This is a genomic window from Vibrio sp. CAU 1672, from assembly GCF_029223195.1.
Classification (GTDB): Bacteria; Pseudomonadota; Gammaproteobacteria; order Enterobacterales; family Vibrionaceae; genus Vibrio.
Genome location: NZ_JARHUF010000002.1, coordinates 115,344 through 173,014, shown reverse-complemented (window position 1 = coordinate 173,014; position 57,671 = coordinate 115,344). Strand labels below are relative to the sequence as shown.

The window sequence follows — 57,671 nt, the reverse complement described above, 5'->3', positions numbered from 1 at the left end:
ACTGTTTGCCGACCACGCTTACCTGCAGACTCCACTGACCGCCGACCGGAATGCGGTAATCAACCAAATCAACCAGACCGTGATTGGCCTGGTCGGGCAACGCACGGCAATCGGAGACGGGATAGGCTTAGCGACCAAAACCTTTGTCGAGAGTGACGCCCCGCAGCGTGTCATGGTCTTACTCAGTGATGGTGGCAATACCGCTGGCGTTTTATCGCCATTAGAGGCGGCCGAGATTGCAAACAAATACCACACCACCATATACACCGTAGGGATCGGAGCCGGGGAAATGCTGGTCAATGACTTTTTCATGCAACGAAAAGTCAATACTGCCGCCGATCTCGACGAAAACACCCTGACTCAAGTCGCGCAGATAACCGGAGGACAATACTTCCGCGCCCGTAATGGCGAAGAGTTGGAAGAAATCTATAAAACCATCAATAAACTGGAACCGGTATCCAGTGATACGCAGATTTGGCGCACTCAGTCAGAGTGGTTTGTTTATCCGCTGATTTTGGCTCTGATGCTCTCGGTGTGCCTATTTGTGATAAGGAGAAAGCATGGCTGAATTTACGTTCTTGTCTCCCTACTGGTTGCTTGGTCTGGTGATCATTCCTCTGCTGTTTTTTATCCAGCAAGCCATCTCAGGCAAGCGCTCGTCATTAATCGCGCCCCACCTTGCCCGCAGGCTTGGGCTGGTGACAACCACGCCTAATTACGCGAATGCGCTCTGGGGCATGGCCTGGACACTTGCATGTATTGCACTGGCAGGACCAAGCTGGCAAAGCAACGCTCGCCCTAGTTTTGAGCTCAGCCAGCATCGGGTTCTGATCATGGATATGTCCCGCTCACTGTACGCTACGGATGTCAAACCCAGTCGTCTGACTCAGGCTCGGTATAAAGCACTGGATATGCTCCCGATGTGGCGTGAGGGTTCAACCGGGCTGGTCGCCTATGCCGGTGATGCCTATAGCCTCAGCCCCCTCACCAGCGACACCAATACCTTAGCCGGTATCATTGAACACTTGTCGCCAGAACTGATGCCATATCAGGGAGCGAATTTGCCTGCAGCAATCGCACTCGCACTGGAGCAGTTAAGCCAGTCCGGTACCGACCGTGGCGACCTGATTGTCATTGCTGATGATCTGGATGACTCCGAACTTGCTCAATCCTTAGCAATGCTGGATGGCAAGTCGATCCGGATTTCTGTATTAGCAGTTGGAACAGCCACAGGTGCTCCGATTTCATTGCCTGACGGGTCACTACTCAAAAAACAAGACGGCTCAACGGTTATTGCACGTACCAATCTCAGCAACCTGCAAACCCTGGCTCACGAAACCGGTGGCAGGTTTGTTCCAGTGCAGCATACCAGCCGTGATGTAGAAAGTATTACCGATTTTACCAATCAAACGCACGCCTCTGCAGGCGCAAAGCAAAATAACGCGATTGACACAAATGCACGCCAAAACGGGGGTTTTTGGCTCCTGCCTCTGCTACTTGTGCCAGCCCTGATGCTTTTCCGACGCGGTATGTTCTGGTTAATTACCGTAACGGTAATGATGCCATTAACTTGGTCGCCCGCTATTGAGGCCAGCCCTTTCTTAAATCAGGATCAGCAAGCGGCTGACTTGTATCAGCAAGGAAATTACGCCAAAGCCAGTGAGCAATTTACCAACCCGATGTGGAAAGGAGCTGCGAGCTATCAGGCGGAAGATTACCAGAGTGCCATTGAGCAGTTTTCCAAACTCCCAACGGTAGCCGGCCGCTACAATCTTGCCAATGCTTTGGCTCAGAACGGTCAACTGGCGGAGTCGGCTGATCTGTATAAACAACTCATCGCCGAGCAGCCGGAGCTGGAAGCCGCGAAGACAAACCTATCGGTTGTGGAGGAGAAACTGAAGCAACAGCAGCAACAGCAGCAACAGCAGCAACAGCAGCAACAGCAGCAACAGCAGCAACAGCAGCAACAGCAGCAACAGCAGCAACAGCAGCAACAGCAGCAACAGCAGCAACAGCAGCAACAGTCTCAAAACGGTGAACAGTCAGTGCAAGGTCAGGCGTCACAAAACAAGCAAACCACTGACATTAAAAGCGAAAAATCTGGAAAAACTGAATCCAAACATGTCAGTTCAACGCCCGACCAGGCGCAAGACCATGAGGAAAAGCCCGCTCACGCCCGCCCGGCATACAAAGACGAACCGGAGTTTCGCCGTTTGGAAGCGGTGGAAAGCGCCCGCGATCCCAGCGACTTGATCCGCGCACAAATGCAGTTGCAAGCCAGACAAAAACAGCCGCCAACCGATAATAATAAGGAGTGGTAAATCCATGCTCAAAAAAAGCGTATCGCTGATCGTGATTCTGTTGACCAGCCTGCTGGCCAGCGTTTCAGTTTACGCCCAATCCCTGCAGGCCAGTGTTAATAAAACCCAGGTTGCCAAAAATGAAGTGTTCAACCTCAGGATCATTGCTGACAGTAAACTGGCTTCCGATGCGATTGACTTCTCTGTATTAGAGCGCGATTTCTTTATTGGTCAGCCCAGGTATGGTAGCTCCAGCACAAACATCAATGGCCGTAAGTCATTACGCACCGAATGGACGATTGCCATCGCGGCGATGAAAACCGGCAACGTCACCATCCCGAGCTTTAACGCCAATGGCATGAAAACCGAGCCAATCCAACTGACGGTGTCTGTTAATCCGGCAGAGCCCCAGCAAGCCGATCTGTTCAGCTTTGATCTTAGTGTGGACACCCCGGAGTTGTATCCCCAACAGTCCACTTTACTAAGAACCCAACTGCTGATCAAAGTCGATCCAAGACGCTTGGAAAACCTGCAGCTCATTCCGCCGGCCGTAGACTCAATGCAACTGGAACCAATGGGTGAAATGAAACAAAACCAGCGCATTATGGATGGCTTGCAGGTAACCGTCGTCGAACAGACCTATCGATTAATCGCATCAAAGCCGGGGACACATATTCTGCATGGCCCCGGCCTGAGCGGATCGTACATCTATGGCGATCCGCTGACTGGTGCGACCAAGGTCCTGCCAATAAAAAGCAAACCTGAACTGATGCCAATTAAAGTTAAGCCACTCCCGGAAAACTACCAAGGCAACTGGCTCCCAGCCTCTGCGTTGGAAATAACACAAACTTGGCAAGATGGCAACGGCAACAGTCTATCTGCTGGCACTGAGCACCTGGTTGAACAGGGTGGCTCGCTTACCCGTACCATCCGGATAAGCGCACGCGGTATTCAGGCCGGGCAGTTACCCCCAATCGACCTGGATTATCCGCGTTCTGTCCGGGTTTACCCGGAACAGCCGCAATACCAGAGTGAACGTGACGGTACTGTCACAATGACTGTCAAAGAGGTGCTGATCCCAACCGAACCTGGTGAACTTAATTTACCCGGATACGAGTTAAACTGGTGGAACAGCCAACAAGACCAGGCTCAGCGAGCTGAAGTGCCAGGGCTGACGATAGCGGTGCAGAAAAGTGATGCCGGACTCATCAACCTGGCGCCGCTCGATACTATCCAGGAAGCGCCTCTCAGCCCACCAGCACAGGCAAATACCGGTGTTGATACGCGATGGCGCATGCTGACATTTGTGTTTGCCACATTATGGCTAACCACTGCAGCACTGGCTATCTGGCTATGGAAAAGCAATAAAACCCGCTCGGTCAAACCGGAAAACACCTCACCACCGGTCGCAGATAAATCACTGGATAGTATTATTCGCGCTGGTGATCCCGCAATAATCGAACGGGCGGTTAATGAACACTTGCGTCTGTTTCACCACCAATTTGATTACAATGCTGTCGAAGCAGTGAAAACAGAACTGCGAATGATGAACCAGGCTCGTTTCAGCCAACAGACTTCATCCTGGCAGCCTGATACATTACTGGAACACATTCGTCATTTACGCAAATCGGCACCAGATAAAAAAGATATACCTCTGGCCAAACTTTAATCAAAACACGGCAGCGTTAGCTGCCGCGTTTATTGGTGGCATAGAAAAACCATCAAAGACGAGACACCGTAGTACTGATAGCCTTAAAGTAATTAACTAAAAATGAGCTGAAAACCTGTAGCGGAACCTTGCAAATCAGGCGCTTCAGACTGAGGCACCCTTGCAATTACACCAATGTCTGTGGCGCAGTATCGATGTGCCAGACACAATTTCGGCCACTGCTTTTTGCCTGATACAACGCCTGATCCGCCAATTGATATAAGTAATCAAAACTAAAATCCCTGCCTTTCGCTTCATAGCAGGCAGAACCTACCGACACCGTCAGTAGCTCCCCTTCCGGATTTTGCTGGTGTTTGATACCTTCATCTTCAATACACTGACGGATACATTCCGAGCGACGATACACTTCCTGCGGTTGTGACCCAATCATCAGCAGCACAAACTCTTCTCCACCTATCCGGCAAAAGACCTCGTCTTCCGCCAGCGTGTGGTGATCCAGTATGTTACCGATCCGCATTAAGGCAATGTCACCTTCCAAATGTCCATAATGGTTATTGAACAAACCAAAGTAATCAATATCAATCAAAATCAAGCCAAAGGGCGTCGGTATCTCATGCTCTGTAGCGCAGTACTTTTCCATAACGTGTTCAAGCATGCGCCGGTTGCCCAAGCGGGTTAGTGGGTCCAGTTTAGACAAGATTTCCAGCTGACGGTTAGCTTCCTCCAGTTCCCGCGTGCGCTTTTGCACCTCCCGCTCCAGATTTTCATTCAGTTCCTGTATCGATTCCTGAGCCTGAGTCCGTTGCAGCACTTCTGCTAAACTGGAGGCAAACATACGAATCACTTCCCGCAATTGCGATGTCAGCGGGGCTCGGGTAAGTAAGTTATCGACGGCTATAAATGCGATTGGCCCGTTACTATTGCTGGTTACCAACGTCATCGCCGCCCAACCAAAGCCGACAATATTGCAATCATGATAAATCGGCACCGACTCCTCAAACGCGACCTCATTAGGCGTGGCGCGCGCGAGATTGATCAAGGCAAAATCCTGGGTTTCACCAAAGAAATACGATTCATCCACCACATTCCCTTGAATATCCGTCCCCCAGGTACCTTGCATATAGGAGCAGTTTTCATCAGTAAGGAACAGCGCCATGCGGTCTATACCTAACTTTTGGATCGCAAACGTAACCGCTGATTTACACACATCACTGACGGTGGTGCACCTTGAGAGTTCAACCATACTAGAATGTAGCATGCGAACATTCTGCTCCTGACGTTTACGAATGTATATCTGTGAAAACAGCGAGCCAAACGACTCCAGCATCTGCTTTTGATAGTCGGTAACGGGTTTGCGGTGAATAAAATTGTCCAGCGCAAACCAGCCAAACGGCTCATTCCCCTCGCGCAGGATCAGCATCGAATTCCAACCCTGCCCCACGACCTTTCCTGCCGTGTAAATCGGCGTATCTTCTATGATCACCAGATTACTGTTTAAGCCGGATAATGCCTCAATATATTCTTCACCCAGCTGATGCAAATCATATTGCGTGTGGAACTCCACTACTGTCTGGCCCTGTTCGTCGGTACCATACGTACCACTAAAGCTGCGCTTTTTCATATCCAGTAACAGCAGGGTAGCGCGATCAAATCCCAGACGCTCACGCAGGGCTTCCACCGCTTTCAGGTACAGGTCGGTCAGAGAATCAGGATTCGAGATTTCCAGTGCAACTTGCTGGACAAGCTTCATATTGTCAATAAAGCGCTCACGTTGATGAATTTCATCCACGTACTGCGCTTCGCGAACATCACGGTTCTTGATCTCCAGTGAGGCGGTATTTTCAGCCCGCAGACACTGCCAGCGTGAAGCCACCAGTTGCATAGGATCATAGGTTTGCTCATATAGCGAATGTGCCGAACCGGCTTCAACATTCTGAATAAGTAAGTAGGTTCGCTGGAAAGGCGAATTGTCCAGCATCATGATGTAACTGTCACCGCCAAGCGTTGCTCTGTGCTCCCAGTTACAGGTGTTTATCGCCAGCGGGATTAAACTTTCCGAAGTGTCAAATTTTCTCGCCCAGTCCCAAAAAGAATCTGGATAACCAGCAAGCGGCTCAAGATTGCCGACAGAAAAACGTACTTGTCGCTCCGCTTGATGCGGTAGCTCATCAATAACGGCAATAGCACTTGGTGAAAAAAGTTGCTGGAGGTGATCGAATATAGTCTCAGCTAGCAGCCTGTGATCTCTTGTAGAACAAACTTTTCTTGTAAAACTCTTTGAATTCACCTTACCAGCCCAGCCTATTGTTTTAATTTTAGCTAAAAAATTACCGACGCCTGTATATGCAATCAATAGAATCCAAAATGAGCTGTTAAGTCATTCGCAATTTTGCACAACAACTTGTCACATTCGAGAAGCCACTTACATTTTTACTTTATGCTTGCATAATCATTGCACACGGCCAGCCAGGCTGCTGGGGCAGCAATAAAAAAGCCCCTCTTAAAAGAGGGGCAAAAGTACCATCGCTTATAGTTATTTGAGTGTATGCCAGTAAATTTTCTGATTACCCGAAATCACCGTTTACATAACCTTGAGTGCGGTCGTCTTTCGGTGCACTGAAGATAACTTGCGTCTCATCGTGCTCAACCAGTTCACCCATCAAGAAAAATGCGGTGCGATCCGAGATACGACGCGCCTGCTGCATGGAGTGCGTCACAATCACAATAGTGTAGTTCTTCTTCAGCTCTTCCATCAGCTCTTCGATTTTGTGGGTTGCAATCGGGTCAAGTGCCGATGTTGGCTCATCCATCAGGATCACATCCGGTTCCATGGCAATCGTACGGGCAATACACAAACGTTGCTGCTGACCACCCGATAAGCCAAACGCGTGTGATTTCAGACGGTCTTTCACTTCATCCCACAATGCGGCACCACGCAGTGAACGTTCCACCACCTCATCAATGTGCTTTTTATCTTTAATACCCTGTGCGCGCAGTCCATAGGCGACATTTTCATAAATGCTCATCGGGAATGGGTTGGGCTTTTGGAACACCATGCCGACCTTAATCCGCAGATCGGCCACATCGATGTTGCCGTAAATGTCTTCACCGTCCATGGTCAGGTTACCGGTGATCTTGACCCCTTCGATCAAGTCATTCATCCGGTTCAAGCAACGCAGCAACGTTGATTTTCCGCAGCCTGAAGGGCCAATCAGCGCCGTCACCTGACGGGTTGGGATCGGCAGGTTAATCGCTTTCAGCGCTTGGTTTTCACCATAAAAAAGGTCTAGGTTTTTAATATCAAACTTGTTCATGCTCTTAATCTCTTAAATCTTGGAATCCGTGTCGTTAAACGTACTGTTACGTCGTTAGCCTAGTAAGTTGCAGTGTTAAAACGTCTGGCAATCAGCTTGGTTACCATGTTGATCAGGAGAACAACGACGATCAGTACCGTTGCCGTTCCGTAAGCCTGATTCCACTCTTCGACGGTAAACAGCTCTGTCGTCAGCTTATACAGGTGAACCGTCAGCGTGCGTCCTGAATCGAATAACGAATCAGGAATACGCGCCACCATACCTGCCGTCAGGAAGACAGGCGCAGATTCACCAATGACACGGCCAATACTAAGAATGACCGAGGTTAAGATACCTGGCATTGCACTTGGCAAGATCAAGCGCCAGATAGTGTAGATTTTTGAAGCGCCAAGGCCATACGAGCCTTCACGATAAGTTTGTGGCACCGCCATCAGTGCTTCTTCGGTGGTGCGGATGATCACTGGCAGAATCAGAATACTCAGCGTCAGTGCTCCGGACAAAATCGAAAAGCCCAGCCCGAGAATGGCCACAAAGAACGTCATACCAAACAGACCAAAAATGATCGACGGAATACCCGCCAAAGATTCAGTACAGAAACGGATAACTTTCACCAAACGACTGCCGACTTTGGCATACTCCGTCAGGTAGATAGCGGTCATAATACCCAGTGGCGCGGCCACGGCGATAGAAGCCACCACCATGTATATGGTGGAGACAATCATTGGGAAAATACCGTGTTCATCTCCGGTGCGGGTGTAGTTGTCAGTAATGAAGTTCCAGTCAACGTGCTGCAGGCCATTGGATAAAATGTACCAAATGATCCAGAACAGAAAACCCACCGTCAGTGCCGCCGCCATCCAGACTAAACCGTTAAAAAGATTATCTTTAAACTGGCGAGTTTGTTTTAGTTTTGCGCGATCCATAATAGTCACCTTTAACTCGCGATTACTTCGCTTTTTCTCGGTTTAGGTAAAGTAGCGTAGCGTTCAGCATCATGATAAACACCAATAACACCACACCGGTAGCATAAAGGGCGTTGGCGTGGACGCCACTTGCGTAAGACATTTCAATCGCGATATTGGCCGTCAGCGTACGCGCCGAATCGAGAATCCCCTCAGGCATGGCCGGAGCGTTACCCATGACCATGATGATCGCCATCGTCTCACCCAGCGCACGGCCAATCCCCAGGATCACCCCGGTCATGATCCCTGAACGGGCTGCCGGGACCAGGAGCTTAAAAATGGTGTAAATTTTTGATGCGCCGAGAGCCAGAGAGCCTTCTTTATAAGTGCGGGGTACCGCACGAATCGAGGTTTCTGAAACGGTGATGACCGTGGGTAATATCATTACGCCAAGCACGATAATCCCTGCCAGAATCGTGTTACCCGCCGGGACATCAAAGATATTCTGGATCAGAGGAACGATGATAACCAAACCAAAAAAGCCGTATACCACAGAAGGGATACCGGCCAACAGCTCAACTGCCGGGCGAATAATATCAGCCAGGCGCTTAGGGGCAATTTCGGCAATGAAGATGGCGGTAAGTACACCGACTGGCACACCGACTAGTACAGCACCTGCCGTGGAAACAATAGATGCCACAATCATAGTGGCAACACCGTATAATGCCGGTGGCAGCCAGTTTTGGCCAAGAACAATGCCTGAGATCCCGGCTTCCTGGAAGGCAGGGATACTCTCTCGAACGATAAAATAAGCAATAATTGCCAGTGATACGATACCGATAACGGCACTGGTCAGGAACAAGCCATGGAAGATACGCTCTTTCCAGTCCACACGGCGTTTTGCACGCAGGCCTGGCTTGCTGACCGCTTTAGCGTCAGTATTCATAAGCTTTTCACTATTTGTTGCGATGGTCATTATATAATCTCTCGGTTCTCAGGCCATGGCCTTATTGAACACCAGGGATAGAAAAGGCCCAGCCCAAACGCGGGCTGAGCAAACATAAGAGTCAAGGTGAAATTAATTAACTGAAATGTAGCCTTTCTGCTCTACGATAGCCTGCGCTTCATCAGCAAGCATCCAGTCAAGGAACTTCTGTGTTTCCGCTGATGGCTGACCTTGTTGGTAAAGCACAAGGAAAGGACGCGCTACTTTGTAAGAACCGTTTTTCACGTTGTCTACTGTCGCTTCAACGCCATCAACCGCCAGGGCGTGAACGGAGTTATCGACGGTACCCAGAGAGATGTAACCAATCGCGTATGGGTTAGACGCCACCATAGTTTTTAGCGCACCGTTACCGTTCGCCACTTGGGCACGCTGAGAAATCGCAGACACTTTTTTACCTGAAATTTTCATTTTCAGTGACATGATGTCTTCAAATGCACCACGCGTGCCCGATGCGGTATCGCGAGTGATCGCCACGATAGGCTTATCAGCACCGCCAACATCTTTCCAGTTGGTCACTTCGCCTTTGTAAATCGCTGACACCTGCTCTGCTGTCAGGCCTTTAAGACCATTCTTCGGGTTAACCACAACGGCAATACCATCGCGTGCAATCACTTCTTCAATCAGTGTTGATTCTTTTTCTGAGTCCTTCAGATTACGAGAAGACATACCCAGGTCTGCACTGCCATTTTTAGCTGCTTTTACACCAGCAGAAGAGCCAGGGCCCTGAACTTCGATAAACACGTTCGGGTTCTTCTTAGCATATGTTTCAGAGAAAACTTCCATCAGTGGAGTTACGCTGCTAGAACCTACAGCAGAGATAGTTTCTTTAGCAGAAACAGGAGTCACTGCCATTGCGCCTAGAAGTGCGATTGCACCGATTACTGTCTTTTTCATCACAATTTCCTTTAAGTGGCTTTATTGCCGTTGTGTTTCACTTGAACGATGCTCACTTTAGGACGCAAATATGACAGTTGTGTTTCACTTAATTGAACCCTCTATGACATATGTCTTGCCCGGAGAGAAATCGAACAATTAGTCATGTGGAGCTCATTTTTGTCCTCTTTTTTTCATTTAATACAATAAGTGAATCTTAAATTGACTTATTATTGATATATCTCATAACATTTAACCCATGATAAATGCTTGAATTGCCGCCTGTATTGTATAAATTCACACCACACAATACTGCAATAATGATAAAGATTAATAATTACATGAGAGGCTCAAATGCGTCAGTTACTTAGTACGCTATCGATCAAACTACAGGTGTTAGTGCCTGTTGTTTTCACCATTGTTTTGCTTGTTATCGGGATAACTGTTGGTATCAATAAACTCGACTACGCATTTAACCGGGTCACCGACTCGACCAATAATTTAATTGTTCATAAGGACCAACTTAGTTCGATTGTTGATAATACCTATGCCATGCGAATTAAGGCGATTTACAGCCTGTTTCGCGCAGATGATTTAAAGACGCTCAACCAACAGTTAGCAGAGCGCCAAGCTAACATTCAGGGATTGCTTAAATCAATCAATCAGGTGGAGGGCATCCAAGGTGAAGTAGCCGCCACGCAATCTGCACTCCGTCACTATGTGAATTTCACCCGCGATACCATGACTCCGCTACTGAAAACCAAGCACAATGCAACGTATACCCCGCCTAACTTTGAGCAGAAATACCAGGCAGCAATGTCAAACTACCGTTTAGCCGGGGATACGATGATCGCCTCGCTTAACGCCCTTTCCAACAAACTCAATCAACTTGCCAACGAAGACGTAGAGAAAAGCAGCGCCCTGCACGCCGACACTTTAGACTACAGCGTGATCGCCCTGATCCTGATCCTGACCATTGCGGCATTCATCAGCTGGCTGTTAGCCAACTATATTGTAGCGCCAATCCGTCAGCTTCAGGAAACGATGCGTGACGTCGCGAAAGGTAACCTGCTGGTCAGTGCAAACGCCGAAGGAAAAAACGAAATTGCGCAACTGGCACAAGACGTCAATCAGACCATTCAGCAATTGAGAACTACCATCAACACCTTAACCGGCATCAGTGAAGATGTTGCTTCCGCCTCGACAGAACTCGCCACTGTGATGACTCAAAGCAGTGCAAACTCTGATCAGGAAAAACAAGAAGTTGAACAAGTCGCTTCGGCGATCAACCAACTCGAGTCTACCGCAGCGGAAGTATCAGCCAATGCCCAGCAAGCCGACAGCGCATCCAGCCAGGCCAGCCAGTTAACCGCACAAAGCATGGATATGTTTGAAGAAAGCACCCGGGCGAGTGAAAAAATGGCCGTCCAGCTGAATGATGCCGCGCAAGTCGTTACCTCACTTAAGGAGCAGTCGGAACAAATCGGCAAAGTGATCGAAGTGATTGAAGGGATCTCTGAACAGACCAACCTGCTGGCGCTCAATGCCGCTATCGAAGCGGCCCGTGCCGGTGAAAGCGGCCGGGGGTTCGCCGTAGTAGCCGACGAAGTACGCATGCTGGCGGCAAGAACCCAGGACTCAACTAAGGAAATCCAGACCATTATCGAAGAGCTGCAACGCCAGTCAGGTCAGGCAAATGACAGTATGAGCTCCAGCCTGGCAATGCTGGAAAGCAACCAAGCCCTTGCGAGCAAAGTACATTGCTCGTTGAATGACATCAATAGTGCCATTAGCAACCTCAACTCAATCAACAGTCAGGTTGCGACGGCATCTGAGGAACAGAAACAAGTCACGGCAGACATCAACAGCAACCTGAGCAACATCTATGAGTTGGTCAGCCAGAATGTCACCGGGATCACCCAGTCAGCCGCATCCAGCCAGGAGCTGTCTAGCCTGGCTGAGACCCAGAGTGAACAGTTACGTCAGTTCCAGGTGTAATTTTCCGCCCGGCAGTAACAATAACACTGTACAAATAACGCTGTAAAAATAAAGCTCCGCTGATGCGGAGCTTTTTACTATCGATTACCCTGTTAGTCTTCGTCAGTGACTAATAATACTGAAAACTGATAGGCAGCCGTGGACGGATTGTAGTTGTATACCTCGCCATTGACCGAATCGAACACCATCACGTTGGTGCCATCCCCATTTGGTGTGTTACTCCAGATGTATCCGGCAAAATCCCCCACTTCCAGAGTGTAACCACTCGCAAACGCCGTTCCATTCATCGCCGGGCTATGGCAGGCACGCTCGGTCAGGGCCACAAGTTCTTTAATGTTTGGCAGGCGCCAGTGCTTCTTGCCGGCAAACTGGTGCAACGTATGGTTACCCGATTCATCACGGATTTGCTGCGCTGTCAGCAACGCACTCTGCCAGGTCACGGTATCACCACTGCCGGAGCAACCTTCATTGGCAGCATTCCACGTAGCGCCAACCGGACAACGTATCCAGGTTAAACCTGTTTTCAGATCAGTAACGGTGCCGTTCTCAGAGTAAGTGTAACGCGTGTTTGGCGTGGTTTTCGCGTAATCAGCGGAACACTCCTGAGCGGCCAATGCCGTTTGAGTAGCAAGAATAAGAGATAATGCGGTTACTAGTTTGTTCATCTTATTGGCCCTTTACTGCAACTAGACGGATGGGGAATTGCCACGAGGTTCCGGTGTCACGCTCAACGTTATCTGAATACACTTCAACAAAACTCACGTAACCACGGTCTGCCCCTCTGGTCGCAATAACCGGAAACTGGAGTGCCCCGTCGTAGTTGTATACTGCGTAATTATTAAAACTGAAATCGTCCAGCCAGATCGCCCCCGTTTCGATATCCGGGCTACCTTTACCTTGCTGCGGGAAATAAGCGGCGTTCAGGCCGTAAACCTTGCCATTGCTATCCGTTGCGGTTTCACCCAAATCAAGTAAGTCATAAAACTCCTGGTAAGTCGGCAGGCGCCAGTCGGTGATCCCACACAGCGACTGCTGGTTCATGTGCTCGGCATATTGGCTGGTTGAACAAATACCGTCGCCGGCTTCCACACAGCCGACGACTTGCAGGTCTTCGTAGTAAGGCTTGAACGTCGCAGATTCAAAAACAAACGTACGATCTTTGTGCTGTACTGAGCTTGCCTCGCCGCTCTTGTTTTCCCACACCAGACCGGTGCGCTCATCAAGGGTACAGGCCCACTGCGTCGCGTCAGCGGCCAGTATTGCGCCTTGAGCATCCAGTTTGACAAACTTAAAACCAGCGCGAGTTGCTGTTTGTCTGTCATCTTTGTCAAAACCATATTCCGCATCCTGACCCGGGTATGATGTTTGAACTTCTGCTACGTCCGCATCGCCGTCAGTAAAAAAAAGCACCGCGCCAGTATCGTTATTGCCCGCCGTCTGCTCTGCAACAACCGCAATTTCCTGTGCAAATACCGTCGTTTCAGCTTCTGTCAGTAGCTCTGATGCCAACGATTTACCCTGGTAACTCAGGTTTTGTGCAAGCAATGCCACTCCTTGAGGCTTGGCGTTCATTTTTATCAGCAGCGCCCGGGTATTTTGCTCCAGATTATCCAGCTCGCCTGAACTTGCATTGGACATTACCGAGCCAGACAGCGATACCCCAGCCTCAGCTAATTGAGATTTCACGATTTCATCCGCCTGAACCAAGGTTTTTCCGTCATTCACCAGACCGGCAATCAGCGTAGTGACCCCATTTACCGTGTTGCCTGTCGCCAGGTTCTGGCCCGGCGCGGCAAGGTTAAGAGTCTGATTTGAACCGTTATCGATCCGGGCAAGGATTGGGCTGGTCAGAACATTTTTGCTGCCCGAGCTGAGCGTAAACTTACCGGCGTTGTCACTCTTCGCTTCGGGCTCTGCCGGATCACAGCTAAAGTTTTGATTTAAATCGATACATACCGGTGTATCAAGCAGTGTCCCCTGGGACACTATAGTGCCAGACACATGGTAACTCGGCACTGACGTGTCACCACCTGATCCGCCGCCACAGCCTGCAAGGACGAGCGACATCGTAATGAAAGAGTATTGAAACTTCATAAATCTTGTCTTCTTTTGATTAATAGTTTGTGGTTTATCGAGAGCGAGTCACTCTCACCATTGAAAGCAATAACAGGCCAAATAAGGCGATCGGTGAGCTGCTGCCCCCCAAGCCACCAGCCTGACTCTGATTCATCGAATCTGCGCGGCACTGATAGTCGCTATAGTGACTGACACGCCACTCTTTCAGTTCCCCGGAGTGTCCTGACACCCGGTCAGAGATCTCAAGCCGCCAGGTTCCCCAGCTCGGCTCGCCAATTAGTGGTTGTAACTCATCATCGTACTGCGCGGTGAAATAGCCTTGAAAGCCATTATGATTGCTTGATTGGTGGTTGAGCAGCACCACCGACTGGCCTTGCGGCGAAATCAAAGTGACCTGCAAATCCTGCAGTGAGGGGTGCTCGATATTGAGGTAAACCGCAAATGAATCATCAATCTTAAGTGAGCGGTCCGACAGGGTTTGCACGAAAATTTTGTCGCCTTGGGTTGGCCGGCCAAGATTATCTGTCGCTGAATCCGGAAGGGAAGCGTTCAGCGCTTCCGCTGGCAGTTGCAGCTTTGGCGTGCCGTTTACTAGCTTCACGTTCTCACGCCATCGGTGGAGTTTCAGTCCTTCGCCAAACTGATAGTCCAGAGCGACTATCGAATCAAACGGGGCCCCGCAGGTCAGCTCATTGGGCAGCGCCGCCTCCATCGACGTCGAGCCTGACAGGGTTTCATCGATAGCAACCACAGCAGCCTGATTGAGTTGCCACTGACCTTTGATGATCGCATCACGGCCGTTTGGCGTCAGGGTTACCCCGACACTTTCGCCCGGCGCAATGTAACGAGCATCGTATCGAACGTGAAATGGCGCTTTGAGCAGCTTATGCTGACTGAAACTGTCCGTTAACAGCTGCGCGTAGTCTTTAGCCGGGAACAGCGTCGCGGCAGCGAATACCGTGGATTCGGCCAGATCATGCATTTTTACCCCGCGCCCCACGCCATACATGCCTTCCAGCACGATCGCGTCAAACTCACGGAACACGCGATCTGTACCATCGCCGTAGCGCTCCACCGAGGCTTTCAGCGCCTGGAAGAGTGGCGTTGACCACAGCTCATCCCCCAGCTCACCACCGACACTTTCATGGGCACGGTACTCTGCCCCCTCGAAGTAGCGGGCACGTTGATTCCACAAGCTGCGGGTGGAGCGGCGAACGCCAAACAGCCCATCCCAGTTAAACACCGTATCCAGCTCGAACTCTTGACCGCAGCGCGCCGCATCCAGATACTGAGTCCGGTAGCTGGCACTGCCCGCCCAGTAGTCGCCGACCCCTTCACCGATTGCACCGGTGTGGCCGTATGCCCAGTCCGGCACGATCTGGTAGTGAATGCCGTGCCCCAATTCGTGCAGGATAACATCCGCATCCAACGCATCCGCAGACGCCCCGCCAATCCCAAACAGCACAGCGCGTGGGCCAAGGTAGTAACTGGAATTATCTTTTGCCAAACCACGGCCATCAAAGCGCAGCGGCTGCTCAAACAAGTCATAAGTCAGGCTTGAAAGGTACTGCAATGAGTGATCCAGATGGTAATACGCCATCAGTTGGGGAAATGCCTCATCACCCAGCCTGATGTTCTGCATCTCCTCTGTACTGGCAAAAGACGGTATCCCCTCCGGGGTTAACACGTTACTTGTATCGTGCTCAGGTTCACCACCCGGTTCTGCCACCGCGAGTAATGCGTGGGCATCAACCTGTTTTAGTCGCTCGTTTGACAGGTACAGTTTGCCGCCCGATCGCAGAACCTGAATGGTTTTTGTAACGTATTCCAAAGGTTGCGGGTAGTCAGCAACCGACGTCCAGGTCAGCTCCGGTGCAGGCTGGCGCTGCATGGTGCGAAGATCCGGGTTAAACAATGACACCGAAACGTCCACCAGACTGCCGGTACTTAATGCCGGCGGCTCATCGGCGTCCAGTTCACGCGGCAACTCGATTTCCGCAGCGACCGTCGGTTTGCCATTGCGGATAACCGTATCTTCAAGGCTTTTAAACACCCGCACTACCCGGTGACCTTTATCCGTGGTTACCACAACCGTTCGCTGGGCCTGGTACTGGCCATTTACCCACACATCGAAATTGTAGTGTTCGCCAAGCTGAGACTCGGTTTTATAGCGGAACTTAAACTTACCTGTATCCGCATAATTCGCATCGAGATAGGTTTTGGCTTCCGCTTCATCTGTCACCATGACGGCGGCAGACGGGTAGTCCCATTCTGCAGCCTGTACCGCCGGGGCACAGGCAACAGCAAATGACAGCGCTAAAGGTTTAAGCTGCATGATTCAATCCTAAAATTGGTATTTGGCATTTACCGTAAAGTAACGGCCCGGCTCGGTTGAGTAGTGCTTACTTTCTTCCGCAATACCAGCCACGTCCTGGTAGCGGATGTATTCTTTGTCGAATAAGTTAACGATCGTCGCGCTGAGTCGAAGATCTTTAGAAATGTGATAGCTGGCGCCGAGATCGAAGGCATTCCAGGCACTGGTTTCCGCACACTTCGCCTCCAGACCCAACTTGGTCTGGCAGCTTGGTACGCGATCCATGGCCGCTGCCCAGTTCCATAGTGCGTAGGCACTGAAATCCTGATAGGCGTAGCTAAGCTCTGCGCTGCCCTCAAAGGGGGTGATACTGCGAACGTAACCACCATCGGCATCTTTACCGTCCACGTAGCCGAATTTGGCCGTGGCATTCCACGTCTGCGTCAGTGCGTAAGCGGCTGATACTTCTGCACCATAGGTCTCTACCCCAGCCAGATTCCGGTATTGTTTGATGTGATTGCCCGTCGCTTGGTCAAACCCGACCGTGACTACATCAATAAAATTGTCAAACTTGTTGTAGAAGGCAGAGACGAACAGGCGCGCACGGCCATTATCAAATTTGCTGCCAATCTCAAACGAGTCCGAGGTTTCGGCTTTGAGATCTAAGTTAGGCGCTATCACGAAAGGTGTTAACGGCACAAAGTCATGAGAAACATAACCATAAGCTTTGTCGTATTCTGGTGCGCGGTAACCATGGTCGTAAGACAGGTAGACAATATTATTGGCAAACACTTCTCTCGAAATCGACAGGCTTGGTGACAACTGTGAACTGTCGATGTCTTTTACCGGGAAGCCACCAACTTCACCGGAAGCATCGGGGGTCAGGCGGTGCGCGTCAAAACGCAGACCTCCGGTTAAGGTCCAGTTATCCAACGCCATCATGTCACGCAGATATACACCGATGTTGTAGGCGCGCGCCGGGACAAACGGCTGTTTGGTGACGGCGCTGACTCCATTCCAGTCCATTTTTATGTCGCTGTCGGAGCGCTGGTAATAATCGCTGGCAAGCTCAATCCCATAAGCCAGCTGGTGCTCAGCATGTGAAGCATAGATAGTATGTTTAAAGTCACCACGCAAACCGATGGTTTCATCGGTAAAGGTTTTGTGCTCCAGCTCTCGCCGCTTGGTGAGCAGGCCGTTATGATCCATTTGCCGCATCAGGCGGTTGGTGTCTTCCTCCACCTCGGTATGGCGCCAGTACACTTTGGTATCGAGCTCCTCAAACCAGACCGGCTCCAGCGGTGTAATTTCCGCGCCAAGGTACGCGCTGTACTCTTGTGTCGTTTCGTCTTCGGCGAAGCTTTCAATGTGCCAGATCCCATCGGGTTGGACAGAGGGAGTACCTTCCAGACGCTGCTGGTTTTGGGTGTACAGTTCCGCCCGCGCTTTGAGCATCAGCTCGTCGCTGTAATAATGACTGAGGGCATAAGCTGCGCTGTAGCCATCTAAATCACGGTTATACAAGTCCTGGTTGAAGTTGCGTGTCTCCTCACCTTGCCAGTACGCGGCATTGATTAAGCTTTCGCTATCCCCGGAGCGAAAGGCTAAGTTACTCGCCGCTCTGTACTTATTGCTGATGCCGGTGTAAGTGCCAGAGACATCGATATAAAAATCCTGACCTTTTAAGAACTCACCCGGCTGTTTTGACTGCAGAACAACAGCACCGCCTATCGCCCCCGATCCGTGAACCGAAGAGCTGGCCCCTTTTACCACCTCCAGCGACTCAAGCGCAGAAAGATCAAACGATCCCCTTCCCACCTGATCATTCAGGTCCTGGGCCCCAAAGCCATCCGCAGCGCGGATACCGTCACGAATGATCATAATACGGTTACCGGTCATACCGCGGATGGTGATGTTCTGTGGCCGGCCAGCTCCGCCAGTCACACTGACACCCGGCTCATTACGCAGCACCTCATAAAGCTCGGTTTCTCCTTTGGTTTCCATCTCATCGCCTGTCACCACCGCAACACTTCCGGCCACTTTTGACACCGGTTGCTCAATTCGGTTGGCTGTCACAACCACCTCTTGCATGGAATAAACGTCAGATTTGGCGTGCACTTGACTGGCAGCGAGTACTGAAAGTACTGCCGCTGACACTGGGGTAAGCTTCATTTACTGCTCCGCTTTTGGTTTCGATGATTGAATAAGAGATAAAAGGAAGGCGTATTCCTTCGCTTGCTGCAATTCTGCCTTTCTGGCATCGACTCGATGCCCGGCCGAAAAATCCGTGTGCAACAGATACGGACCGGTAGCCGTGCTCATCCCGGCTATTTTTTCTAAATATTTGGCACCTTCCCAATAAGGAACACGTTGATCATTCAGACCCACCTGAACCAACAGCGGTGGATAGGCCTGCCTGGTAACATTCAAAATAGGATCGTAACCTTGCATAATAGCGCGCTGTTCCGTCAGTGACGGATTGCCCCACTCCCCGTATTGCTGCGCAGTCAGAGGCAGCGACGGGTCGGACATACTGGCCACCACATCAACAAACGGGACATTTAACACAGCACCGGCGAACAACCCCGGCTCTTGGTTAATGGCAGCAGCCACCAGGGTACCGCCGGCACTGGATCCCATGGCATAAATACCTCGCCTGCCGCGCAGGAAAGTCTGCAGCGTTTTGGCCACAGCGACAAAATCCTGAACGGAATTGGCTTTGTGGATACCACGGCCCTGCTCATGCCAGGCCTGACCAAAATAACCGCCACCGCGGACATGGGCGATCGCATAGATCACCCCCTGATCCAGCAGGCTGATGATTTGCGGCATAAAGTAAGGTTTCATGGTGAAGCCATAGGCCCCATACCCGTACAGCACCACGGGTGACGCTGCATCAACCTTATCCTTGCGATAGGCAAGCGAAACCGGAACGTGTACTCCGTTGTTATCCACCATCAACCGGGCAGAAACATAATTGTGGCTGGCAAAATTTGGATAGTTGTCCTGTGATAAGACCCGGCGCTCCAGCGACTTGACACTGAACTCTTCCCATAACGGCGGCACCGTCATCGCCATGCTGCGGATACGAACTCTATTCGACGTAAAATCACCGTTGGTACTCAGCCAGGCAACGCGGTTATCACCGCCTAAGCGGATCTTTTCCTTCAGTTCTCCGGCATAAGAAAACACCGAGAGTAACGATTCATTTTCAACCCCGGTCAACACCACAACCCCCGCCTCAAACAGGTAAAATTGCGTCACCGGCTCTGGTGAATCACTGAACCTTTGCCAGGGGGCATCCAGATCCTGCAACGGTACAGAATAGAGGGAAAAAGCCCCATTCTGGTTACTGTTTATATAGACCTTACCTTGGGCAATATCGGCGTAATACTCAAGCCCGGCAACGGACTGGCGCAACGGAGCAGACAGCTCACCGGTGCGCATATCAAGGATCCGTTGTGCGGTGGTGGATTCGCTGTTGCTCTGCAAAACCGCATACTGTTCATCGGCGGCAGGGTAAAATGACAACAGCCAGTCGCTTTGCGGCTCATGCCAGAGTGCGCGCACGGCCAAGGTACTGGTGTTAATCTGAACAATACGGAAAGGGCGCTGGGTATGAGGTTCTTTGTCAATCACATACGCATGCCCGGCAGTGGGTGACAGTATTAGCCCGGCGTCCACCCCCTCAGCTAATACCTGCGCCTGCTGGCTTTCTAAATTGACCATGACTGCACGATACTGTTCGCTCCCGTCGGTATCTTCGCTGAACAATAAGCGGGAGCCCTGTACCACCCATTGCCCGATCCGGTAATACGCATGTTGTGCCTGACGAGGAGCAAAGTCGTAAACAATTTCCGGCTCAGCGATCTGGTGAGTCCGGCGCAATAACACATAACGGCCTTGTTGCGAGGACAACTGCCATTCATGCCCCTGTTTAATTAACCAGGGACGTTCTGCTTTTTCTCCGGACTGGGATTGCCACTGCTCTAGCAGCTGATTGGTCAGAGATTCATATCGGGCTTGATAATGCTCGGTTTCCTCGTTATGCGCTTGCAGGAAACCAAGAACCGCTGGATCTTGGCGAGTATCGTCTCTGAGCCAGTCAATATCATTAGCAGTAACCTGAAATGATGACATCAGTATGAGTCCGCAAAAGACATGAAGAATTTTCATACAAATACAGCAATCATTTATAGAATTAATATATTGGCCGCATTCTGCCTGTAAATAAAAATGATATCAATTCTCATTTTAATTTTTTGCGAGATTATTTGTATTTCCACACAAGCAAACGCTTGCCTGGTTGATATTTACGCAAAAACAATAGCTTGTACAAGACGAAGCAAAATAAAACGACCGCTACGACTAAATTACAGGCATAAAAAAATCCGAGTGCATCACCCGGATTTTTTCGTTCATATCGACTCAATCAGTGCTGATTGCGACTTAATCTTCAGAGTCAGATGCCGCTGGCTTCTTCTTCTTCGGAATAAAGACGTTGTCACCCACAGCCACATTTTGGAAGAAACTCTTGTCACGCTTAACCGGTTTTTTCGCCGCTTTCTTCGTTTGTGGACGGGCTTTCTTCGCGTTGCTGGCATTCTTGTTACGGTAATCTGGCTTACGCGGTTTTAAACCTTTAAATTTGCCTTTCAAGCCTTCCAGCTCAGAGAAGCTCAGATCTTGCTGCAGGTACGCTTCAACGCGCTTGAAGCTGTCCCAGTCCTTTGGTCCAACCAAAGAAATCGCATCACCTTTATTGCCCGCCCGGCCGGTTCGCCCCACTCGGTGTACATACTCTTCAGTATGCTTCGGCATATCAAAGTTGATCACGTGAGTCACCGTGGAAATATCCAGTCCTCGTGACGCCACATCCGTCGTAACCAAAATTTTAAATACGGCACGCTCAAACTGGCTCATGATGGTGTTACGCTGCGTCTGATTCAGATTACCACTCAGCGCAATCGCTTTAAGCTTCTTCTCGTTCAGCTTGGCGGTCAAACGATCGGTATCGGCGCGGGTAGCGGTAAAGATGATAACCTGACGGTATTCCTCTTCTTCCAGCACACGCTCAAGAATTGCTTCTTTATGATCCAGATGATCACACAAATAGAATCGCTGCGTGATGTCTTGGTGCTGTTCATTCGACACACCCACTGCGATGCGTTTAGGGGCATTAAGCATCTCGGCCGCAATATCATTGACCTCAGCGTGATCCAGCGTGGCAGAAAACATCAGCGTCTGGCGACGACGATGTTTTGCTGCATTGTGAATACGACGCAGCTCTGGTGCAAAACCAAGGTCGAGCATGCGATCGGCTTCATCGAGGATCAAGGTTTCCAGACCATCCAGATAAAGTGAACGATGCTCAAGGTGGTCAGCAAGACGCCCCGGTGTTGCCACAATGAACTTCGGATAACGACGAAGAGCTTTAACCTGATCGTTAAAGTTCTCACCACCTAAAATCAATGTCGCATCGTAGGATAAACCGCCCAGCATTGTACGCAGTTCACCATACACCTGTTTGGCGAGTTCGCGGGTTGGCGTCAAAATGACTGCCCGCGGGTCTTTGGCTGAAAAAGATTTTGTCTTCAGTGACTTATGCAGCATTGGCAATACAAAAGCTAAAGTCTTACCCGAACCGGTTTTAGAAGATGCCAACAGATCTTTTCCGGCAATCGCGACAGGAATCGCTTTGCGCTGGATCTCTGTTGGTTTATTAAAGTCGTAATGTTTTAGGTTCTTCAACAATCGGTTGTCTAGGCCCAGATCTTTAAATTGCAAAGTATTCTCCAATAGTTCATTAGGCGTCGGAACTCTCTACACATGTCGTTTGGGCTCTGACGCAGCAAAAAATAAAAGCCCGTTATAATAACGCAAATCGTATGAGTATAGATAGAGATCACACAATATAAATGTGTAATAGCCAGAAAGTTTCACCAATGAAACTTTCATTTATACCAATATCGTCTAAATTATTGATAGCAGGAATGTAGTAAAATTTTCATTCGGACATGCAAAAGCCGGAGCTCGCCAAGAAAGAACAACCGGATAATGTAAGCGTAAAGTCAGCAAGTGGCTCAGGTTCTCTATGAAATTCTTGGATTTTTTTAACTTTTGCTCCATCATGTCCTGATAAAATGTGTCTACATTTTACTTCGCTACTATATGAGACAGAATTTATAGAGCGTGACTTTCACTATAAGCAAGGAGTTCTTATATGAACAAAACGTTGATCGCAGCTGCAGCAACTTCAGTACTTCTACTAGCCGGTTGTGCTTCTTCTGATGAAGCGGTAACTGCTAATGCTGCAAAACTTGATGAACTGAGCAACCAGATTAGCCAACTAAGCCAGGACGTACAAATGCTTAAATCTGACGTTCAAAAATCAGGTGACGCGGCTATGGCAGCTCAAGAAGAAGCGGCACGTGCTAACGAGCGTATCGACAACATCGCTCAATCTTACACTAAGTAAGGCCGCTCCCCGCGCCCTTTCATTTTGTCAGGGTGCGGTGATTTCTACCGGGATGCCATTTTGTGCGGCAATCGTCGCCTTGGCCTTGGTATTTTCCAAACCAGACGCCCGTAACCACCATCCCAGCTCCTTGGGAAAAATCAGATGATCCTTCTCCCCGTTACTGCGGGTCAGTGGCTCATGCGCTTCCATAAATACGCTTCGGTCTGGCTCCAGGCTCACTTTAACCGGTTGATTGATTACCTGAACACTATCTCCCACAGAGACATGTTGAAATAGCCATTCGATATCTTCCGGGTTCATACGAATACAGCCGGCACTAACACGCATTCCAATGCCAAAGTCTTTATTAGTGCCGTGGATCAGGTATTCACCCTGACCAAAAGCTAAACGGAGAGCGAACATGCCAAGTGGATTTTCCGGGCCGGCAGGAACCACAGCGGGCAGCTCGATTCCTTTTGCCCGGTATTCCGCACGAATAGAAGCCGGTGGTGTCCAGGTCGGATTAGGCCGCTTCTGGCTGATGCGTGTGGTCATCACCGGCGTATCGCGCCCGATACGGCCAATGCCCACCGGGAACACATGCACGACATTCTCTTCCGGCGGGAAATAATACAGCCTCAGTTCCGCCAGGTTAATCACAATGCCTTCACGCGGCGTATCCGGAAGAATCAGCTGAGTTGGGATGGTCAATACATGCCCCTCATCCGGCAAAAACGGATCCACACCTTTATTGGTGGCCATTAAAGCCAGCATGCCAACCTGATAGTCTTGGGCAATAGTGGCCATGGTCTGGCCTTCTTCAACAATATGATGCTTTAACCGACCGATAACCCGGCCACCGTCGCTGGGCAATTGATACATTTTGGCCAGAGAAACACCACTAAACAATGAGAGTGACAGTAACAGCAGGGTACGTTTTGCAACATTCATCGGTCGCAGCTTGGGTGGCATCTGGCTCTAATCCTTTGCGTTTTTGAACAATTGCAAGGTTATCTCTCTTTCTGTCTTATGATCAACCATTGGTGTGTGATAATCCAGTAAAGAAAAGTCCGGCCACAACCAGGGTTTATGGATGTACTTGTCAGGTACACAGCTGAGTTCAGGCACCCACTTACGGACGAAGTCCCCTTTAGGGTCAAACTTTTCTCCCTGGCTGATAGGATTAAAGATCCTGAAATAGGGTTGACCATCACACCCGGTCGAGGCGGACCACTGCCATCCGCCGTTGTTGGCCGCAAAATCCCCGTCTATCAGCTTACTCATGAAATAACGCTCGCCCATGCGCCAGTCAATATGCAGATCCTTGGTCAGAAAACTGGCGACAATCATACGTAAGCGGTTATGCATCCATCCGCTCTGGTTTAACTGGCGCATGGCTGCGTCGACAATAGGATAGCCCGTTTGGCCATTTGTCCAGCGCTCAAATTGCTGTTCATCATAAGACCACTGAATACGTTCTTCCCAAGGGACAAAGCCTTTGCCTTTCACCAGTTTGGGTTCAAATACCAGCAAATGTTGATAAAACTCACGCCAGATAAGTTCGCTTAACCAGGTCGATTTACCCTCTGTCAGATCGGTATGGAGATTATCGGCATATAGGCGCGCGGCACACTGTCTGGCTGACAATGCACCAATGGCTAAGTAGGGCGATAACAGGCTGGTTCCGTCGACAGCCGGCATATCCCGCAAAGCATGGTATTGATCGCTGCGTTCACGGGTAAACGTACGCAGCTTTGCGACAATCTCTTGAGTTGAAACCGGCCAGGCGCTGCTGTCATCCCGTGGGTAAGTAAAAACGACCTCGGGATGATAGCGATCAACATGCCGCTCCAGCGCTTCACCGAGCGCCTTCTGTGGATGGGGTTTACCTATGGCGGGTAACTGGAAATGTTGCAGCCAGGCGCGTTTGAATGGTGTAAATACTTTGAAGTAGTGCCCTTGTTTGTTCAACACACTTGCGGGAGCATGAATGCACTTGTCCTCAAAACAGGTCAGAGTGATACCTTTAGCGGCCAGCAGCTCTTGTGCCTGTTGATCCCGCTGCCGTTCATTAACTTCATAATCGGCATTCACCATCACTTGAGAAACCTGCAGTGATGTCGCCCAATCAAGGATGGCCTTGCCACACTCGGCATAGTCTGTCACCTCCTTGTACAACAGCGGCACATTCAACCGGCTGAGCTCACGATCCAACTCAACCAGGCGCCGGGCAATCAAGTCCGCCTGAATCGGTGCCATTGCGTGTCGCCGCCATTGCTCCGGCGTCGCTAAGTAGCCGGCAACCACCGGCTGCCCGCTCTCAAGTGCCGCTTGCAGCGCCGTATGGTCTAACGTCCTGATATCACGGCGGTACCACACCAAAATCATGCCAGCTCCTTACCCTGTTATAGTTGGATGTAATTTCTCAATCACCTGAGAGTAGTCAAACTTGTCCGGATACTGCTCACGTAACGTTTGCAATACCTCACACTGCTTAACTGGTAAGGCATTGTTAGAAAAAACATGTACGCGCTCGTAGCGGTGCACCACATCATGTTCAATCAAACCGGCCAGGTCATCCACGCCATCTATCATCGTGATATGGTAACCCTGAGAGCACAGCCTGACCGCCTGAATCCAACTCTCCGCAGCACGCGTTTGCTCATAACACAACAACAGACATTTGCCTTTGCTCGCTGCTTTATTTTCCGCATCGACGATCAACATTAACCGAGTGACCAGACAAGTTTGGAACAGCCCATACTGGAGAGAACGCAAGGCACCTTTTACTCGCTCTAACGCATCAAAAATAGGGGCCACAAACTGCTCAGTCACAATATCAAACGGGTAGTCTTTCAGTACCGAAGCAAGCAAGCTTTCACTCCTGCCACGATTAAGCTGAGCCAACGCCTGTAACATCAGTTCCACTTCTTCTAGGGGCTGTTGCCGGGTGCTGTAAGCTGGTACGCTCTCTCTTCCGAGCAAGTCTTTAACTTTACCAATTGACACTCCCTTGGCCAGCCAGCCCTGTACTTCACGAATCGTATTTAGATCCTGCTCGCGGTATAAACGGTGGCCTTTTTCGGTACGCTTGGGCTGAATCAGGTTGTAACGTCTCTGCCAGGCACGAAGCGTAACCGGTTTTACCCCGGTCAACTCAGAGACTTCGCGAATGGCATACATTTTTTCTTCTTGGCTACAGACCATAACGTAATCTCATCTCTTGTGGATGTGGTTGTAAGAATGATTGTTTGGCTAAATACTCATCCGGATAGGAGTTCAAATAATGTTTGATCAGCGTGAGTGGCGCCAGCAACGGCAGCACGCCTACACGGTAGTCGTGGATCACGGTCGCCAGTTCAGCTTTCTGCTCTTTAGTCAGCGAACGTTTAAAGTAACCCTGCAAATGCATCAGTACATTGGTATTGTTCTTACGGCTTGCCCGGTGCGACAGCGCTTGCATCAAGCCTAAGCGATATTGGTTAAAAAATTCGTCCAACTCATACTCCGCCACCCTGGCAACCAGACGACCAAGAACACGATAGGAATCCGGATGGTGCGCCATTAGCGTTAGCTTATGACGCGAATGAAAATCGATGATTTTTGCCGGCGACGGTTCACCGCCCATCGAGGTATAGAAGTCACTCAGGGAAAAGACGCGCGTAATAAAGTTCTCTTTCAATACCGGATCGTTAAGACGTCCATCCTCTTCAACTGGCAACCACGGCATCTTGTTCATTAACGTCTGGGTATACAACCCTACCCCATCCTTGGCCGCATTATGTTTGGTGTAAACCTTGACGCGTTCCATACCGCAGGTCGGTGATTTGGCACAAACAATGTAACCACACAGCTGTTCGTTTTGTAACTCATCAACTTTAGCCGCAGAGTATGACAACATTCCTTGTGTGTGGTCACGCTCAGGATTCTTGGTTTCCACCAAGGCAATACGCTCTGCCTCGGAGATCAGCCGAATCGTAGGCCTTGGCACCGGCATGCCCATCCCGACCTCAGGGCAAACCGAAACAAACTCAAAAAACTGACTCAATTCTTTGGTGACAAAATTGCTAACTTTATGCCCGGAGTCAAATCTCACCTTTTCACCAAGCACACAAGAGCTGATACCCACTTTAATTACAGAACCCATAATTGCATACTCCTATACAAAAGTCCGTCTTGTACAAGGTATAGCAGCCTCACTAAAATTGTACAAGAATTTTTTACGTACAAGTTAATCGTTTTACTTGATATTTGAAGTCTTCGATCACCCTTAAAAACAAATATTTCTCAATCGAAATTGCCTTGTTTGAGCACTTTATCGTCCAATCGAGCATTAGCGAATCGATTGCCTTTTTGCTTTCAACAGAATTAGTTATCAACGTAAATAATTGACATAAAAAGGATAGGTTTTGTGACAAATCTCTCAAGAGATGATTGCAGCGCCCGATATTATTGCCTCAACGAAAACGAACAAGTTCAACAGAATTGGTAATAGCATTCTATACTAGATGTGTCTTACCGGAATAAAACTTTGGAGAGCACTTATGGCAACCCCACACATTAACGCACAACCAGGTGATTTCGCTGAAACAGTCCTAATGCCAGGCGACCCACTACGCGCAAAATACATCGCAGAAACGTTTCTTGAAGATGTAAAACAAGTTTGTGACGTTCGTAACATGTTCGGCTTCACTGGCACATACAAAGGCAAAAAAGTTTCTGTTATGGGCCACGGTATGGGTATCCCATCTTGCTGTATCTACGTACACGAGCTAATCGCTGAGTACGGTGTGAAAAACGTAATCCGTGTAGGTAGCTGTGGTGCAGTACGTGACGACGTTAACCTAATGGACGTTGTTATCGGTATGGGTGCTTCTACAGACTCAAAAGTTAACCGTATCCGCTTTAACAACCACGACTTCGCAGCGATCGCTGATTACGGTCTTCTGGAAGAAGCAGTTAACCAAGCACGCGCTCAAGAAGTACCAGTTAAAGTAGGTAACGTATTCTCTGCTGACCTATTCTACACACCAGAAGCTGACATCTTCGAGAAGATGGAAAAACTGGGCATCCTGGGTGTAGACATGGAAGCGGCTGGTATCTACGGCGTGGCTGCAGACCTAGGCGCGAAAGCTCTGACTATCCTGACGGTTTCTGACCACATCATCCGTGGTGAAAAACTAAGCTCTGAAGAGCGTCAAAAGTCGTTCAACGACATGATGAAAGTTGCTCTGGAAACAGCAATCAACATCTAAGAATTATTAAGCAGTAACTTGCAGCCGGAGCCTGACCGGCTGCCAGATTTATCCCGAGGGGGCGATTGTGTCTAACGGCAAACTGCCAAAAGACGCAGATGGGTTACAACTCAACTTTTGTAAAACATTGGCGTGTGACAACTTTGGATTGAGTGATGCAAAGCATTACGTTTTGCAACATGCTAACCCTAAGCGTCCGGCGATGGTATGCCGTGAATGTGGAGCTTTCCCCCCCTTACTTAATAACCGTGACGTGGTCAATGAACTACATCGTTTAAGACACGTACACGGCGATGGACTACCGGCATGTCGCAACGACGAGTGTGATAACTTCGGCCTGTCAGTTCATACCCATAAACATCTCTACCATGCTTTTGGCTATAGTGGTGACCGCCAGCGTTATCGCTGTAAAGCCTGTCAAAGCACATTTGTTGACAAATGGTCTGGTACCAATAAAAAACTGCAATTTCAAGAAAACCTGATGGGCTTGTTGTTCACCGGGTATTCGGTACGAGAAATTTGCCGCAAACTGAGCATCAATCCCAAAACTTTCTACGACCACGTGGTGCATATTGCCAGTCGGTGTCGGCGTAAACTGGCCACTATTGACGCTCGCTGGGTCAATCATGCCCGCTCTTATGAGCTTGCTTCCCACTACATGCCGCTGCAACCCAACAGCGACAATGGCGTGTACTGGATCGTCTCCGGAGAAGCGCATTCCGGCTACATTTTATGCCAGCATGTCAATTACTCCGCCGATGAAGAACCGCTAGGCAGTGTCGATCATAACCCATACGATCCAATCTCGCGCTTTGTTTCACGAGAGTTCAAAGCGGAAGCCAGCGAAGCGCCACCTGCTCCATCACCGCTATTACGTGAGCGTATTGATCAGAAGTACCAGACAATTTTGGCCCGGGCGAATGTGGAAGATCCGCTCGGTAATATGGCCGTATTCCACTACCCATCAAAAGGCGCGTTAATTCGTCCGCCTTACACCTCGTACGCCCACTATTTGCACGTAATGGATATGTGCAACTCAGAAAAGCGGGTCTCGATCTATATGCCACAAGATCCATTTTTGCGTTCAGCGGCACTTAGTGTATGTCTGAAGCGCATTCAGCAAAATAACGTTGATCTGATGTATGTCGACGAGGATCCGGGCTGGGACATGAATATCCCATTTGGCAAAATCGATATCGCTTATATGAGTTGGTGGCGTGACCGTTGGGCTATCTCCAGTCAACAAGACAGCCAAAAAGGCATTTGCTACCTGGCTGGCGATAACAATGATCCTTCCGCCTGGTTCAGTGTCGCCACAACTCGCCACATTCAGTTTTACCAGAGCCGCTTCCAACTGCTGTTTGAAAGCTTTATCAACGAACCTCGTCGCAAATTAAGGCCTGCTGGATTACTACCTCTTTTAGATATTTTCAGAGCTTGGCATAATTTGTGCTACCAAGATAAACAGGGACTCACGGCCGCTCAAAGGCTGAATGTTACCGATGCGCCACTGACCATTAAGCAGCTTTTATCCTAGTCGGGTAACACCTTAGTCATGAAAGTGTGGTAAATGGTTGCTGACTTAGGTATAACTCACACTTGGAATACCTTAAGTCATGTTATTATCTGGCGTGAATCCCATAGGTTAACAAATGCAACTGGCTACATAATTATAGGTGCTGTTTTAAACACAATAGTCGTGGGTGTGATCATTGGATAAAAACCAATTTCAGATAGAGGCTGAGCTTCAAGCGATAAAAGGACAAATAAAGTCCATTCCCGAAAAAGCGTTGCAAATTGCTGAGCAGTGCCGCGTTCGTGCAGAACAGATTCTGTATGTCGAAGGGGAAATTCAAGCGCTCATCATCATGTCACACAGCTGTTGGTGCCTGATGGAATACCGTCAGGGGCTAAAGTGGATCAAAGAAGCCTTTAAGAAGCAAAATCAACTCGATACTGACGAATGCCTACCTGAAATCCTGCACCTTTTTGCCCTCCAGTACTGGGGACAGGCGAAATATTACTCCGCCCAGCAATATTGGATCAATGCTCTTGAGCAATCAGCACTGGTCGATGACGTTGAAATACAAGTTGAAGCTCTCATCGGGCTAGGTAATGTCTGGCGCATTACTAACGAGCACAATATGGCGGCTGCAACCCACTCTCTCGCGGTAAGAGTTGCAAATAATGAACGGATTGCCTGGTTGGAAGGCAAAGCGCGTATTCTGTTAGCCTGGGATTATTACCTGCTCAACAACTATCTGGAAATGCTGACCGTACTGGATGGTGCAGCAGAAGTGCTGCAAAATCATCACGATAATACCTGGCAGGCAGAAATCTGGGACTTCCGGGGCTTGGCGTTGCTCGGGCTGGAACGGCTCGACGCCGCGGAAGAGGCCAACCAGAAAGCACATCAACTCGCCATTGAGCACGATCTAACCTGGATGAAAGCGCACTCATTTATCAGCCGGGCCAGGCTGGAACTACTGAGGAAAAATCCAGATAATGCTGCTCAGCTATTGGTCATGGCAGAAAAATCGGCGCAGTCGTTCGATAATGGTGAATTACTCAGCCAAATTTGCTTCCAACAGTCTCGGGTTTGTGAAGAACAAGGCGATCATCAGGCAGCCTTGCACGCTTTTAGAAAATACCGGAAATACGCGTTGCAGATGCTCAAAGAGCAAAACCACCGGGTTAGTATGGATAAAGCACGCAGTTCTAAACGGCAACTCGAGCAACGAGCGCGCAAGCTCATCAATCGCATTCGCGCCCACTATGAATACGATCCGGAGAAACAGCTTTCCAACGTTGTGTCAGAAACCTACTGGTGGGAACAACTGGTCTTATTCAAAACCGAATTAAAGCAATCCAATCATGCCGTGATCATGATTCGACATGACGATCCGGCGTTTCTCGATGTTTGTACTGAACTGGTCCACTCCCTCTCAACCTCCAGTGACCTGATTTCCCGCTTGAGCACTGATCGCCTGGCGATGCTTATTGCCGATAAAGGCCAGGCCGCCGAAGATCTGTATCGTGTTATTTGTTCGATGATCGAGCTTTATCCCTGGAGCCGCCGCGGACTAAAAGGACCGAAACCATCGTTGTATTTGCAGGATATTCTGACTTTCCCTTTCACCTTAGAGCAGTTGGAAGAGAGCCATATAGAGGTAATGAAAAATGGAACAACTGCTTAACAAAGTCAGCGATGCCGGCATGGATCCCTCTGCCGTTTCTGGCGAAGAAGCGATCATTTTATGGGATCACATTCGTCAGCATTTGGCTTCTTCCAACCGTGAACGGGCGTGTTGCTACATTATCAGCGCAGAATATCGCTTCCGGTTAAAGCAATTGAATGAAAGCGTCGAGGAACTCCGCCAGGCACTCAATTTGCTCGAACTGCCAGCAGATGCTGCCGATATCCTGATGATCAAAGAAAGCCTGAGTGAACGGCTCGTCGAGCAAGGCAATTACAGCGCAGCACTGAATGAGTACGTCTCATCAACCAACATTGCGGTTGAGCACGGTTATATTGACCACTATGTCCGGGCGATTATCGGCTTAGGTAACCTCTGCGATATCTATGGTGACCACAATCGCGCCCTGCGCTACTACCAGAAAATCGACGGCATTGATCATGCCATAGAGAGCCGCTCATTACGCTTGCGCTACAAGCTCTACATGCTCGCTTGCTTAATCCACCAGCAACGCGCCACAAGCGCCTCGGAACTATTACGTGAGTGTGAAGAACTGAGTATTTTGGTCAGTGACAAAACACTCACCGGCCAAATCCGCCTCTATCAGGCTAAGCTGCATCGGTTGCAGAAACAGTATCACGAAGCGCTGTCTGCAATCTCGAAAATCCAATATACCGCTGGCAATATCCATACCAACTGGCTGTCGACCATGGTGAAGATGGAAACGGCATTTTGTCTTAACGAGCTCGGGCACCAGTCACTGGCCAATGTGATGCTTGACTCAGCGGGTAAACGGGTAGAAAAGCACGGTTCACCCACCATCACCAAGCGCTTTTTTGATGCGATGAGCCAAATCTGCGCCTCTCAGGGACAGTTTGAAAAAGCGCTGCGCTATGAGAAAAAAGCGTTCAGGGTTGAAACGGATCTGATCAAACACATCCCAATGAGTGAACTGGGCCCGGCCCAACTGCGCCGCCTATCCCGTTTTGAACTGCAGCTTAAGCTGATAATGTCCGAGATTGAAAACAAAGAGTTGAAAGAAACCACCCAGCAACATAAAAACACCGTGGCCCAACTCCAGCAGGACGTGTTCACCGATCCGTTGACTTCATTACACAACCGCCGCTGGTTGGAAGTAAAACTCAAAGATCTATTGCTCCACGACACACCATTTGCATTGTTGGTGATTGATATTGATCACTTCAAGTCAATCAATGATGAGTTGAGCCACTTAATTGGTGATCAAGCGATCAAGCATGTATCCAAAGAGCTGGCGAGCTATTTTAAGTTCCGTGGAGCCTCTTGTGTCCGCTTCGGCGGGGAAGAGTTTTTGGTCATTCTCGAAAACAGCAAACTGGAAGCAGCCAACATGCATGCCGAAAACTACCGGCAACGTATTTATCAGTATGGCTGGCATGAAATTCTCGGCGAAAGGGGGCTGACGGTGTCTGTCGGCGTCACCCTCCACCGCGAAGGGGAAAACACCCAGCGTACTTTTTATCGTGCCGATAAAGCCCTTTACCGGGCCAAAGCCAATGGCCGTAACCAAGTGTGCTCGGAGTAATCTGATACGCCCTCCGCACTCCTTATCAGGCAGCGCCGTTTCTACAAACTGACGCGACAGCCGATACAACCATTTCCTACCATGAAGAGAACGGGTTAACCGCGCGCAATTAATGCACCATATCTCATAAGCGGAAGTAATATTACCCGTGTCGCTTGATTCACCTGTATTTGTATCAAATACTTAAAAAATCAATTCACCTGTTTTTCCGTCTAGCAATCAGTACAAGGAAGTATGATGTTTTTAGATTATTTTGCACTTGGGCTGCTCATCTTCGTTGCTCTTGTGATTTTTTACGGCGTCATCGTTATTCATGACATCCCATATGAAATAGCCAAGGAACGTGAGCATCCCCACCAGGACGCGATTCACTATGCCGGCTGGGTAAGCCTGTTCACACTCCATGCGCTATGGCCGTTCCTATGGATTTGGGCAACGTTATGGCGTAAAGAGCGCGGATGGGGCTTTAAACAGCTGGAGCAAGAAACGCACGATATTCATCACCGGGTAGAGGCGTTGGTGGATGAGGTCCGCCAGCTAAAACAAGAGGTGAACACCCTCAAGAAACAAGCTCACCCACCGCAAACCACCACCAATGACGCACAGGAGAATCAATAATGGATTTACTACTGATCCTGACATACGCTGCACTGTGCATCGCCATCTTCAAAATTTTCAAAATTCCACTCAATAAATGGACGGTGCCAACCGCCGTGTTAGGTGGCGTGGTGCTTATTGGCACATTAATCCTGCTGATGAACTACAACCACCCCTTCACCCAGTTGGGCAATCAGGTGTTCTCAACCACGCCCATTGTCTCCGGGGTACGCGGGCGCGTGATTGAAGTGCCGGTCACACCGAATCAGCCTTTACGTCAGGGGGATGTCCTGTTTCGCATTGATCCGGTGCCTTATGAAGCTGAAGTGGCAAAACTGCGGGCGAAAGTCAAAGAAGCCAGTCAAGGCGCGCTGGGGTTAGAGTCCGACGTTCAGGAGGCGCAGGCTGTACTGCTCAAAGCGACCGCAGAGCGGGACAAAGCCCAACGTGAGTTCAACCGTTACCAGCGTGGTTTTGATCGCGGGGCCTTTACTGAGCAACAACTTGATACCCGACGCCAAGCCTACAAAGCGGCCCAAGCCGCAGTTGAAGTAGCCCAGTCACAACTGGAACAGCGCCAAATTGCCCTCAACTCTGAAATCGGTGGGGAGAACACCCAGGTGGCTCAGTTACTGGCGGAGTTGCGTCAGGCAGAGTTTGATTTGGAGCAAACCGTCGTGCGCGCTCCAACCGAGGGCTATGTGACTCAGTTGGCACTTCGACCGGGGGTTATGGCGGTACCCCTGCCACTCGCGCCGGTCATGACTTTTGTGCATACCGAACAGCGGATCTACACCGGGGCATTTCGCCAGAACTCGCTCCAGCGTATCAAGCCCGGTTATGAAGCCGAGTTTATGTTCCGGGCACTACCGGGAAAGGTGTTTAAAGGAGAGGTCATAGAGGTGCTGCCCGCGATTGGTGAGAGCCAGTTTCAGGCCCGGGGGGCACTGTTCGGTACCGAGGCATTGCGCACCAGTGGCCGGGTATTTGTGACCCTGAAGATCACCGACGATATGTCACAATACCAACTGCCACTAGGAACTGCGGTAGAAGTCGCGGTCTACTCTGACCGCTTCACCCATGTATCCGTGATGCGTAAGGTGCTGATCCGGATGAAGAGCTGGCAAAACTACCTTTATTTGGATCATTAGAGGCAAAGTGATATCCGCCGATCGCCATCAATCAGGGGCTGAGTTTCAGCCCCTGAGCCAGAAGCAAAATGCCGTGCGTAAGAGCCCACCCGATACTTTGACGGAGATGCCTATGAACCTAACCACCAAGCCTGTTGTCGCGCTCGCCATCGGCATCGCCCTATACGGGATCGGAGGCCTGCCGATGTTTGGCCTGCCCGTCTATGCCAATACCACCTTAAAACCAGCAATCATCATACTGGCCCTGTTCTCGGTCATGTTTGGCCCTCTGATAGGGTTACTGATCGGGTTTGTTGGTCACTGGATTACGGATTTTTTTGCCGGATGGGGCGTCTGGATGAGCTGGGTGGTGGGCTCGGGCATCGTTGGTTTCATCATCGGCTTCTTTCCGCTCCTGACGCGTCACCGTCTTGTACAAGGCAAGTTTAACCAGCGCGACTTTATTCTGTTTGTCCTGCTGGCACTGTTAGCAAACCTGTTAGGATACGGATGCGCCGCCTATTTTGATATCACCCTGTATGCGGAGCCGGCGCCTAAGGTCTTCACCCAGCTAGCCATCACAACCGTGGGCAATACCCTGCTTATCGCCTTTGCCGGCTACTTTTTCCTCAAGTCCCTCGCAAAAAGAAGCAAAGCCAATCCAGCCTCGCCACACAGGTAGCAGGAAGGTAAACGGGTGGGACACAGCGAACGACATTCGCGGCTAGCCCCGGCGCAATGCGCGTGTTTCATTGCCCGCACTACACTTGTATGGGCCGAAGAGCCATGTAAGCTAAAGTGGCCTTTAGTCCACTTTTATCAACCAAGCTATCTATTTTACTCCGTTCATTGGTCCTCATTCCGATTAACTTGCTTGTAGTAATCCTTGCGAAATTGCTCAAGCGCAATCGCAATTTCCGATGCTTCAACACCAATATGAAGTAAAGCAGCATGAGCAAGCTCGGCGCTAGCCTCGAGAGTTTCCGAAACGGTATAGTATGCTCCGAGCGATCTTAGATCATGGCATTTAATCAGGTCATGCCCCCGCGCAAAAATAGCAATCTCAGGAGCGGAAGAGTGAAGCGAAGCGACGATTTTCTCCGTTACACCCGGATCATTGATGGCGACAATCACAAACGGCGCATTAGTCGCCCCGACCGCACGCAGTACCTGGAGACTTTGCACGTCTCCGAAATACACAGGCTTACCTTTTGAGCGTTCTCGCGCCACAAGGGACTCATCACTATCAATTGCAAGATAAGGGACTTTCATCAATTCCATAATATGACCAATCCGATGGCCCATTCTTCCAAACCCTACAATAATGACCGGCTGCGTATGTTGCTGATGCTTGCCGACATCAGCATATTGCATGGTTACCGGGGGCCTGCGCGAAGCCGAAAATACCCGATAAGCGACTTTATCCAGCACCGGGGTAATGAGCATAGTCAGCAGGACAACAATGAGTAGGTGTTGAAACAAAACCTCTTCCAGCACAGCCAAACTTTTCGCGACGGCAAATAATACTAAAGCAAACTCACCACTTTGTGACAAAAGGATGGCAACGGCAACGGATGCCTGCGCCTTGATTCCGAACACACGAGATAAGGGCCAGAGAATCAGAAACTTAAGCGTCATGAGCGTAACAGCAACACCGACCAGCACAAGAGGATACTCTAAGAAGTGAACAATATTTAATGACATCCCCATTGACATAAAAAACAGCCCAAGCAGCAAACCTCTAAAGGGCTGAACCTCTGCGATGATTTGATGACGATACGATGAGTCAGCAATCAATAACCCCGCAACAAACGCCCCCATGGCCATCGACAAACCGATTCTTTCCATCGCGTATGCCGCTCCCAATACCAAAAGTAACGCGGATGCAGTAAATATTTCGGGTGATCCAAACCGGGAAAGCAGGTTCAGCAAGGGGGTTAAAATATAGCGGGTAAAGACAATAATGAAACAAAGAATGATGAAAGCCTCGGCCAGTACGAGGGAAATATCTTCGACGATAGTAAATTCAGGCTCGGCCATAAACGTTACAAAAACCAGTAACGGAACCACCGCCAGATCTTGTAGGAGCAATACAGCGACTGAAGCTCTGCCGTATTCTGAGGAGAGCATGTGCCTTTCCGATAACAGCTGAAGAACAAAGGCCGTTGAAGATAAAGATAACGAGAGCCCGATTAAAAGGGAAGCTTCCCAGGAAGCATCCAGGATTTCATGTGCAACAACCGTGATGATCCCTCCTGTGATCAACACCTGAGCGGCGCCAAGCCCTAACACCAATCGCCTGATGTGCCAAAGGCTCGATGGCTTAATTTCCATGCCAATAATAAACAATAAAAGAATGACACCAAACTCAGCCAACTGGGCAACTTCATCGTAATCCTGGATATAGCCCAGCCCCGACGGACCGATCATTGCGCCTGCGACCAAAAAGCCCGGGATAGCCCCAAATTTCAAGTATTGAAACACCGGGACAGCTATGACTGCCGCCAACAAAAGAATGATGATATCGACTAAATATCCGCTATTCACAGGCAAGCTCTTATCCATGATGAGCAACCAGAGTACCCCAGCCCTTCAACAATGAAGCCTCACTTGAGCACTCTATTAATAGAATTATATATCCTAAGCAAACAAGTTTATCAGGAGGGAAAAAATATCTGGCTGATTACATTGCCCGGGCAAATAAGACGTTCGCCAGTATAAGAACATTAAATCGACTGTTAGGCCAAGGTATCACGGGCTTCATTTATCCAATTTTGATAAATGAGAACCTCGACTCAGGCAATAATCATGGGAGCAGAGTAATCAGAAACCACAACTTAAATAATAGAGCAATTGCTGATTGACCAGGATCGGACTGACCATACACCGCTTGCGGTTAACTCCAGCGCAGTACTCATGGCAATCCCTTATTTTGCATTGCCACTATAATAGCGTCATGCATAACAATACCGCAACAAATGCCCATGACCAGGCACCACACCGGTTAGTCGGCTGAATTACCAGGTAAGGCGATGCAATACTGCTGACATCCTGCCAGCTACAAGCGCCATTCCGGGTAGCGGACACCCGCAATCCCCCTGATCATTCAATCGGCACCGCCCGGAGATGCAGCGTGAACGCCTTTCAGTTCTTTGAGCGCTCGCGCCGTAAGTGATTCAGTATAAGGATTGATCTTCCAGTGTTCCGGGCTCCAGCCTTTGACAAAACGCTGAAAGTCGGCCCAGGCAAGTGCGAACAGAGGCCGCCACGCTTGTTCAACACTGGCACGATTCAGTGACGGCTGATAACGCGCCAATGCTGTTTCGAGTGCATCAAAGTAGCAGTCCAGTACCCAGTGCTCCATCTGCTCGCAAGCTTGCGGCTCAACCGCACTGCTCATAAACAGCGCCACGTCTTTCATCGCACAGCCGTGGCCAACATATTGGAAATCGACGGCTGCGGCTTGGTTGCCATCCGGGGTAAAACAAAAGTTGGCCAGTTTGGCATCGCCATGCACCAAGGTCGGGTAGCAGGCACTGCGCAAGGTTTGATCAATCAACCGTGCGTGGCACTTCAACTCTTCATCACTTAAAGCCTGCCATTCATCAGGGCGCGTATCTAAATGCCAATAGGTACCGGTTTCCCACAACTGCCGGGTTTGACAGCCAATAAAGCGGGCATGAAAGTTTGCCAGCCAGGTCAGGCATGCGCGCAAATGGGTTTTATTTGCTTGTTTGATCGTATCCGGGAATCCGGCCTGGGCAAGATCTTCCATCACAATCAGCCACTCATGTTCTGTCTGACGGCACATTAATCCCACAGGAGCTCGCCATTGAGCGTCGGTCAGCAAACTAAAGTGCTGATACCAGTTGACTTCCACCTGATAAGAACGCAGTTTTCTTTGGTGAGAGCGATCTGTGTTCCATCCTCTCGGGTGGGCAGAAGGTTTAGGCAAGCCTACGTGCTTGACAATCACGTTACGCTCGGCAAAATGCAGCCGTACCAGTTCACCATAGCCTCCCCACAGGCTCTGAATGACACCAGCAGAGTGTACTGTGCCCAATTTTAACTCTTGGCCAATTTGTTGATACAGCGGATGAATCACAGCTCTCATGCCAGTAAATGGGCCCACTGCTTATTACGCTCAAAATAGTGGACAACATAAGGGCATACCGGGACGACCTTCAAGTTAAGCGATTCAATTTCGGCCAGTAGCGCTTCCATCATGATCTTGCCATAGCCTTTACCCCGTAATGGCTCGGGTACTACCGTTGAAGTAATATGCAACACAGAGCCATGTTGCTCATAGAGAACCTTGGCCTGATACTCTTTAACCAAATCGACCCAAAAGCAGTGATGTTCTGCGTCGTGCACTACATGAAACATCATCCAGCTCCCATTTTTTACATGTGATTCATTGAATCAAATGATATCACTGCATAGAATTATTGCCATGTTTCAAGTCAGTCCGACTTAAAACCAATGCTTATAGATATAAAAGCCTGTAAAGCGCAGTGTTTGCAGGAATAAAAGCGATACCCATGATGGCTAGAAGTAACGAAAACAAGCAAGGGGCAGCGGATACCCTTACCCAGCGGCGACAGGCGACAGTACTCAACAGCACCGACGCTATGGCAATGGTAGAACATGGCAGCGAAGTCACGCTCAATGTGACCACCCCTGTCGGCACCAAATATATCACCACCAGCACTTTTGTCGGTTGCCACAGCAACAATACCGCGCTGATAGAAATTCCCAACATCTCTGATGAAGATCTCAGGTTCTATTTTCAGGAAGGGTTCTGGTTAAGCGTTAAAGCCTATTCTCACCGGGGCGAAGGGGCCGTGATTCCGTTTCGTGCCCAGCTTCAGCATCGGCTTGGAGCCCCCTATCCGCTGTTGATATTGGCGCTGCCAAATACGATGCAGGTATTTCAACTCCGTAAAGAGACCCGTTATGAAGTCAACCTCGATGCACGCCTGCATCTGAGTGATTATCGTACTGAGTGTGAAATCCGGGATTTGTCACGAGGTGGCTGCCGGATCATCACCTCACCCATGAGCCGGCCATTGCAGCCTCAGGACAAGGTATCACTGGATGTGGTCATTAACCAGCGGGGCGGACCAATGCTATTGGCACTTAAAGGGCGAATTTGCAACATCCAGAAATCGGTCCATCATGCACGCTACGGGATCGAGTTTGATGATTTTGGTAAAGCCAATGCCAAAACGTTGCTTGGCCATCTCAAGTTCGACGGTACCAGGCTGACGCTCAAATGAGTCACGCACTGACATAAAAAAAGCGCCCTTCGGCGCTTTTTTATGTGGTCAGCATAATTACAGTTTAAAGAAGCTCAATTGCTCTTTCTGTTTTTCTGCTAATAGTCAAAGTTCCGTACTCGCACTGGCACTTTGACTAATGCCTGCCACATTTTGGTTCACCAGCTCAGACATGTTTACTACGTTACGGTTGATGTCTTGCGTCACTTGTGACTGCTCTTCCGCTGCCGTGGCAACCTGAGTGTTCGAATCATTGATGTTGGTAACCGACTCGGTAATTCCAACCAGCGCATCATTAGCTTGTTGGGTCAGTTCATTATTACGGACCAACATTTCCAGACTTACTTGCATACTGTCATTTGCTAAACCGGATTGCGCCTGCAGTTCTTCAATGATCGTCTGGATCTCTTGCGTAGATTCCTGAGTACGGGCTGCCAGCATACGCACTTCGTCGGCAACCACGGCAAAACCGCGCCCCGATTCCCCGGCACGTGCCGCTTCAATCGCCGCATTCAGTGCCAGCAGGTTAGTTTGCTCCGATACGCCGCGAATTACCTCGATAACATCATTAATCTGTACCGATTGCTCTTTAAGACGAGTAACCACTTGTGCTGCATCATTCAGCGCTTGTGACATCTGCTCGCTAGCCTGAGCACTCTCCTGGAAAATCGCCAGACCTGATTTAGCCAGACCATCTGCTTCACGCGCTGTTGAATCCGCTGAGGTCGCGTTATCACTCACATTATCCGCCGTACTCGCCAGCTCATTCACCGCCGATGCCACCTGTTCAATTTCCATCAACTCTTGTTGTGCGTTGGCTTCCGCTTGGGTCATCACCGCTGCCAACTCTGTTGAGACAGATGCCACTTCTTCGCTGATACGCATGAGTGCATCTACGGTATCGTGTAACTGGGTCGCGGTTTGGTTAACATCTTTGCTAAGGTGCGCAATTTCATTGTCACCCTCGACATCAGCACGGACCGACAGATCCCCACCAGCCAGATGGCGCATCACGCCCTGCAGTTTTTGGATCGGGGTGACAATAATGCCTGATAAGAACCACGCTCCTAACAGTGAAACAATGAACACCACCAAAATACTCAGCATAGCATTGGTTTGTACCCGTTGATTTTCGCGTTCACTGTGCGCCATTTTCTCGGTCATCAGCTTATTCACACGCTGCGACAGGGTATTGATGGAGTTCACCATCTCGTTGCCCACCTGACGATATTTGCTGATAAAGCGATCGTATTCCGCGCTGGAAACCAGCCCCTAATCACGACGATTCAGGAACGGCACCGAACGGCTCGAGTAATCGACATAAGCAGTGATTGCGCGGCGAACCAGTTCCACTTCATTTTGAAAGTCTTGTTCTTGCGCGATGGTATTTAAATCTTTATCAATTTGGTTTACCACCGACTTAAGTTCATCACTGAATGTGTCACGGCGGTTTGCATCATAGATGGCATACACGGCACTGATTCGCAACGGATAAACCTGATCATCAATATGTGCCAGTGCATCTTTGTAAAACACCAATGACTCGGCATTAGACGTCATGGCCTCTTGTTCTGCTTGCAGATTGTTTTTGGTGATCCACAGTGCGATGAACAACGAAAAAGCGGTAAACAGTACCGGGATAAGGTTCTGGGTACGTATCGAGAGATTTTTTAAAGAAAACTGCATGATTAACCTCAAGTGATAGGTATCTGCTTCCATGCCGTGGGATGCTTCCCAACAGAATAAGTAACAGGCGCACTATTAGAGGTAGATAACACATCTGTCCAGATTAAAAAGCCATCAAATTCATGATATTGGTTCACAATATTTGTGACAAGATTCCGGCACTTACGCCGGAATTTTGTTATTATGAAGAGTTATGATCAGTTATGGAGGATTAAATAGAAAAACCACAAAAAAACAGGCCCTCAGTTGCCAAAAGGTTACTTGCGCAACGAGTTGAGTTTCGCCTGGGCTAAACCAAAAATAGTGTTAATCGGATAAGAGCCATCATCGGTGGCCGTTCCTGCAGGTTTGCCAGTCAATAACTCAATCGCTTCAGTTACATGTTCGATAGCCCAAATATGGAACTCGCCCTTGGCTACCGCTTTCACCACATCGGCGCGCAACATCAGATTATGCACATTTGAACGGGGAATGATCACCCCTTGTCCATGATGACGGCCTTTAATCATGCAGACATCATAAAAACCTTCAATTTTCTCGTTCACCCCACCAATTGGCTGCGCTTCACCAAACTGGTTCATCGATCCGGTGATCGCAATATCTTGTCGGTTTGGCTGTTTTGAGAATGCTGATACCACAGCACAGAGTTCTGCCATGCTGGCACTGTCACCATCGACACCACCGTAGGATTGTTCAAAGGTGAGCGTCGCTGTCAGTGGCACCCGGGCGGTTTTACCAAACACCGAAGCAAGATAAGCCGAGAGAATCATCACCCCTTTAGAGTGAATCCGCCCGCCCAGTTCCACACTGCGCTCTATATCAATGACATCACCTTCACCATAGCAGGTGGTCGCGGTGATACGGTTTGGCGCACCAAACATGTGATCACTGGTACTCAGCACTGACAGGGCATTGATCTGACCAACTTCAACGCCTTCAGTACGGATCAAAGTCGTACCATTCTTAAACGTTTCCATCACACTGTCTTGCAAGCGGCTAACACGCATCTCCTGATTCTTCATCGCCTCTTCAACATGGCCAATGCGGATCATATTGGAGTTGGCTTGCCGTGCAACGTAGTTCGATTCACGCAACAGGTTGGCGATATTGGCTGAGTGGAGTGACAGCTTATTCTGATCGCCCGATAGCCTTGAGCTGTACTCAATGATCCGCGCAATCGCCTTTTTGTCACAATGCAACATGCCGTTGTCATGCACAACACTGGATATAAAACGAGCATAATGCAGTTCTGATTCCGGTGTGCGCGGCATCTCATCTTCAAAATCTGCGGTGACCCGGAACAGCTCACTAAACTCTGGATCATAGTGCTGCAACAACTGATAGGTACGGTAATCACCAAACAGAATGATTTTAATATCCAGAGGGATAGGCTCGGGATCGAGTGACACAGCTCCCGTCAGGGTGACTTCTTTTTCGAGTGAAGTAAAACTCAACTTGCGAGAGCGTATCGCCCGTTTTAATCCATCCCAGACATAGGGCTGCTCCAGAACCTTCTGCGCATCCATGAGCAACACACCACCGTTGGCCTTGTGCAGACTCCCGGCGCGGATAAGGGAGAAATCGGTAAACACCGTCCCTTTAAACGTTGCGGTTTCAATCGAGCCAAACAGAGTATGATAATTAGGGCTCTCTTCCACCACCACCGGAAACTCACTGTTTTTGCGGCTGACCAGTACGTTGACTTTGTAGCGCCTTGGCAAATTCTTATCTAACGAAGCAGTAGCGATTTCCCCTTGCTCAGCACTCTGATCCAAAAAAATGTCTGCGTTTTCCACAATGTCTTTTTGCAGCTCGGTCAGATAAGTTTTGATCACCGGATACTCGGAATAGTCCAGCTTGAGTTGCTTGATAAAATGGGTGATCACATCCAGTGTCACTTCATCATTCAATTTCCTGATTTTCTCACTGTATGACTCTTCCCACTCGGTCAGCTGACGCACCATGGAGCGCAAACTGACTTCCAGCTGATCAATGCGATTGGCAAAGTGCTCCTGCTCTTTTTTGCTCAGCTCATCAAACGATTCTTCCGTATGCGGCTCTTCCCCGTTCATCGCCACAAACTGATAATCCCCTTGTGCGGTAATGGTCAGACTGATGCCTTTCTCTTTGGCATCCTTACCAATCCGATCCAGTTCCGATTGCTGCTTCTGGGCTAACTGGTTTTTAAGCCTTTCTGCGCGGGTATAGTACATCTCATTGTCAAACGCTAGCGGCATCGCATTCATCAGCTTGGACATCAGTTTTTCGATGTCCGCTTTGAGCCGGTTGCCCACCCCACAAGGGAGCTGCAACACTTTCGGCACTCGGGTATCCTCAAAGTTCGCCACATAACACCAGTCAAACAAAGCTTTGACATCATGCTTATGGCGGTTGAGGTAGCGCAGGATCATGGTCCGCTTACCCAACCCGTTCTGACCTATCGCATAAATATTGTACCCTTTCTCCTTGATCGACATGGCAAACTCAACCGCTTTCTGCGCGCGTTCCTGCCCGACGATTTCATCGATAGGAGCTAGTTCCTTGGTGGACTTAGATGGCATCATGGCCAGCTCAGCTTTTGAATACAGCTGACTGGTTTCTAACCGATTCACTGCCATACCCGTCTCCTTTTTCTTTTATCGTATGCTCAGTGTAGAGGTTATTTATTGAAGTTTAAGTGATTTATCTATCACCCCTGCCCGACAGCACATTTTTTAACCGCCTTACATCAGTAACTAACTGGCAAGGTGTCCCATCGGCGACTGTTTTGCCAGAGGGGGGAGGAATACCATAACCAGACAAACAACAACTGTAATGATTAAACAAGCTCAGACCGATGCGCAAAAGCCCCGCCACACACCAAAGCTGGCCAGTACCTTAAGCCGGGTGATGGGCAGCACAGTTATGACAGAAAACGGTGTAAATTACCGACATATCACAATAACTTAACAATGTTGCATATAAATATACTACTCTTTATCTGAGTGGTCGAAACTGCCACTCCATCTGAAAATGGCATAGCTGCCGTTCGGTTTGGCCGCCGACACTGGTTGGTTCAGTGGATCAGACTTAGTCACTCTGATACCGTTCTATGAGTTCCCCCCAACCAAAAAAATGCCGCGTTTGCGCGGCATTTTTTAATGGCGAAAAACCCTGCTGCTCTAAAGAGACTCAATCCCCATATTAAACAGAGTAAAAGCATAGCTGTCGGCCATCAGATCGATCTGTTTGTTAAGCGGCATCCCAGCGCCGTGACCGGCATTCACATCGATACGGATCAATACCGGCTGATCGCCTTGATGTTTGGCCTGCAGCTCGGCAATGAATTTGTAAGAGTGAGCCGGCACCACCCGATCATCATGGTCGGCGGTGGTGACCATCGTCGCCGGATAGGCCACCCCGGCTTGCACATTGTGTACCGGCGAATACCCCAGCAGGTAGCTGAACATTTCTTCACTCTGCCCAGCGGTGCCGTAATCGTATTTCCAGCCTTCACCGGAAGTAAAGGTATGGTACCGTAGCATATCCAGCACCCCCACCGCTGGCAGTGCAACCCTGAACAGCTCCGGACGTTGGGTCATGCATGCCCCGACCAGCAAACCGCCATTGGAACCACCACGAATGGCCAGGCGCTCCGGGCTGGTGTAGTTTTCGGCGATCAGATATTCCGCTGCCGCGATAAAATCGTCAAATACATTCTGTTTGTCGAGTTGGATCCCCGCATCATGCCATGCTTTACCGTATTCGCCACCACCACGCAGATTCGCCACCGCGTAGATGCCGCCCAGATCCAGCCAGTTCGCAATATGACAGGAAAACATTGGTGGCAGGCTGACATTAAAGCCGCCATAGCCATACAGCATGGTCGGTGTGCTGCCATCCGGTTTGAGTTCTTTTTTGTACGAGATGATCATCGGCACCGGCGTGCCATCTTTCGAACGGTAGAATACCTGCTTAGACTCGTATTGATTGCGTTCAAACGGCGCTTGCGACTCCTGATACACCTCAGAAGCACCAGTAGCGACATCAAACAAGAAGATGGTTGGCGGTGTCACGTAGTTGGTGAAGGTATAGTACAGCGTACTATCCTCAGCAAGGCCAGCCAGGCCAGCCAGGCCATAAACGGTACCCTGTCCCGGCAGGTCGACGTCACGAACCAATTGGCCCTGATAATCAAACTGCTGAACTTTGGATAAGACGTCCACCATGTAAGTCGCAAACAGATGGCCGCCGCCCTTGCTGATCTCCAGTGGCTGATCCTGTTCCGCGATCACCTCACACCATATACCGCTCTCCGTGTGGTAGCTGACGACTTTGCCGTTCGGCGCATCCAGGTTGGTATAAAACAACAGTCGCTGTTGTTGGCTGTCGATCAGGTAAGTGTCCGAGCGGGTGTGCTCCAGCAGCGGAATGACCGCCTGGTCAGCACTCGCCAAATCGACGTAATACAAGCGGTTGCCGGAGGTTGACTCAGCAGCAGTGATGATCAGGTAGCAGTCGTCCTCGGTGGTTGTGCCCGATACATAGCGGTGTACCTGGCCGTCCAGCGCACCAAAAATCACCCGATCCTGTGACTGGGCCGTGCCGAGCTCATGGTAGTACAGCTTATGCTGCTCGGTGCGGGCCGATAACTCACTCCCTTGTGGTTTATCATAGCTGGAGTAGAAAAAACCACGGCTACCCAGCCAGGAGATGGCGGTGAACTTTGCATCGACGATGGCTGGCTCTGACTGCTGCCTGGTTTCGACATCGATCACCACGATCTTGCGCCAGTCACTGCCGCCTTCTGATATCGAATACGCCACCAGGCGGTGATCTTTAGAGAAGCTCACTTCGCCTAACGACGTCGTACCATCGGCAGAAAAGCTGTTCGGATCCAGAAAGACTTCCGCCTCACCGTCACCTTTACGCCGATAAAGGACACTCTGGTTTTGCAGCCCGTCGTTTTTGTAGAAATAGGTGTAATCGCCGCGCACAAACGGCTGTGAGTACTTGGCGTAGTTTTGGCTGCTGGCGAGCCTGTCACGGATCTGCTGCCGGTAGGGGATCTGGCCTAAAAAGTCAAAAGTGACTGAGTTTTGCCCGGACACCCATTCGGCGGTCTCCGCGCTGCGATCATCTTCCAGCCAGCGATAAGGATCGGCGATTTGCTGGCCGAAGTAGTTATCGACGGTAGTGTCTTTACGTGTTTTTGGGTAATGCATACGTCCGTGTTGCTCCGTTTTCTGTGAACGATTGATTTATTGAGAACTATTATCATTAGGGTAAAACGTTGCGATTTCAACCTCAGCTATGCAACATTTCGCAAATTTATGAGTTGCTTAGAAGTAATGAGAGATGGTCAGATAGCGCTGACGAATATGTTCAATCAACAGTTTAACTTTGTTCGGCGGCTGGCGGGTAAATGGGTAGACCGCATAGATGCCGAGCTTCTTCCCCACCAGTTCGGGGAAAATATCCACCAGCTGACCATTACGAATATCGTGATACACCAGGCAACGCGGCACATACGCGATACCGTGACCTCCCAGTGCCGCTTTACGCAACGCGGTAGCGTTGTCGGTAGAGAAACTGCCAGAAACTTTGACAATGTAATTGCCTTTATCTCCCTTAAACTCCCAGTCGCTGGCACCGGTCGTCTGGTAGGCATACTGCAAACAGTTATGCGAACAGAGGTCAATTGGCTCAAGCGGTTTACCTTGCTTGGCAATATAGGAAGGAGACGCACACACCACCCACTGGGAATCGAGAATATGGCGCGCAATCAAACTGGAGTCTTCCAGATAGCCGGTGCGGATCACCAGATCGTAACCGCCAGCGACCAGATCGACAAAGCGGTTATCCAAAGACATATCGACGGTCAGCCCCGGGTGCATATTGCAGAACTCGGCTACGGCATCGGCGAGGATCAGGTCGCCGGAGATAGTCGGCACTGACATTTTAATGTGGCCGCTGACATTTTCACCAAAACCCGACACGGCATCCATCGCTTCCTGAGTGGCTTGCTTCACATTTTTAGCACTGTGTAACAAAACCTTGCCTGCCTCAGTCAGGGTCAATTTACGCGTTGTACGATATAATAACTGTACGCCTATTTCCTCTTCCAGCCGGGCAATTCTTTTACTAACCACCGAATTTGTAAGGCTATTTTCTTCAGCCACCTTACTAAAACTGCCCAGTTCTACTACCTGGGAAAACAGGATTAAATCATCTGCTCTCATCTGATTATGTGATTTTTGGAATTAATTATTTTCATTATTTCCCTATATCAATAAAAAACAAAGGGGTAAATTCACCTCAAATTAACAAATCAATTACAAAAACAATAAATTTTTTCAAGCCACAGCGTCAGCAGTTGTTGAGATTGGAAAATCAGAGTACGAGGAAGTACCCATGAGTGAAACATTGTTAGCCTTGATCGCGTTTTCGCCGATCGTCGTCGCTGCCATCCTACTTGTTGGCCTGAACTGGCCAGCCAAAAAAGCCATGCCTGTCGCCTTCGGGTTGACGGTATTTATTGCCCTGGTGTTCTGGGACATGTCTGCCACCCGGGTACTAGCCTCTGTCTTTCAGGGCTTAGGCATTAACGTCTCGGTGCTATGGATTGTCTTCGGTGCTATCTTTTTGCTTAACACTTTAAAACACACCGGCGCCATCACCACCATCCGTAACGGTTTTACTGACATTTCGGCCGACCGCCGGGTACAGGCGATCATCATCACGTGGTGTTTCGGTTCATTCATTGAGGGAGCATCGGGCTTTGGCACCCCAGCAGCCATTGCTGCGCCGCTGTTGGTTGCGATTGGCTTCCCCGCTTTGGCGGCCGTGTTAATGGGCATGATGATCCAGTCCACGCCGGTGTCATTCGGCGCGGTCGGCACCCCGATCATCGTTGGCGTCAATAAAGGCCTGGACACCCACAATATCGGTGAAACTCTGGTTGCCCACGGTTCTAACTGGGACGCTTACCTACAGCAAATCACCTCAAGTGTGGCACTGATCCATGCAACAGTCGGCACCCTGATCCCGGTCCTGATGGCCATGATGCTGACGCGCTTCTTCGGCAAAAACAAGAGCTGGAGCGAAGGCCTGGACATTCTGCCGTTTGCTCTGTTTGCCGGTGTCTCCTTCACCATCCCTTATGCCCTGACCGGCGTATTTCTCGGCGCGGAGTTCCCATCACTGATCGGTGGTCTGGTTGGCCTGGCGATTGTCGTCACCGCAGCGAAAAAAGGCTTTCTGGTACCTAAATCTCAATGGGACTTCGAAGCGGAAGATAAATGGCCGGCTGAGTGGTTGGGTTCGCTGAAAATCAACCTGGATGACCATGCAGGCAAGCCAATGAGCCTGGCTAAAGCCTGGGCCCCATACGTGATGCTGGCCGTGGTTCTGGTTGCCAGCCGTGTCAGCCCTGATTTCAAGAACCTGCTGAAAAGCGTGAGTGTATCGTTCAGTAACATTCTTGGTGAAACCGGTATCAGCACTGCAGTGCAGCCGCTTTACCTGCCGGGTGGCATCCTGGTGTTCGTTGCCTTATTAGCCGTAATCCTGCAGTCAGGCAGTGCCAAACCTCTGGCAAAAGCATTCGGCGAATCAAGCAAAACCCTCATCGGCGCCAGCTTTGTTCTGGTGTTTACCATCCCGATGGTACGAATCTTCATTAACTCCGGTATTAATGGGGCTGAGTTGGCCAGTATGCCGGTCGCTACCGCCAATTTTGCTGCTGACCTGGTGGGCAATGCCTTCCCGGCCCTGAGTGCTACGGTAGGAGCCCTGGGCGCGTTCATTGCCGGCTCCAACACCGTATCTAACATGATGTTCAGCCAGTTCCAGTTTGAAGTAGCGCAAACGCTGACCATTTCCAGTGTGGTGGTCGTCGCGTTGCAAGCCGTCGGCGCCGCGGCCGGTAACATGATCGCCATCCATAACGTGGTAGCGGCCTCCGCGACCGTTGGCTTGCTCGGACGAGAAGGGGCCACCCTGCGTAAGACGATCATCCCGACGTTCTACTACCTTGTTGTAACCGGCATTATCGGTCTGATCCTGATTTACGGTTTCCAGCTCACCGATGCATTGATGACCAAATGATGCGTTGATGACCAAATAGCACACACAGTTTTTGAGCAGAGCACATAAAACCTCTGCCAACAATATGACGCTGCTGTCGACTCGACCCCGACAAACCGTGTGACCTCCACTCACACTCCCCCCTGGCAGCAGCGTCATTCTTTACACGGGAGCACTGCCAATGCGTATTTATCCAGCCAAGCCAGAAAGGGTGTATTTTTATGCGACTTGCCTGGTGGACTTATTTGACCCGGAAGCGGGTCTGGATGCCATGTCACTACTTGAGCAACAAGGCATCGAGGTCATCTTTGTCGAAAAACAAACCTGTTGCGGTCAACCCGCCTACTCTTCCGGGTTTGACGACGAAGCGAAACAAGTCGCCCTCAGCCAGATGGCACTCTTTCCGGAGCATTACCCCGTCATCGTGTTATCGGGATCATGCGGGGGGATGATGCACCATCATTACCGCCGCCTGTTTCAAGGCGATGAAAATCAAACCCAAGTGGACCAGTTCTGCGAGCGCGTCTTCGAGCTGACCGAGTTCCTGGTCAATGTATGCCGCGTCAAGCTCAACGACCAGGGCAAGCCCACTTCTGTGGTAATGCACACCTCCTGCGCCGCACGTCGTGAAATGAATGTACATGTGACGGCGACCGAACTGCTGTCTCAACTGGATAACGTGGAACTACGTATGCAGGAGTATGAGAGCGAATGTTGCGGGTTTGGCGGCACCTTTTCGGTACGCCACCCAAATATCTCTCAGGCGATGGTGGAGGATAAAACCCATCACCTGTCAGCAACCAACGCCGATACCTTAGTCAGTGCCGACTGGGGTTGCCTGCTCAACATCAATGGCGCACTGGAATATCAGGGCAAAGCGATGCAAGGTCGTCACCTGGCCAGCTTCCTGCTTGAACGTACCGGAGGGAAAGCCTAATGTTGCAAACACCACAACAGTTTCATCAGCAAGCTAAGCAGGCACTGGCAGATAAGCAGCTGCGTGCCAACTTTCGCGGCGCGATGGATTATCTGCGCGATAAGCGCAAAGCCGCTTTCTCCGACCCAAAAGAAGAAAAGGCCATCCGCGATTTAGCCGAGGCCATCCGCCAGCGCTGCTTAAGTAAGCTCCCGGAACTTTTGGAACAGCTCGAATTCAACTGCTACCGCAACGGGATCCATGTCCACTGGGCCGAGGACGCCGATGAAGCCAATGCCATCATTGCCCACATCGCCCATGCCCACCAGGCTCAAATGATCATCAAAGGCAAATCAATGGTCAGTGAAGAGATTGAGCTCAACCACGAAATGGCGAAGCTTGGTATCGAATGCCTGGAAAGTGACATGGGCGAGTACATCGTGCAGCTTGACGGGGATAAGCCTTCACACATCATTATGCCGGCGATCCACAAAAATAAGCAGGAAGTCAGCGACACCTTCAAGCATAACCTGGAGGGTTTCACCCCGACCACCGACGTCGACAGCCTGATCCAGACCGGTCGCCAACGCCTGCGGGAAAAATTTCACGATGCTGACATCGGCTTGTCCGGGGTCAACTTTGCCGTAGCAGAAACCGGCACGCTTTGCCTGGTCGAAAATGAAGGCAATGGCCGGATGTCAACCACAGTCCCCAATGTACACATCGCGATCACCGGGATTGAAAAAGTCGTGGAGTTCCTCACCGATGTGCCGCCACTGTACAGCGCCCTGACCCGCTCGGCCACCGGACAGGCGATCACCACCTATTTTAATATGATCACCTCGCCGCGTAAGCCGGTTGAAAAAGATGGCCCGCAGGAAGTTCATCTGGTACTGCTCGATAACGGCCGTTCGCAGGCTTATCGCGATGAAGAACTGCGCAAGACTCTGCAATGCATCCGCTGCGGTGCTTGTATGAACCACTGTCCGGTGTACACCAAAATCGGCGGGCACGCCTACGGCACCGTTTACCCGGGCCCGATCGGCAAAATTATCTCTCCTCATCTGTTGGGACTGGATAAAACCAAGGATCTGGTGACAGCTTCTAGCCTGTGCGGGGCGTGTGGCGAAGTCTGTCCGGTACGCATTCCTATTCCGGAGATGCTGCAGCGCCTGCGCCGAGAGTCAAAAAAATCGCCTAAAGCCGGACAACAGGCCGTAAAAGGGCAGAAAGCAGCTCACAACACGGCAGAAGCAGCCGCAATGAAAGGTTACGCCTACGCCGCCAGCCACCCGAAGCTCTACCACACCGGCACCAGTGTCGCGACCAAATTGCGCGGGCTGGTGCCAAGCAAACTGGGACCATGGACCCAGTGCCGCAGTGCACCAAAACCAGCAGAAAAATCCCTGCACCAGATTATGATTGAAAAACGCCAGCGAGGTAAATGATGAGCCAGGCCAAAACAAACATCCTTAACCGCCTTAAAGCCGCAGACCCGATGGAAAAAAGCTCGGCTCATCTGAGCTATCAGCCCTGGGGGCACGGCCAAAACATTGCCACGGCAGAGAAAGTCAGCCGTTTTGTCGATGCTTTACAGGCCACCCATGCTGAAGTCCATGCCATTTTGGAAACGCAGCTGGCCGATACCATTGCGGCAGTCACAAATGAAAAAGGCTGTCAGCGCGCCGCCATCGGTAGCGACGGCGAGTATATCCCGGCATTTCAGCAAGGATTGAGTAAACTTGAGGTCACCGCTTTTGAGCAAAAAATCGAAACGTGGAAAAGTCAGCTGTTCAACCAGATCGATGTCGGCGTGACCCACACCCTGGCCGGCATTGCCGATACCGGGGCGCTGGTGTTGTGGCCGGGTGAGGGGGAACCCCGAACCCTATCACTGGTGCCACCCAGGCACATTGCGGTGATCAAACAATCGACACTGTACAGTAATTTTCTCGAAGTCATGGTAGAGCAGAATTGGTCTACTACCATGCCGACCAATGCGCTACTGATATCAGGCCCGTCAAAAACCGCCGACATCCAACAAACCTTAGCCTACGGCGCTCACGGACCCAGTGAGCTAATTGTGCTATTACTTACTGATAAGTAAACCAAAATTCGACTAGCCTCTGTCGGGTCCGACAGAGGCATTATCGACGATGAACCCGGCAGCCATCAAAAGCATGACACAGCGCTGTCCAGATACTGCGAGCAAAGGAAGCAACCATGGCCAATTCCATTCCAGACGTTACCTACCTGCAACTAGAGACCAGGTTGGCAACGCGTATTGATCCCCAACGCATTGTCACCCAGGAAGCGAAACGACTTGCCTATGGTACCGATGCCAGTTTCTACCGTCTGGTACCGAAAATCGTGTTGCGGCTTAACTCTCTCGAAGAGGTGATTTTTGCCATCCAGAGCTGTCGTGATCTCGGCGTTCACTGCACCTTCCGCGCTGCGGGTACCAGTTTATCCGGCCAGGCGGTATCTGACTCGGTATTGATCACGCTGACCGATGACTGGCGAGGTCACAAGATCATCGCCGATGGCCACAAAATACTTCTCCAGCCTGGAGTGATCGGCGCAGATGCCAACAAACACCTCGCCCCTTACCAGCGCAAAATCGGCCCGGATCCGGCCTCGATCAATACCTGCAAAATCGGCGGGATTGCCGCCAATAATGCCAGCGGGATGTGCTGTGGTACCGCGCACAACTCCTACCGTACCGTCGACAGTATGAAGATCGTGTTCAGTGGCGGTACCCTGCTTGACACCAGTGATGCCGAAAGTATCGCGGCCTTTAAAGCCTCCCACCCCGAAATGCTGGCTGGCATTACAGCACTATGCAAGCAAACCACTGATAACAAAGAACTTACACGCAAAATAAAGCACAAGTACCGTTTAAAAAACACCACCGGCTATGCACTTAACGCTCTGGTGGATTACCAGGATCCGATCGAAGTGATCGAACACCTGATGATCGGCTCAGAGGGTACGTTGGGCTTTATCGCTGAGATAACCTATAACACCGTTGTCGAACATCCACACAAAGCCTCAGCCTTGCTGGTGTTTGCCACCACTGAGGAAACTTGCCGCGCCGTCACAACACTTGCAAACATGCCGGTCGCGGCGGTTGAGCTGATGGACGGCCGCGCACTGCGCTCTGTGGCCGATAAAGCAGGCATGCCGGCATTCATTCAGCAACTGGATCTAGAAGCGACGGCAATTTTGGTCGAATCTCACGCCGGAGATCAGGCTCAATTAGATTTACAATGTAAATCTATTATGGACGCCCTGGCTGATTACACCATCATGGAGTCAGTGCCCTTCACCAGCGACCCGGCGACGGTCGCAACATTATGGGGGATCCGCAAAGGCATGTTTCCAGCTGTTGGAGCGGTACGGGAAGTGGGCACCACAGTGATCATCGAAGACGTTGCTTTCCCAATCGAAGCCCTGGCTCATGGAGTTCGGGATCTACAGGGGCTGTTTGATAAATACCACTACAGCGAGGCGATCATTTTTGGCCACGCACTGGAAGGTAACCTGCACTTTGTATTCACCCAAGGCTTTGACAGCCAGGCAGAAATCGAGCGCTACGGCCAGTTTATGGATGATGTCGCCGATCTTGTGGCCGTCAAATATCAAGGCTCACTCAAAGCCGAGCACGGTACCGGGCGTAACATGGCGCCTTATGTTGAGCTAGAATGGGGCACAGAAGGCTACCAGCTGATGCAAAAGATCAAAACGCTGTTTGATCCTGAAGGCCTGCTCAATCCGGGGGTGATCATCAATGACAACCCCCACGCCCACATTGAAAACCTCAAACCGATGCCCGGCGCGGATCCTCTGGTTGATCGCTGTATCGAATGTGGTTTCTGTGAACCGGTCTGCCCTTCGCGCACCCTCACCTTGTCACCAAGGCAACGTATCGTTTTATACCGCGAGCTGCAACGACGCCAACATGCCGGCCTTGAAACCGAAGCCTCTGAACTGAAGAAAGTATTCGATTACCAGGGGATCGATACCTGCGCCGCAACCGGTCTGTGCGCTGAACGCTGTCCGGTTGGCATTAATACCGGTGATTTGATCAAACAGCTGCGCACCGCCAAATACAAAAAGTTTACCCCGATCGCCAAATGGACTGCCGACCACTTCAGTGCCACCACCAGCATAGCGCGAGCCGGACTTAGCGCCAATCAGGTTGCCAGCAAACTACTCGGCCAGAAAACCGTCGGCAGACTGACCAATGGCCTGCGCACCCTCACCAAGGGAGCCACCCCAATCTGGTATGCAGAGTACCCGCAAGCCAACCGCCACGACCTAAGTAAGTTGCCGCTACCACACACCCTAAATGAGAACAAAGTGGTTTACCTGCCTTCCTGTGCCAGCCGCAACATGGGCCAACAAGCGGATGCCCATGATCAGCGTTCACTGACAGAAGTGACAATGTCACTATTGCACAAAGCCGGGTTTGAAGTGCTCATTCCAGACCAGCTCAATGAGCAGTGCTGCGGAATGCCCTATGACAGCAAAGGCATGACTGAGCTGGCCGAATCCAAAGCCAGGCAGCTTGAACAGGTATTATGGCAAGCCAGCCTTGAGGGTAAATTGCCGATCCTGATGGATACCAGCCCGTGTGCCAAACGCAGTATCGAACAATTCAGCAAGCCGCTAGAGATCCTCGAACCCACCGGCTTTGTCAGCAAATATCTGCTGCCATATCTGGATATCCGGCCCGTGGATGAAACCATAATGCTACATATTACCTGTAGCTCACGCCGGATGGGGCTGGAGAGCAGCATACTTGCGCTGGCGCAGGCCTGCGCATCGGAGGTGATTGTTCCCGAGCACATCCATTGCTGCGGCTGGGCCGGTGACAAAGGTTTCACCACGCCTGAGCTTAACCAAGCCGCCGTACATCCACTCAAAGCTCAAGTGCCACAGGGCTGTAAACGGGGCTTCAGTAACAGCCGGACATGTGAAATCGGCTTGTCGCATCACAGCGGGATCCCGTATCAGTCGATACTGTATCTGGTCGATGAAGTGAGCCAGACAAAATAACAAATGCGAGCCAATTGGCTCGCATTTGTTATCTGAATCCGGGCGATGGTAATCACGCTTCAGTTGAGCTTATGTTCATACTCAATCACGACTTGATTACCATCAACGAAGACATTGCGAATCTCACCATCAACCGTGACACGATTCTGCAAATAGATAGCACTGCCGTTAGTTAAATCGCGTTCAGAAAGCGATGGGATCACCCGTGACGGTCGGACATGCAGCTGTTCACACAACTGGTTAACAAACCTTAGCGTCAGTGGGGCACTACCACGCAACAGTGCGGAAAACTCGTGTAGACTCAATCCCAGCCGCTTGGCCATTTCCATCTGGGTTATGTGCATTTTGGCTTTCTGTGACATCCAAATGTCATAGAGTGCATTTCTGTCCAGTTCCGTAAATTCCATAACCGCCTCCGCATCATCAAGTGCGCATACCCTCTCACAGATCGCTGGTATAAATGTTAGCGATGAGTCAAAGAACCTACAATTCATTGAGAGAATAGTAAGTTATTAACACAAAATACGAGCTGAGTCACATCACTTAAAGTATGAAATTTATTTAATATTCAGCAACTTGGTTATTATCCGCAACGCCGCGCATGAGGCTTAACGCACAAAGTTACCGATCGGAACCCGACCTAAAAACCACCAATAAATCAAACAGTCACGCCAGTTACACTATGGTGATATTAAGATTTCTGCTACCTTGCTGTCATCGCTCAACAAAAAAACAAGTAATCTATGCCAAATTGGATTTCAAACCTGCAGGACTATTTACTCATCAGCGAACAGCACTGGGCCGGAAGCGTGCTTTTCCTGACGATCATCAGCTTTATCGCCTGGATAATGTGGCGCGTGGTCTACGCTCGACTTTCGCATATAGCAGAGAAAACCACCTTTCATTGGGACAACTTGCTACTCAATGCAATTAAAACGCCACTCAGCGCACTGATATGGTTGTGGCCTGCGACCGTCTCGTTAGGCATCGCTCTGGAAAATGAACTGCATGATAAGTTTGACTGGCTGGGTACACTGAAGCAAATCTTGGTCATCACCATTTTAGTCTGGACTATCATCCGTTTAGTCTCAAACGTTGAAGGGCACGTTTTGGCCCAGAATAATCGTGATGAAACCACCGTACAGGCGATAGCAAAAATAGTTCGGTTATTTTTCATTACCATTGGTGTTCTGACCGTCATGCAAGCATTCGGACTAAGTTTGTCCGGACTGCTGACTTTTGGTGGTGTTGGGGGGCTGATCGTCGGTTTGGCAGCCAAAGACCTGTTGTCCAACTTTTTCGGTGGCTTGATGATTTACTTCGATCGTCCATTCAAAGTTGGCGACTGGGTCCGCTCTCCCGATCGGCAAATTGAAGGCACAGTGGAGCGCATTGGCTGGCGGATGACCTGTATCCGCACCTTCGACAAACGGCCGCTGTATGTACCAAACTCGGTATTCAGCAACATCATAGTGGAAAACCCGTCACGGATGCTCAACCGCCGCATCCACGAAACGATCGGCCTGCGCTACGATGATGCGGATAAAGTCCCGCAGATCATCAAGGCCGTGCGCGAAATGCTAAAAAGCCACAAAGATATCGATACCAAGCAAACCCTGATCGTTAACTTTGATGCCTTTGGCGCCTCGTCGCTGAACTTCTTTATTTACACCTTCACTAAAACCGTTAACTGGGTGCGTTATCATGAGGTCAAGCAGGATGTACTGCTGAAAGTGGTCGATATCATTAAACAGCATGACGCTGATATCGCCTTCCCGACCCAGACACTTAAGTTAGATCCGGTCAGGATGGAACAGCCGGTGGCAGAAGAAGAATACCTCTAGCGACAGCTCCAGGCCCATCCGGATCCGGATGGGCTTGTGATTAACTAGCGCTGATTCAGGATCAGCCGCGCATTAATTGCCTGAACAGGGCGGTTATTCTCCCCCATCACCGCCATCAGTTGCTCAAGCTGCGGCTTAGAAAGCGTCTGCGGCTGTTTCATGA

At 50.1% G+C, this 57,671-nt stretch carries 42 protein-coding genes and 1 pseudogene (2 of these 43 cut by a window edge); 19 read left to right on the top strand and 24 right to left on the bottom strand.

The window, feature by feature from the left end:
* The 3 genes in view from P2G85_RS03030 to P2G85_RS03020 are tightly spaced (at most 4 nt apart) and all read left to right on the top strand, a layout consistent with a single transcriptional unit that may run on beyond the window.
* On the top strand, window positions 1–568 hold the 3' portion of the coding sequence (locus P2G85_RS03030) for a VWA domain-containing protein (protein ID WP_275862640.1). The gene continues 407 nt to the left of window position 1, outside the view; only the last 568 of its 975 coding nucleotides appear in the window; its start codon lies beyond the left edge, outside the window; the stop codon is at window positions 566–568.
* Window positions 561–2,321 (top strand): VWA domain-containing protein, encoded by a 1,761-nt coding sequence (locus P2G85_RS03025; protein ID WP_275862639.1) that lies wholly within the window; start codon window positions 561–563, stop codon window positions 2,319–2,321. Before P2G85_RS03030 ends, P2G85_RS03025 begins: the two co-directional genes overlap by 8 nt.
* 4 nt (window positions 2,322–2,325) lie before the next feature.
* Window positions 2,326–3,969, top strand: a complete 1,644-nt coding sequence (locus P2G85_RS03020) for a BatD family protein (protein WP_275862638.1) — start codon at window positions 2,326–2,328, stop codon at window positions 3,967–3,969.
* 166 nt (window positions 3,970–4,135) lie between these two features.
* Here the strand turns inward: P2G85_RS03020 and P2G85_RS03015 are convergent, their stop codons facing one another.
* The 5 genes from P2G85_RS03015 to P2G85_RS02995 form a co-directional block, all read right to left on the bottom strand.
* Entirely contained in the window at window positions 4,136–6,256 is a 2,121-nt protein-coding gene (locus P2G85_RS03015) for a diguanylate cyclase (RefSeq protein WP_275862637.1), read from the bottom strand.
* A 277-nt stretch (window positions 6,257–6,533) separates the two neighbouring features.
* Complete coding sequence (gene pstB / locus P2G85_RS03010; protein ID WP_275862636.1) at window positions 6,534–7,283, bottom strand: phosphate ABC transporter ATP-binding protein PstB; 750 nt, start codon at window positions 7,281–7,283, stop codon at window positions 6,534–6,536.
* A 59-nt stretch (window positions 7,284–7,342) separates the two neighbouring features.
* Window positions 7,343–8,206 carry a phosphate ABC transporter permease PstA gene (gene pstA, locus P2G85_RS03005; protein ID WP_275862635.1) on the bottom strand — a complete coding sequence of 288 codons (864 nt, stop codon included), beginning with the start codon at window positions 8,204–8,206 and terminating at the stop codon, window positions 7,343–7,345.
* Window positions 8,207–8,228: 22 nt separating this feature from the next.
* Window positions 8,229–9,161, bottom strand: coding sequence for a phosphate ABC transporter permease subunit PstC (gene pstC, locus P2G85_RS03000; protein ID WP_275862634.1), 933 nt, complete (start codon window positions 9,159–9,161; stop codon window positions 8,229–8,231).
* Between the two features lie 102 nt (window positions 9,162–9,263).
* On the bottom strand, window positions 9,264–10,085 hold the full coding sequence (locus tag P2G85_RS02995; RefSeq protein ID WP_275862633.1) for a phosphate ABC transporter substrate-binding protein: 822 nt from the start codon (window positions 10,083–10,085) through the stop codon (window positions 9,264–9,266).
* Between the two features lie 333 nt (window positions 10,086–10,418).
* Here P2G85_RS02995 and P2G85_RS02990 point away from each other — a divergent pair, with 333 nt between their 5' ends.
* Window positions 10,419–12,062: a methyl-accepting chemotaxis protein gene (locus P2G85_RS02990; protein ID WP_275862632.1), complete on the top strand. Its 1,644-nt coding sequence runs from the start codon at window positions 10,419–10,421 to the stop codon at window positions 12,060–12,062.
* A 92-nt stretch (window positions 12,063–12,154) separates the two neighbouring features.
* On the opposite strand, the gene P2G85_RS02985 is transcribed toward P2G85_RS02990, so the two are convergent.
* From P2G85_RS02985 to P2G85_RS02960, 6 genes are all read right to left on the bottom strand, one after another.
* Complete coding sequence (locus P2G85_RS02985) at window positions 12,155–12,727, bottom strand: DUF1566 domain-containing protein (RefSeq protein ID WP_275862631.1); 573 nt, start codon at window positions 12,725–12,727, stop codon at window positions 12,155–12,157.
* A 1-nt stretch (window position 12,728) separates the two neighbouring features.
* Window positions 12,729–14,156, bottom strand: coding sequence for a DUF1566 domain-containing protein (locus P2G85_RS02980; RefSeq protein ID WP_275862630.1), 1,428 nt, complete (start codon window positions 14,154–14,156; stop codon window positions 12,729–12,731).
* A 34-nt stretch (window positions 14,157–14,190) separates the two neighbouring features.
* Window positions 14,191–16,473 (bottom strand): proprotein convertase P-domain-containing protein, encoded by a 2,283-nt coding sequence (locus P2G85_RS02975; protein WP_275862629.1) that lies wholly within the window; start codon window positions 16,471–16,473, stop codon window positions 14,191–14,193.
* A 9-nt stretch (window positions 16,474–16,482) separates the two neighbouring features.
* On the bottom strand, window positions 16,483–18,624 hold the full coding sequence (locus tag P2G85_RS02970; RefSeq protein ID WP_275862628.1) for a TonB-dependent hemoglobin/transferrin/lactoferrin family receptor: 2,142 nt from the start codon (window positions 18,622–18,624) through the stop codon (window positions 16,483–16,485).
* Window positions 18,625–20,628 (bottom strand): prolyl oligopeptidase family serine peptidase, encoded by a 2,004-nt coding sequence (locus P2G85_RS02965; protein WP_275862627.1) that lies wholly within the window; start codon window positions 20,626–20,628, stop codon window positions 18,625–18,627.
* Window positions 20,629–20,901: 273 nt separating this feature from the next.
* On the bottom strand, window positions 20,902–22,251 hold the full coding sequence (locus P2G85_RS02960) for a DEAD/DEAH box helicase (protein ID WP_275862626.1): 1,350 nt from the start codon (window positions 22,249–22,251) through the stop codon (window positions 20,902–20,904).
* Between the two features lie 424 nt (window positions 22,252–22,675).
* Here P2G85_RS02960 and P2G85_RS02955 point away from each other — a divergent pair, with 424 nt between their 5' ends.
* Window positions 22,676–22,930, top strand: coding sequence for an Lpp/OprI family alanine-zipper lipoprotein (locus P2G85_RS02955; RefSeq protein WP_275862625.1), 255 nt, complete (start codon window positions 22,676–22,678; stop codon window positions 22,928–22,930).
* 27 nt (window positions 22,931–22,957) lie between these two features.
* On the opposite strand, the gene P2G85_RS02950 is transcribed toward P2G85_RS02955, so the two are convergent.
* The 4 genes from P2G85_RS02950 to P2G85_RS02935 are packed head-to-tail and all read right to left on the bottom strand — an operon-like array spanning window position 22,958 to window position 27,059.
* Window positions 22,958–23,884: a L,D-transpeptidase family protein gene (locus tag P2G85_RS02950; RefSeq protein WP_275862624.1), complete on the bottom strand. Its 927-nt coding sequence runs from the start codon at window positions 23,882–23,884 to the stop codon at window positions 22,958–22,960.
* Window positions 23,885–23,890: 6 nt separating this feature from the next.
* Window positions 23,891–25,300 carry a deoxyribodipyrimidine photo-lyase gene (gene phrB, locus P2G85_RS02945; protein WP_275862623.1) on the bottom strand — a complete coding sequence of 470 codons (1,410 nt, stop codon included), beginning with the start codon at window positions 25,298–25,300 and terminating at the stop codon, window positions 23,891–23,893.
* A 9-nt stretch (window positions 25,301–25,309) separates the two neighbouring features.
* On the bottom strand, window positions 25,310–26,119 hold the full coding sequence (locus tag P2G85_RS02940) for a MerR family transcriptional regulator (protein ID WP_275862622.1): 810 nt from the start codon (window positions 26,117–26,119) through the stop codon (window positions 25,310–25,312).
* Window positions 26,109–27,059 carry a DUF523 and DUF1722 domain-containing protein gene (locus P2G85_RS02935; protein ID WP_275862621.1) on the bottom strand — a complete coding sequence of 317 codons (951 nt, stop codon included), beginning with the start codon at window positions 27,057–27,059 and terminating at the stop codon, window positions 26,109–26,111. The genes P2G85_RS02940 and P2G85_RS02935 overlap by 11 nt, the downstream gene beginning before the upstream one ends.
* Before the next feature lie 397 nt (window positions 27,060–27,456).
* On the opposite strand from P2G85_RS02935, the gene deoD reads away from it, so the two are divergent.
* From deoD to P2G85_RS02900, 7 genes are all read left to right on the top strand, one after another.
* On the top strand, window positions 27,457–28,167 hold the full coding sequence (deoD, locus tag P2G85_RS02930; RefSeq protein WP_005470284.1) for a purine-nucleoside phosphorylase: 711 nt from the start codon (window positions 27,457–27,459) through the stop codon (window positions 28,165–28,167).
* A gap of 67 nt (window positions 28,168–28,234) precedes the next feature.
* Window positions 28,235–29,704 (top strand): lactate dehydrogenase, encoded by a 1,470-nt coding sequence (locus P2G85_RS02925; RefSeq protein WP_275862620.1) that lies wholly within the window; start codon window positions 28,235–28,237, stop codon window positions 29,702–29,704.
* Window positions 29,705–29,879: 175 nt separating this feature from the next.
* Window positions 29,880–31,364, top strand: coding sequence for a hypothetical protein (locus P2G85_RS02920; RefSeq protein ID WP_275862619.1), 1,485 nt, complete (start codon window positions 29,880–29,882; stop codon window positions 31,362–31,364).
* Window positions 31,348–32,928: a GGDEF domain-containing protein gene (locus P2G85_RS02915; protein WP_275862618.1), complete on the top strand. Its 1,581-nt coding sequence runs from the start codon at window positions 31,348–31,350 to the stop codon at window positions 32,926–32,928. Before P2G85_RS02920 ends, P2G85_RS02915 begins: the two co-directional genes overlap by 17 nt.
* A gap of 237 nt (window positions 32,929–33,165) precedes the next feature.
* On the top strand, window positions 33,166–33,546 hold the full coding sequence (locus tag P2G85_RS02910) for a DUF3302 domain-containing protein (RefSeq protein ID WP_275862617.1): 381 nt from the start codon (window positions 33,166–33,168) through the stop codon (window positions 33,544–33,546).
* On the top strand, window positions 33,546–34,676 hold the full coding sequence (locus tag P2G85_RS02905) for an HlyD family secretion protein (protein ID WP_275862616.1): 1,131 nt from the start codon (window positions 33,546–33,548) through the stop codon (window positions 34,674–34,676). The genes P2G85_RS02910 and P2G85_RS02905 overlap by 1 nt, the downstream gene beginning before the upstream one ends.
* A gap of 112 nt (window positions 34,677–34,788) precedes the next feature.
* Window positions 34,789–35,337, top strand: a complete 549-nt coding sequence (locus P2G85_RS02900; protein ID WP_275862615.1) for an ECF-type riboflavin transporter substrate-binding protein — start codon at window positions 34,789–34,791, stop codon at window positions 35,335–35,337.
* Window positions 35,338–35,501: 164 nt separating this feature from the next.
* Here the strand turns inward: P2G85_RS02900 and P2G85_RS02895 are convergent, their stop codons facing one another.
* The 3 genes from P2G85_RS02895 to P2G85_RS02885 form a co-directional block, all read right to left on the bottom strand.
* Window positions 35,502–37,220 (bottom strand): monovalent cation:proton antiporter-2 (CPA2) family protein, encoded by a 1,719-nt coding sequence (locus P2G85_RS02895; protein WP_275862614.1) that lies wholly within the window; start codon window positions 37,218–37,220, stop codon window positions 35,502–35,504.
* A gap of 541 nt (window positions 37,221–37,761) precedes the next feature.
* A complete protein-coding gene (locus P2G85_RS02890; protein ID WP_275862613.1) occupies window positions 37,762–38,769 on the bottom strand; it encodes a phosphotransferase in 1,008 nt (335 codons plus the stop codon).
* The gene (locus P2G85_RS02885; protein ID WP_275862830.1) at window positions 38,766–39,041 is read right to left on the bottom strand and encodes a GNAT family N-acetyltransferase; all 276 of its coding nucleotides are present in this window, start codon (window positions 39,039–39,041) and stop codon (window positions 38,766–38,768) included. Before P2G85_RS02885 ends, P2G85_RS02890 begins: the two co-directional genes overlap by 4 nt.
* A 158-nt stretch (window positions 39,042–39,199) precedes the next feature.
* Between P2G85_RS02885 and P2G85_RS02880 the strand changes: the two genes are divergently transcribed.
* A complete protein-coding gene (locus P2G85_RS02880) occupies window positions 39,200–39,934 on the top strand; it encodes a flagellar brake protein (RefSeq protein WP_275862829.1) in 735 nt (244 codons plus the stop codon).
* A gap of 105 nt (window positions 39,935–40,039) precedes the next feature.
* Here the strand turns inward: P2G85_RS02880 and P2G85_RS02875 are convergent.
* From P2G85_RS02875 to P2G85_RS02860, 4 genes and pseudogenes are all read right to left on the bottom strand, one after another.
* Window positions 40,040–41,620, bottom strand: a pseudogene (locus P2G85_RS02875) (methyl-accepting chemotaxis protein).
* A gap of 257 nt (window positions 41,621–41,877) precedes the next feature.
* The gene (locus P2G85_RS02870; protein WP_275862612.1) at window positions 41,878–44,238 is read right to left on the bottom strand and encodes an ATP-binding protein; all 2,361 of its coding nucleotides are present in this window, start codon (window positions 44,236–44,238) and stop codon (window positions 41,878–41,880) included.
* 543 nt (window positions 44,239–44,781) lie between these two features.
* Entirely contained in the window at window positions 44,782–46,824 is a 2,043-nt protein-coding gene (locus tag P2G85_RS02865; RefSeq protein WP_275862611.1) for a prolyl oligopeptidase family serine peptidase, read from the bottom strand.
* 117 nt (window positions 46,825–46,941) lie between these two features.
* Window positions 46,942–47,841, bottom strand: coding sequence for a LysR family transcriptional regulator (locus P2G85_RS02860; RefSeq protein ID WP_275862610.1), 900 nt, complete (start codon window positions 47,839–47,841; stop codon window positions 46,942–46,944).
* A 172-nt stretch (window positions 47,842–48,013) separates the two neighbouring features.
* Here P2G85_RS02860 and P2G85_RS02855 point away from each other — a divergent pair, with 172 nt between their 5' ends.
* From P2G85_RS02855 to P2G85_RS02835, 5 genes are all read left to right on the top strand, one after another.
* Window positions 48,014–49,708 carry an L-lactate permease gene (locus P2G85_RS02855; protein ID WP_275862609.1) on the top strand — a complete coding sequence of 565 codons (1,695 nt, stop codon included), beginning with the start codon at window positions 48,014–48,016 and terminating at the stop codon, window positions 49,706–49,708.
* A 160-nt stretch (window positions 49,709–49,868) separates the two neighbouring features.
* A complete protein-coding gene (locus P2G85_RS02850) occupies window positions 49,869–50,624 on the top strand; it encodes a (Fe-S)-binding protein (protein WP_275862608.1) in 756 nt (251 codons plus the stop codon).
* Window positions 50,624–52,051 carry a LutB/LldF family L-lactate oxidation iron-sulfur protein gene (locus P2G85_RS02845; protein WP_275862607.1) on the top strand — a complete coding sequence of 476 codons (1,428 nt, stop codon included), beginning with the start codon at window positions 50,624–50,626 and terminating at the stop codon, window positions 52,049–52,051. The genes P2G85_RS02850 and P2G85_RS02845 overlap by 1 nt, the downstream gene beginning before the upstream one ends.
* Window positions 52,051–52,710 carry a lactate utilization protein C gene (locus tag P2G85_RS02840; RefSeq protein ID WP_275862606.1) on the top strand — a complete coding sequence of 220 codons (660 nt, stop codon included), beginning with the start codon at window positions 52,051–52,053 and terminating at the stop codon, window positions 52,708–52,710. Before P2G85_RS02845 ends, P2G85_RS02840 begins: the two co-directional genes overlap by 1 nt.
* A 116-nt stretch (window positions 52,711–52,826) precedes the next feature.
* Window positions 52,827–55,664: an FAD-binding and (Fe-S)-binding domain-containing protein gene (locus tag P2G85_RS02835; RefSeq protein WP_275862605.1), complete on the top strand. Its 2,838-nt coding sequence runs from the start codon at window positions 52,827–52,829 to the stop codon at window positions 55,662–55,664.
* A 59-nt stretch (window positions 55,665–55,723) separates the two neighbouring features.
* On the opposite strand, the gene P2G85_RS02830 is transcribed toward P2G85_RS02835, so the two are convergent.
* Window positions 55,724–56,071 carry a helix-turn-helix transcriptional regulator gene (locus tag P2G85_RS02830; protein WP_275862604.1) on the bottom strand — a complete coding sequence of 116 codons (348 nt, stop codon included), beginning with the start codon at window positions 56,069–56,071 and terminating at the stop codon, window positions 55,724–55,726.
* Window positions 56,072–56,407: 336 nt separating this feature from the next.
* Between P2G85_RS02830 and P2G85_RS02825 the strand changes: the two genes are divergently transcribed.
* Window positions 56,408–57,508 (top strand): mechanosensitive ion channel family protein, encoded by a 1,101-nt coding sequence (locus tag P2G85_RS02825; protein ID WP_275862603.1) that lies wholly within the window; start codon window positions 56,408–56,410, stop codon window positions 57,506–57,508.
* Between the two features lie 44 nt (window positions 57,509–57,552).
* Here P2G85_RS02825 and P2G85_RS02820 read toward each other — a convergent pair whose 3' ends face one another.
* Window positions 57,553–57,671: the end of a carbonic anhydrase gene (locus P2G85_RS02820; RefSeq protein WP_275862828.1), read on the bottom strand. 601 nt of this gene lie beyond the right edge of the window; only the last 119 of its 720 coding nucleotides appear in the window; its start codon lies beyond the right edge, outside the window — the gene reads right to left on this strand; its stop codon occupies window positions 57,553–57,555.

Bases quoted from the DNA above. Each gene is read 5' to 3' on its own strand.
- P2G85_RS03020 (WP_275862638.1), top strand. From the start codon at position 2,326: ATGCTCAAAAAAAGCGTATCGCTGATCGTGATTCTGTTGACCAGCCTG.
- P2G85_RS02830 (WP_275862604.1), bottom strand. From the start codon at position 56,071: ATGGAATTTACGGAACTGGACAGAAATGCACTCTATGACATTTGGATG.
- P2G85_RS02985 (WP_275862631.1), bottom strand. From the start codon at position 12,727: ATGAACAAACTAGTAACCGCATTATCTCTTATTCTTGCTACTCAAACG.
- P2G85_RS02865 (WP_275862611.1), bottom strand. From the start codon at position 46,824: ATGCATTACCCAAAAACACGTAAAGACACTACCGTCGATAACTACTTC.
- P2G85_RS02965 (WP_275862627.1), bottom strand. From the start codon at position 20,628: ATGAAAATTCTTCATGTCTTTTGCGGACTCATACTGATGTCATCATTT.
- P2G85_RS02970 (WP_275862628.1), bottom strand. From the start codon at position 18,624: ATGAAGCTTACCCCAGTGTCAGCGGCAGTACTTTCAGTACTCGCTGCC.
- P2G85_RS02900 (WP_275862615.1), top strand. From the start codon at position 34,789: ATGAACCTAACCACCAAGCCTGTTGTCGCGCTCGCCATCGGCATCGCC.
- P2G85_RS02895 (WP_275862614.1), bottom strand. From the start codon at position 37,220: ATGGATAAGAGCTTGCCTGTGAATAGCGGATATTTAGTCGATATCATC.
- P2G85_RS02935 (WP_275862621.1), bottom strand. From the start codon at position 27,059: ATGGGTTCTGTAATTAAAGTGGGTATCAGCTCTTGTGTGCTTGGTGAA.
- P2G85_RS02835 (WP_275862605.1), top strand. From the start codon at position 52,827: ATGGCCAATTCCATTCCAGACGTTACCTACCTGCAACTAGAGACCAGG.
- P2G85_RS02980 (WP_275862630.1), bottom strand. From the start codon at position 14,156: ATGAAGTTTCAATACTCTTTCATTACGATGTCGCTCGTCCTTGCAGGC.
- P2G85_RS03025 (WP_275862639.1), top strand. From the start codon at position 561: ATGGCTGAATTTACGTTCTTGTCTCCCTACTGGTTGCTTGGTCTGGTG.
- P2G85_RS02950 (WP_275862624.1), bottom strand. From the start codon at position 23,884: ATGCCACCCAAGCTGCGACCGATGAATGTTGCAAAACGTACCCTGCTG.
- P2G85_RS02905 (WP_275862616.1), top strand. From the start codon at position 33,546: ATGGATTTACTACTGATCCTGACATACGCTGCACTGTGCATCGCCATC.
- P2G85_RS02855 (WP_275862609.1), top strand. From the start codon at position 48,014: ATGAGTGAAACATTGTTAGCCTTGATCGCGTTTTCGCCGATCGTCGTC.
- P2G85_RS02915 (WP_275862618.1), top strand. From the start codon at position 31,348: ATGGAACAACTGCTTAACAAAGTCAGCGATGCCGGCATGGATCCCTCT.
- P2G85_RS02940 (WP_275862622.1), bottom strand. From the start codon at position 26,119: ATGGTCTGTAGCCAAGAAGAAAAAATGTATGCCATTCGCGAAGTCTCT.
- P2G85_RS02890 (WP_275862613.1), bottom strand. From the start codon at position 38,769: ATGAGAGCTGTGATTCATCCGCTGTATCAACAAATTGGCCAAGAGTTA.
- pstB (WP_275862636.1), bottom strand. From the start codon at position 7,283: ATGAACAAGTTTGATATTAAAAACCTAGACCTTTTTTATGGTGAAAAC.
- P2G85_RS02880 (WP_275862829.1), top strand. From the start codon at position 39,200: ATGGCTAGAAGTAACGAAAACAAGCAAGGGGCAGCGGATACCCTTACC.
- P2G85_RS02910 (WP_275862617.1), top strand. From the start codon at position 33,166: ATGTTTTTAGATTATTTTGCACTTGGGCTGCTCATCTTCGTTGCTCTT.
- P2G85_RS02845 (WP_275862607.1), top strand. From the start codon at position 50,624: ATGTTGCAAACACCACAACAGTTTCATCAGCAAGCTAAGCAGGCACTG.
- P2G85_RS02975 (WP_275862629.1), bottom strand. From the start codon at position 16,473: ATGCAGCTTAAACCTTTAGCGCTGTCATTTGCTGTTGCCTGTGCCCCG.
- P2G85_RS02825 (WP_275862603.1), top strand. From the start codon at position 56,408: ATGCCAAATTGGATTTCAAACCTGCAGGACTATTTACTCATCAGCGAA.
- P2G85_RS02850 (WP_275862608.1), top strand. From the start codon at position 49,869: ATGCGTATTTATCCAGCCAAGCCAGAAAGGGTGTATTTTTATGCGACT.
- phrB (WP_275862623.1), bottom strand. From the start codon at position 25,300: ATGATTTTGGTGTGGTACCGCCGTGATATCAGGACGTTAGACCATACG.
- deoD (WP_005470284.1), top strand. From the start codon at position 27,457: ATGGCAACCCCACACATTAACGCACAACCAGGTGATTTCGCTGAAACA.
- P2G85_RS02990 (WP_275862632.1), top strand. From the start codon at position 10,419: ATGCGTCAGTTACTTAGTACGCTATCGATCAAACTACAGGTGTTAGTG.
- P2G85_RS02860 (WP_275862610.1), bottom strand. From the start codon at position 47,841: ATGAGAGCAGATGATTTAATCCTGTTTTCCCAGGTAGTAGAACTGGGC.
- P2G85_RS02870 (WP_275862612.1), bottom strand. From the start codon at position 44,238: ATGGCAGTGAATCGGTTAGAAACCAGTCAGCTGTATTCAAAAGCTGAG.
- pstC (WP_275862634.1), bottom strand. From the start codon at position 9,161: ATGACCATCGCAACAAATAGTGAAAAGCTTATGAATACTGACGCTAAA.
- P2G85_RS02955 (WP_275862625.1), top strand. From the start codon at position 22,676: ATGAACAAAACGTTGATCGCAGCTGCAGCAACTTCAGTACTTCTACTA.
- P2G85_RS02995 (WP_275862633.1), bottom strand. From the start codon at position 10,085: ATGAAAAAGACAGTAATCGGTGCAATCGCACTTCTAGGCGCAATGGCA.
- P2G85_RS02840 (WP_275862606.1), top strand. From the start codon at position 52,051: ATGAGCCAGGCCAAAACAAACATCCTTAACCGCCTTAAAGCCGCAGAC.
- pstA (WP_275862635.1), bottom strand. From the start codon at position 8,206: ATGGATCGCGCAAAACTAAAACAAACTCGCCAGTTTAAAGATAATCTT.
- P2G85_RS02885 (WP_275862830.1), bottom strand. From the start codon at position 39,041: ATGTTTCATGTAGTGCACGACGCAGAACATCACTGCTTTTGGGTCGAT.